Source organism: Pseudoalteromonas sp. MMG007 (genome assembly GCF_018100985.1).
Taxonomy (GTDB): Bacteria; Pseudomonadota; Gammaproteobacteria; order Enterobacterales; family Alteromonadaceae; genus Pseudoalteromonas.
Window position 1 is genome coordinate 173,015 of the sequence record NZ_JAGJEI010000005.1, and the last position, 52,781, is coordinate 225,795.

Sequence of the window (52,781 nt, forward strand, 5' to 3'; positions counted from 1 at the left end):
TTGGTTTTTATCGCCCTTATAAACATGATTTAGACGGGGTTGCGCCTGAGCTTTGGCATATTAGCCATATTAAACAATCACAATTAATGGTTGATGCGCTTAGCGAGAAAATACTTTACGAGTGTATTAATAACAGTGAGTTACTTGGTAAGTCAGCTATTTTAGCCAACCTACCTGCGCTTTATAAACGTTTTATAAGTAACGTAAGCCCGCCATAATGCGGGTTTACTTAATCACTAGGCTTTATGCTTATTTAATATAAAGACCAGCACAGCCCCTAGTATTAGTGAGCTTGCTATTACAAATTCAACCGTTAATTGCTCAGACAAAAACAGCACCCCAGCTACAGCTGCAAGTACCGGTACACATAATTGCACCACAGCGGCTTGTGTACTTTTTAGTAGCGGCATAGCTACATACCAAATACTATAACCAACACCTGATGCTATCGCACCTGACGCACATGCTAGTAAAACTCCTTCAATGCTCACCGTTTTTATATAGCTCATACCCACTAGCAATAAAATAGGTACAGCCACTAAGCTTCTAACAAAATTAAAGCTAGTAGTACGAAGCGGCGATACACATACTTTACCGCGTATGCTGTAAATACCCCACGCTACGCCACTTAATGCCATAAGGGATGCGCCTAAAACTGAAGGCACAGCGGCTGATGGCAGCATTAAATACACAAAACCACCCAACGCCACAATAAATGCTGCCCATTGCAATGCACTTAATTGCTCTTTTTTATAAATTCCCCAGCCAATCATCGTTAACTGCACCGCTGAGAATAAAATAAGTGCACCAGTGCCAGTATCTAGCTCTACGTATGCTATTGAAAAACACAGCGCATAAACTAATAAACTAATACTGCTTCGCCAGCTCCCTCTATCATTTAAAATTTCATAGTTAAATGCACCTTTACGTTTTAAATTGTAACTATAAACCCCCATTATAATCCCTAGGCAGGCAGCACCGCTCAATAGGCGAATAATAGTAAAGTTCCACGGGTCTATGTAACCTTGCGCGAGCGCCATACGGCAAAACAAAGAATTTGCGGCAAACGCAATTAAAGCAATAAGTGTATATAAAGTGGCTTTCAAAAAAATTCCTTAAAACAAAAATATTAGCCTTTTTAAAGCAATCGAATTAATTTCATAAATCAAACTTAGAAGGCGATTCATTTAAACAGGATTAGCCTTGTGGTGCAAAGAATGTGTGTTTTTATATAATTAGGTTATGCATTTAGAAACCAATAACCGCCGTTCGTAGCACTAAGTTTTACGCTTAAGGTTATATTTTAATAAAACCCTAGTTTATGTTTATCCTGCCACTCAGCAATTGATTTAGTATTTGTATAAAGCAATGTGTTGAATATAAAAATTCACGTATTGTTCACCAACATTACTCTACGATTTCTTACAATGTTTCGTACATATAACTAAAAAAAACATGTTAATGTATGAAAGTAAATTAAGAGGAGTGCTCAGTGCGCCGCAGTATAATTTTAAGCTTTTGTTGTATTTTAAGTGGTTGTAGCACAATGGGTTTTAACGACCTATTTAATGACTACGCCACTCAAATGACACCTGTAAGACATGCGATCGAAAATAATAATCTCGAAGAAGCACAATCGCTCATTGCTAAAAATAGCACTACGCACAGCAGCTACTTATTAAACCAATTAGAACAAGCGCGTTTAAACGACCTAGCTAATGCCCCATCAGATGCTCAAACCAAGTTTGAAAATGTGTATACGCAAATGCAAAATAAGCGAGAAGCTGCAAAAGTTCAGTTAAGTGCAGGGCTTGAGCAAAGTAATGCATTATTTACTAACGACTCAGCCATTACATATGTACCGCCCGCTTACGAAATGAGCATGTTACATAGTTTTAAAGCATTAAATTATGTTTATAAAAATGATATTGAAGGCGCACTTGTAGAAGTACGCCGTGCTAACAAAGTACAAGTAGACGCTTTAGAAGAAAACCAAACAGACATAGACTCAACAGTAAAAGAAGCGCAGCAACACTACCCAAGCATGAGTAACGTTACACGAGACGTTAAAAATGGCTTTCAAAATGCGTACACATTTTATTTATCGGCCTTGCTTTATCAAAGCGCTAAACAATATGACGATGCTTACATCGATTACAAAAAAGCATTAGCTATACAGCCAAACAATATCTATTTACAGCGTGATGTAATGCGTCTTGCAAAAAAACAAGGGTTTGATCAAGACTTAGCTGAATTTAAAAAGCGTTATAGCGATGTATCAAGCATACCTGCAAGTCAAGGCGAGGTAGTTGTGCTATTTGAACAAGGCTTAGTGCCTAAACAAGATGAATTTAAATTACGCCTACCTATATATACATCCGGTGGCGATGCGCGTTTTTATAGCCTTGCAATGCCAGTATATAAAGATAACGCCTACGTGCGTGGTGCAAATAATATCAACATAGACTCACAAAGTTTAGAGCTAAGCCCATTAGTACATATAGAAGCACTTGCAGCAAAAACATTAGAAGAACAAATACCTGCAAAAGTAGCGCGCCAAGTACTGCGCCTAGTCGCTAAAGAAAAAGTCAGAGCTGAGCTTGCCCGCAGCGCAGGTGACGTAGGAAATATACTGGCCAATATTTATAATCTAGCGTCTGAGCAAGCCGACACTCGCAGCTGGCTTACACTTCCTAATCAAATAAGTGTAGCTCGCAGTAGCGTTAATGCAGGCGAGCACTCATTAAATATAGGTAATCATCCGCCTATAAACTTTACCGTTAGTAAGCAAGGGTTAACGTTAATTTACCTAACCTCTATTAATAACTACTTTAACTATCATGTAGTCCAACTCTAGGAGTCATCATGAAATACATAGTGCCACTATTTGCATTCTTAATGCTAAGTGCATGTGCAACCCAACCTGTTACATCAGGAATATCAGTTGAACAAAGCAAAAACAATTTTAACGAGCAGTTGCGTGTTGATAACCCAGATTTAGGTAACAAACTGGCTATTACTAATGTAAAAACGCGTCAAACTAACCAGTTAACAGACGTGGTAGTCACACTTTCTAGCCAATACAAAAAGTCACAATATTTACAGTACCAATTTAATTGGTTTGATAAAGACGGCTTTATAATTAAAGGCAATCACTCGCCTTGGCAAGCACTTACCCTATTTGGTTTTGCAAAAACTCAATTACCGGGCTTAGCGCCAAGCACTGATGCGGTTACGTTCTCTTTAGCTGTTAGAGAAGTATCTACCGAATCACAAGAATTTAAAGATTAGAGGAAACAATAATGATTAATACAAAATTTAAAACAGTATCTACTTATGCTTTAGTAGGTTTAAGCGCGTTAGTATTAAGCGGCTGTGCAAATAAAGCAGTGGTAAGTTACGGCGATGCACAAGCTGTAGAAACAACCGATATTAACTTTGGCTCTACCGATTTACAAAAAGTGGCCAGCCAAATGACCGACTCATTATTAAGCTCGCCGGTTGTTGGCACAATGACCGCTAACAAGCGCCCTGTTGTATTTGTAGAGCGTATTAAAAACAAAACCAGCGAGCACATTGATACAGAATCAATCACCGATTCAATCTCTACACAAATGCTTCGCAGTGGTAAGTTTCGTTTTGTAGATATGACGCGTGTTGAGTCAGTGCGTGAACAACTTAATTTTCAAAACGAAGACGCCCTTGTTAACCCAGCAACAGCCGTTGCCTTTGGTAAGCAAATTGGTGCGCAATACATGTTATACGGAAACCTATCGAGCATTGTTAAGTCAAACGCTGATAAATCGGATGTTTATTACAAGTTTACAATGCGCTTAATGGATATGGAAAGCGGCCTTGTAGAATGGGCTGACGAAACTGAAATTCGTAAAACTAAAGAAAAATCGACATTTGGTTGGTAGTTACTAGGCCTTTACGGGCTAATAAGCCCATAAAGGCTACCAATAGGAGATTATTATGAAAGCTATAACATTAATAATGTGTGCCCTACTTAGTGTGAGCACGCCAACTTTTGCTCAATATGAGCGAAATAAAGCAGTACCTGTCCAACAGGTTTTATTTGGTGATGTAAAATCGGTGCGTAATATTACCGAACAAGAACTCATACAAGATAAAAACAACGGTTGGAAAACCTTCGGCGGCGCGTTACTAGGTGGCGTAATAGGTAATCAGTTTGGTGGCGGAAGTGGGCGCACAGTGGCAACTATTTTAGGCTCAGTTATTGGCGGAAGTGTTGCACATAATAAGCAGCAGCAAAGCCATTATCAGCAAAATAATTTTGTTGAACTGTTAATACAAGTCGAAAATGGCGACCAGTTTATGGTAGTTCAAGATCAAGACCAGTCAATGCGTTTTAGCAGAGGCGACAATGTGCGATTAGTCTATTTAAGTGATAACACAGTACGTGTAGATAAAGCGTACTAGTCTAGATATTTATAAAAAACGAGCCCAATTTGGCTCGTTTTTTATGCATTATATTAATTACACTTGTCGATAATCTTTAAAAAAACGCTTCATTTTAATCATTGCATCCGACAAGTCATCTTTGCTTGGTAAAAACACTAATCTAAAGTGATCAGGTTCAGGCCAATTAAATGCCCTACCGTGAACAAGTAATATTTTTTCGGCTTTTAGCAGATCGTACATCATTTTTTCGTCGTCTTTAACGTTAAAATGCTCTGTATCTACTTTAGCAAATGCATACAATGCACCTTTGGGTTTTTTACAGCTAATACCTTCAATTGCATTTAAACCGCGCCAAGCAATATCTCTTTGCTCGTATAAACGCCCGCCTGGATCTATTAGGCTATCAATTGATTGCACGCCGCCCAACGCTTGTTGAATTGCGTATTGCGCCGGTACATTGGCACATAAACGCATAGATGATAGTATTTCTAAGCCTTTTCTCAAATCATCCATAACCGAAGTACGTCCGCTTAAAACCATCCAGCCCATTCTTAGCCCGGCAGCACGATACGTTTTAGCTAAGCCATTAAAAGTAATAATTGGCACATCATCGCAAAGTGATCCAATAGACGTATGCGTTATACCATCGTATAAAATTTTCTCGTAAATCTCATCACTTAACAGTAATAGCTTGTGCTCACGTGCAATATCTATCAGCTGCATGAGTAAATCGTCGCTGTAAACTGCACCTGTCGGGTTATTAGGGTTAATTAGCACTAGAGCTTTTGTTTTAGATGTAATTTTACTTTTTATGTCTGCTATATCCGGAAACCAATCTTGCTCTTCATCACACAGGTAGTGCACTGGGTTACCACCAGATAACGTCACCGATGCAGTCCAAAGAGGATAGTCAGGTGCAGGAATAAGCACTTCGTCGCCATTATTTAATAGCGCTTGGGTGATCATTTGAATAAGCTCGCTTACGCCATTGCCAATGTAAATGTTATCTACATCTAGATTATGTAAGCCACGTTGTTGATAATGCTGATAAACGGCCACTCGAGCTGAATAGAGGCCTTTAGAGTCACAGTAACCTTGGGCTGAATATAAATTGCGAATAATATCGCGGTGCATATCTTCTGGCATATCAAAGCCAAAAGCGGCCGGATTACCTATATTCAGTTTTAATACTTTTTGTCCTTCGTCTTCCATTTTTTTAGCTTGTGCTAAAACCGGCCCACGAATGTCATAACATACACCTTCTAATTTGTGACTCTTTTTAATTTCAGACATTATTACCTCTTTAGGGTATTTTAGCTTTATGGATTAAGTTTGTTCAATCTAGGGGTGATTTAATCACGCGGGATTTGTAACCTAGTGGGCTCGCTAGCGGCTCCTGTGTTACCTTACTGGCTTACATCTATGTAAGAATAAGTAAAAATTGAGTAACAAAGAGAAAATAGCCCTAGGAAGACCCTTCTGGGCAATGCGTGTTTGAATTTTATACGTCGTTATCGCCTTTTTGTGTGGAAAATCCCACGACATAGGCTCTGCCTAACCTCAAAACCAGACACACGTTGCAAATTCAATCCCGAAAGATCAACACACCCTAGTGAGTATTTAGACTAACCTAGCAAAGGCGTAAAGTGCCAGTCAATTTAGACGCTTAATACTGAAATAAATTCACGTTTAAGCTGCATATTTTAACGAGACGCTAACCACTCGTTTAATTTAACTTGCGAGCCTTTAACTTGCTCCATCAGATTATTTGAAGCATCGGTTGCTTGCGCTAAATCGTCAACAGTTAAGCTTTGTTCAATAATACGAGAAACTTCAGCTAAACTTGATGCGCCAAACTGTGCAGCGTTAGACTTTAAACTGTGAGAATTTCGAATAGCCGCTTCTTTATCTTGGCCAATAGTTGCCATAACATCTGTACCTAAACGTTCAAATTCTGCGCAGCAAAAATCAAGCGTATCCGGAAATTGTTCACCTAATAACGATTCCATACTTTCTAATGCAGATTCATCAATACTAATTTGTGTCATATTTTAAGCCCTTAAAAACTATCCGTGTTAAATCTATGTCAATTCTATTACTGTATATTGATGCGTAAAAAAAACCAACTTAATTACCTCATAAATGTATAATTATGAGGATCATACTGAAAAAAGTTTATTAAATGGCACGCACTCTTTGTAATAATTGTAGTTTTTCTATCTCAACCTGTATTTGTAATGCTATTGAGCAAGTTAATAACCGTGTGAGCGTTATTATTCTACAACACCCTAGTGAAGAAAAAATAGCGAAGAATACCGCTAAGTTACTTAATTTAAGCCTTAACGATTGCCAAATAATTAAAGGTGAAAATAATAACGACTTTGCTATATTAAAAAGCCTGCCTTTAGAAACAACGGTTTTACTTTACCCTAATGAGCTTGCAATAAATTTAGATGAGAAAGCTCAAAGCACAAAGTTAAACAATATCACTCATTTAGTCGTAATAGATGGCACATGGAAAAAAGCTTACAAAATATTTCAGCTCACCACTTTATTAAACCAATTTAAAACAGTCAGCTTTAAACAATTGCCTAAAAACCGTTACGTAATTCGCAAAGCCCCACGCGCTGATAGCCTCTCAACACTTGAAGCTGTTGCACATAGTCTGTTTTTAATAGAGCAGTTAAACCCTGCCCCACTTTATAATTTATTGGATGAATTAATACAAAAACAAACCCAACACATGCCTGAGCACGTAAAAGCACGTTACCAATATTAAGCGACATAAACTTAAATGCGTAATTACCCCAATAGATTAAAACGAGGCTTTACCCGCCAAGGCCCTGACTATCGTTTTGATGACCAAGTCGACTTTAGCGACATAAGAAACACGTTTGGATTTAGATCTATGGTGGTGGGTAAATGGGTAACCAAAGAAGAGCGCTTTATTAGTGCTAATTTAATTTACGATGCCCTCGCGGATCTTGCGCAAATATTGCATTTACCGCCCAAAGCAATTGGCCTTCGCGGTAAACTTAATTTTGCATTTGGCCACGGCGGGCAAAAAGGTGTGCAAGCACATTATAATGCCGCCGACCAAACGCTTGCTCTTGCAAAAAATGCCGGTGGCGGCGCATTAGCCCATGAATGGTTTCATGCATTTGATCATCATATAAGCGAGCATTTATTTGCAGCAAAACCTCGCTTTGGTTTTGCATCAAAGCTTTGGCTTTCAAACACACCTAATTTATCGCACCCACTTAATAATGCGCTTAACGACTTTTACAAAAACGTATTTTTAGATATAAATGGGGAAGATGCGAATGAATTTGTACAAATGTGCATAAAACACGACCAAGCGCATAACATGAACTACATGAGCATGCCTGAGGAATTAGCAGCGCGCTGCTTTGAAGCCTGCATAGATGCCCACAGCACTATTCAAAATAGCTTTTTGGTCAGTGGCTTAAAAAGCAGTAATTTAATATACCCAAATGCTCAGCATATTAATAAAACAAATAAAGCGCTTAACCGTTATTTTGAACTACTGGGCTATGCGCTTCATAAAATTGACGAGTAATGTCTATATTAGGCGGTTATTTATCATCACTAATACGGCTTGCTACCGCACTGCTTTGATCTTTATATTTTGCATCTTTACGAATGTTGTATGGGTTTTCGCACGGGCCTGAGAGCATTTCAAAACTCATAGCACCAATTTTCATCATTGGGCGCAGCGCTAGTGGTAGCTTACCTGAGTTATAAAATTCTAAAACAATATTGCCGCTCCAACCTGGGTCGATTCTGTGCGCTGTTACATGCACCATTAAACCTAAGCGAGCAAGCGATGAACGCCCGTCTAACCAGCCTACTATATCAGCAGGTAATGTTACTTTTTCATGGGTTATGGCCAGCGCAAGCTCACCTGGGTGCAAAAAGAAAGCTTCGCCATCGGCAAGCTCTATCTCTTCACTCATTATTGATTCCATGGCTTTATTTAGCTGATCTTTAGGGCCGCTTAAGTCTACGTACGCTGCATTGTGTGCGTTAAAAGTTCTAAACTTATTCCCCAAACGTAAGTCTGCTGTAACACCCGAAATCATTTCGCTCGTTGGCGCAGGCTCAATAACAATACGGCCGTCATTTAAGTATTCTTTAATATGTGTGTCTGAAAGTCTCATTTTTAATCTTCTGTAATCACAATTTCAATCGCATTGTGGTGCTGTTGATAGTAAAGCGTGCTGGCCATTAGCCTCGCTGCTGCGCTGTATGTTTTACTTATTGCGGCGTTGTTATCGCTAGCAATAAGTTTACCTTGCTCAGAATATTCACGAATATCTGTCGCTAGTGGTATATGGCTTAGTATTGGAACGCCATGTTTGTGAGCAAGCTTTTCTGCGCCGTCTTTGCCAAATACATGGTTTGCTTCACCACAGTGAGTACAAATGTAATGGCTCATGTTTTCAATTAAGCCTAGCACCGGTACGTTTACTTTATTAAACATAGCTATGCCCTTTTGCGCATCGGCTAGGGCTAAATCTTGTGGGGTCGTTACAATCACAGTACCACTTGAAGGCACCTTTTGGCTCATAGTCAATTGTATATCACCCGTGCCCGGTGGCATATCTACAATTAAATAATCAAGTTCACCCCAGTCAGTTTCGTTTAATAATTGGCTAAGTGCGCCCGATGCCATTGGCCCTCGCCACACTGTTGCGTCATCACTTGGCACTAAAAAACCGATTGATTGGGCTTTAATACCGTTGGCATCAAAAGGCTGAAGGAGTTTGTTATCTTTGGTTTGTGGCTCTGCGCCCACAAGCCCTAACAGCATAGGAATAGACGGCCCATAAATATCAGCGTCTAAAATTCCTACTTTTGCGCCTTCATTTTTAAGCGCACCCGCTAAATTTACCGCAGTGGTTGATTTACCCACACCACCTTTACCCGAGGCAATAAGCACAATGTGTTTAATGGCTTTAAATTTGGCAGGCTCTTTAATGCTAACCACAGATTCAATGACCACGGGCACGCTTAAGCTTTCACTTACATGCTGCTCAACAAGGGGCATTTCTGATTGCGCTGCAAATGGCAGTGTAAGTTTTATAAGTATTGATTTATCGTCGTTTTGAGAAACAGAATCAATGAAGCTTTCATCAATACCCACGGCAAAAGCCGCGCTACGATACGCCGCTAAGGCAGTAATAATCGGTTGTTTTTGCACCGATTTAGAAGAGAATAGTTTCGACAGTCCAAACATAGCAATTAAATAGCGTTTCTTTGATGAAAAGTGCCACGGAATTATGTAACATTCAGGGCATTAACACCAGTCAATTAATAAAAATCCATAAGCTGTGCGCACTCTTGTCCTATAGCTTGTAGATAAATTACTGATAATCTCCATTTTCACTATTAAAATGATGAGTTATCCTCAATTCGGAATGATTATGACGCAGCGAAAGATCCTGATTACCAGCGCATTACCTTATGCTAATGGCCCTACTCACTTAGGCCATTTATTGGAATACATTCAAACTGATATTTGGTCACGTTTTCAAAAGCTACAAGGCCATGAAGCATATTATGTTTGTGCCGACGATGCTCACGGCACGCCAATTATGCTAAATGCGCAAAAGCAAGGGATCACGCCTGAAGAAATGGTTAAAAATGTAAGCATTGAACGCCAGCGCGACTTTGCCGACTTCAACATTAAGTTTGATAACTACCACAGCACGCACAGCCAAGAAAACAAAGAATTTAGCGAACTTATTTATAACCGTCTAAACGATGCCGGTCATATTAAAAAGCACACTATTTCGCAATTGTTCGACCCTGAAAAAGGCATATTTTTACCCGATCGCTTTGTAACCGGAACTTGTCCAACGTGTAAGTCTGAAAACCAAAATGGCGACAGCTGTGATTCGTGTGGTGCAACTTACAGCCCAACAGAGCTAATCAACCCACGCTCTGTTATGTCGGGTGCTGAGCCTATTTTAAAAGATTCAGAGCATTACTTTTTTGACTTACCCGCATTTGAAGGCATGTTAAAAGAGTGGTTACACTCAGGTACTATTCAACAAGAAATGGCTAACAAGCTAGATGAATGGTTCACTGATGGCCTGCAACAATGGGATATTAGCCGTGATGCGCCTTACTTTGGTTTTGAAATTCCAAATGCACCAGGCAAATATTTCTACGTTTGGCTAGATGCGCCAATTGGTTACATGGCCAGCTTTAAAAACCTGTGTGACACAAAAGGCATCGACTTTGATGCGTTTTGGGCTGAAGGCTCAGACGCAGAGCTTTATCACTTTATTGGTAAAGACATTATTTACTTCCACAGTTTATTTTGGCCAGCCATGCTAGAAGGCGCTAATTTTAGAAAGCCTACAAACGTATTTGCACACGGTTTTGTAACCGTAAATGGCGAAAAAATGTCTAAATCTAAGGGTACGTTTATTAAAGCGCGTACTTATTTAGATAACCTAAACCCAGAGTATCTTCGTTATTACTACGCAGCTAAATTAAACAGCGGTATTATTGACCTTGATTTAAATCTAGAAGACTTTGCACAACGTGTAAATTCAGACCTAGTAGGTAAAGTGGTAAACATAGCGAGCCGTTGTGCCGGCTTTATTACTAAAAAGTTTGATGGCAAGCTAAGTAGCACTATTATGCAGCCAGAACTACTTGAAGAGTTTCAAGCAGCTGCACCAAGTATTACTGCCCATTACGAGAACCGCGAATACAGCCGTGCAATTCGTGAAATTATGGCCCTTGCCGACAAAGCAAACCAATTCATTGATGCAGCAGCGCCATGGGTATTAATTAAAGACGAAGCAAAACAACAAGAAGCACACGAAGTATGTTCGCTTGGACTTAACTTATTCCGCGTGTTAATTACTTATTTAAAACCTGTATTACCAGGTATGGCTGCAAATGTAGAAGCCTTTTTAAATGACGACCTAGCATGGGATGGTGTTCAAAATGCACTAGTAAACCACCCTATTAATAAGTTTAAGCCGTTAATGCAACGCGTAGAAATGGATAAAGTAAATAAAATGGTTGAAGAATCAAAAGAAAGCCTTGAGTCAAAAGTAACAATTGACCCAAATAGCCCACTTGCAAAAGAGCCAATTAGCGATGAAATTGAGTTTGATGACTTTGCAAAAGTAGATTTACGCGTAGCTAAAATTGCAAAAGCAGAACACGTTGAAGGCGCCGACAAACTACTTAAGCTAACGCTTGATTTAGGCGGCGAAACTCGCCAAGTGTTTGCGGGTATTAAATCAGCTTACGCACCAGAGGATATCGAAGGTAAGCTTACAGTAATGGTTGCAAACCTTAAGCCACGTAAAATGCGTTTTGGTATGTCTGAGGGCATGGTACTAGCCGCAGGCCCTGGCGGTAAAGAAATCTACATTCTTAACCCAGACGATGGCTCAGAGCCTGGTATGCGTGTAATGTAATTTAATACTTAAAATAAACCGCTGATATCAGCGGTTTTTTTATAATTAAAAAGCGTCTATACGTATAACTTTTCATTAAATAATGTGAATTAAAATTATGAGCCAAATTTTGGATAACAACAGAGCAAAAATAAGCAACTAAATAAAGCTGCATAATTTACTTGTCATATTTCGCCAATAGCAGCAAATCGGTTGTCGAACTCGCCCACCAGCACGGGTTACCCGTACTAATGGGCGCGCTCACACCTACCGATGTAGCAAATGCAATTGAATATAACGCTGATATTATTAAGGTTTTCCCTGCAGGCAGTATGGGCGTTGGTTACTTTATAACATTAAAAGGCCCATTTTCAGAGGCAAAACTAATGCCTGTTGGCGGTGTTAATTTAGATAATTTATCACAATGGTTTGAAGCAGACGCTTGCGGCGCTGCAGTCAGTGGCGATTTTTGTAAGGTATTAAATACTGAACAAGAACGTAGTGACCTTACCAAGCTTGTAAAAAAATATATAAGTAAACTGCCTAAATAGGCAGTTTACTTTAACTATAAAGTTAATCATCTTTTTTAATTGAGCTTTTTCAATACGCGGTTTTTTCTGGGTAGGTAATAGTTATCGTAATCAAGAGACACTATAACGCGCTCTGCTTTTCCTAATAACTCATCACGCGGAATTAAACCAATTACACGCGAGTCAGCGCTATTGTCGCGGTTATCGCCCATTGCTAAGTAATAATCATCAGGAATTGTAATTGCATCAAACCCTGATAAACGTGAAGGAATATTTGCCACTCTTATCGAATGCTCTAGCCCGTTCAAATTTTCAATTTTATCAAGCGAGTCTATGTTGCTTCGTTGATCTGCATAATTAAGCTTTTGACCATTAATAATGAGCTCATTGTTTTCAAGCGCGACTGTATCGCCAGGTATGCCTATTACGCGCTTAATTAACCGATTGTCAGCTGCTTGTGAGTCAAATACAATAATATCGCCAGTTTGTGGGTCTGCTAATTTTAATAGCTTAATATGAGTGAACGGCACACGAATGTCGTAGGCCATTTTATCTGTTAAAATTCTGTCGCCTTCTTGAATAGTCGGCTTCATTGAGCCTGTAGGTACTTCGTACCAATCAGCTACCGCACTCCTGAACACACTCATCAGTGCAATGAAGACGATGAGAGAACGGTTATTTTTCCAAAACTTATAAACGAGTTTCATATCTATTCCCTTTACTTGAACAAGTCTCTAATTGAGTAAGTCATTATATGACTTAATTACTTCGCTGCAGTTCAATTAAGGATGTAACAAAACATGTTTACACCTAATTTTAAATGATCGATTAAATTTAAGGCCCGTAACAGTTAATGAAACCAACGGGCATTAACTTAAAGGAGATTAACATGTTTAAGAAAATTACTACTGCATTATTGTTAACCACTGCAAGCTTTGGATTTTCTACAATGGCTTATGCTGATCATCATGGTATGAAAAAAGATGTTGTCGAAGTAGCCGTAGAAAATGGCTCGTTCACTACTCTTGTTGCTGCTGTTAAAGCCGCAGGTTTAGTTGAAACACTGCAAGGTAAAGGACCGTTTACTATATTTGCACCAACGGATGCTGCATTTTCTAAGTTACCTGAAGGCACAGTCGAAATGCTACTCAAGCCTGAAAACAAAGATAAGCTAACGGCGGTACTAACTTACCACGTAGTGTCTGGAAAAGTGATGGCGGCCGATGTAATGAAGGTAGATAGTGCGAAAACACTACAAGGCCAATCCGTTATGGTTAAAGCCAACAGCATGGGCGTAATGATAAATGACGCCAAAGTTGTAAAAGCTGATGTAAAAGCAAGCAACGGCGTGATCCATGTAATCGACACCGTACTTCTGCCAAAAGAGTAAGTGTGTAGAATCAACCAAATAAAAAAAGCATAAGCGAACACTTATGCTTTTTTCTATATAGTACAACAAGTTATTGATTTAGTTTTTCTTTAGCTTCTTTTACTTTTTCAAAATCTAATCCAAGTTCGTCAGTTGCCTCTTTAATAAGATGCGGTTGAGTCATTACCACGGCCATTAATTGCTGTAGCTTCTCAGGTGGAATACCAAGCTCTTGTACTAATGCCATTGCCATCATTGGATTTTGAGTAAAGGCTTCAAACAATGCTTTTACTTTTTCGTCGCTTACATTGTGCTCTTTAAGTATTGCTAGTATTGGGTTCATTTTTAACCTTGTGTGTTTTATACATATTTTATATTTACTAAATTATATTAGCTGAGCCATGCATTAACAACGTCAACACACGTCTCAGTGTTACATCTCACGGTTATTCTACAAGTAATACCACTTTACCCGCGTTTTCATTACGCTCTAATATAGCGTGCGCTTCATTTGCATCGTTCCAAGGGAGTGTTTTATACACGTTAAAGTCGTATTTTTTAGCGGCAATATCATTATAAAAACGTGCCACTAAGTCATCGCGCACTTTGCGCTTAAACTCAATACTGCGATTTCTGAGCGTTGAGGCATGAAAGGAAATACGCTTTTGTAAAAGTGCCGCAAAATCAACCTCTGCAAAGCGCCCATCTAAAAAGGCAAGCATAACAATTTGACAATCAATCGCTGCAATGGCGGCATTTTTATTTAAGTAACTACCTGAAACAGGATCTACAATTACATTAGCTGTTAACTCATTTGCTTTCATATATTCTACAAAGTCAGTGGTTTTGTAGTTAATTGCATGATCAGCACCGAGTTCTTTTGCGTGTTGGCATTTATCATCTGTGCCTGCGGTGATCACCACCGTAGCTCCAGCACTTTTAGCCATTTGAATAGCTGCACCGCCTACACCACTTGCCCCTGCATGTATTAGCGCTGTTTGGCCTTTTTGTAATTTACCGAGTTCAAACATGGCACCAAAAGCAGTTAAATACACTTCGCTAATGGCTGCCCCTTCAACCATGGTTAGCTCATCGGGTAATTCCATTAATTGTTTGGCATCTACAGCAACATATTCACTATAAGCACCACCTGCGCATAAGCTAAAAATGCGTTTATTTAACCAGTTTTTGTCAACTTCGCTACCAAGCTCAACTACTGTGCCTGCGCACTCTAAACCTAAAATGGGGCTATCGCCCTCTGGCGCCGGATATTTACCTTGGCGCTGCATACAATCTGCACGGTTAACACCTATTGCCGCAACTTTAACTAATACTTCATGGCTTTTTAAAACCGGTTTGTCGGTTTCACTCAATGCAAGGGTGCCACCCTCATGAGAAATATATTTCATTGTTACTCCGTATTAAGTTTTTTAATAATTTATAATAATTAATAGATGGGGTTAGTTATTTTTATTTAAACCGCCAACTTTGTTTATACGGGTACACATCGGGCAAGTAACCTGCTTTTATTTGCTGTTGGCAACCTTGCCAAAATTCAGCTAAAAACAAATTACTGTGCAAATTATTAAAATGGTTAAACGCAGCGTCATTTGCGCTAAAAAACACCTTAAATTGACTCGGGAATATATCATTTTCTGCTATATCAAAGTAAGTATTACTGCTTAACTCCTCAAGCGCATTTTGAGCATTTGGCACGTCCCTAAAGTGACAATCGGTAAGTGGGCATATTTCATCATAATCGTAAAATACAACACGCCCCCAACGGGTTACACCAAAGTTTTTCATAAGCATATCGCCAGGAAATATATTGGCACCGGCAAGGTCTTTAATCGCTTTACCGTAGTCGTCCATAACTTGCTGTAATGCTTTGTTATTACAACTATTGATATACAAGTTAAGTGGCGTCATTTTACGCTCTACATACACGTGCTTTAAAATAAGTGCCTTACCCGATATAACCATACTGCTGCCAATTTGCGCTTTCATTTGGTTAAGTAACTCGTCACTAAAGCGACTTAGGTCAAACGCTAAATACCTAAATTCGTGCGTATCTACCAAACGACCAACTCTATCGGCTTGTTTTACAAAGTTATACTTTTCTTTCACCTGTGCTTTAGTAGCTGTTTTTGGCGCGCTAAATTTGTCTTTTATTACTTTATAAACGTAGTCAAGCCCTTCAATAGTAAATACCAGCATGACCATCCCAGGGGTGCCAGGCGCTGCTATATATTTAAAATTAGCTGGGCTATTTTTAGTAGTATCAACCTTGTAACGGTAAAACTCTGTTTTTGCGTGCTTAATAAAACCAATGGCGTTAAATAACTCAAAGCGTTGTTTGTGCGGCATCAATACGCTCAAGTAATCTACATAACGCGCGGGCTTATCGGTATCAACCATAAAATACGTGCGCGCAAAACCAAATAATAAACTTAATTGATCGGCGCCCATTATTACAGCATCAAGCTTTAGCCCCTCAGCGGTATTTAAAATAGCGATAGAAAAAGGCATATTGTCGCCATTTTTAGCAATACAGCGCCCTATTAAATAACAGGCTTTATTTCTAAAAAATAATGAGTTGGCGTATTCTATAAACCCGTCGTTTAAATTTATAAGCTCATACACCTGTTTGCATTGCTGCTTTGCACCTGCCATTAACGTTGTTTGCAATATTTGTAAGTCGGCGTCTAAGTGACTAAAAGGCACTCTAAATACTTGATTAGTAATAAGCGTTTTAACGGCGTTATTAAACCCGTTCTGTAGCGATACCCTGCTTACTAAGCTTTCATAAGAGCGTGGCTCACTGCGATACTTTGCTTTTAATACAAACAAATGCACGGTACGAATTTTTTTATCGTCCCAAATTGCGCCAAACGTTGAGTTAAAAAAGGTATGCGCAATGGGTTTGTTTTCGTGATTTTGTACCATATCGCCGTAAATATTTTTAGCTAATTGCCACGTTTGCGGGCAAGTGAGTTCAGCGTAAGCAATAACTCGCACTGCTTCACTTACATTTTTTACCTCGCGCTCATACACTTGTAAACGCTCACGCATAGCGCTTTGTACATCATGGTATTTTTGTTGTTCAAAACGGCTTTGTGCACCCAATGTAATATTTAAAAATTGCGAAAACATCGCTTCAAATCCAGCAAAAATAGATCGTGCAAGCTTACTGGCTACAACGTGCTGTAGCGCATTATTAGATTGATTTGTTAGCCTATTTTGCATAAATACAGCACTTATATTGATGCCAGTTATGGCGGTTATTTTTTATTAATTGTTTACACCTTAGCAAGCAGGCTTTAATTTAGATAATTAATAAAGCATATAATTTAAATTGATCATATGAATATAAGAAACGTCGATCTTAACCTTCTCGTTTATTTAAATGTGTTAATAGATGAAAAAAGTGTGTCAAAAGCTGCAAATAAACTCGCGCTTACGCAACCTGCAATGAGTAACGCATTAAAGCGATTGCGTGATTTATTTGACGACCCGCTACTTGTGCGTGCCGCAGGATCAATGACGCCAACAGCTAAAGCACTTAGCTTAAAACCAGAGATAGAATCGCTTTTAAAAATGGCCGAAGCTATTACGCAGCCTAGTGAACAATTTAACCCTGCTACCGCTGAGGTTACCTTTAGAATAATGGCAAACGACTACATTGAGTCGAGTTTAATTGCCCCTTTTATTACCGAGCAGCTTAGTAAAAACCCCGGCATCAACTTTGACGTGCTCAGCCCAAGCGATGTAAACCTGCAAGATATGGAAAAAGGCACTATCGATTTAGCTATAAATCGTTTTAACGGCCTACCACGCTCATTTCATCAAGCCAGTGTATGGCGCGATAATTACTGCTGTTTAACACATCCTAAAAATACGTTTTTACAACACTCTAGCCTTGATGATTACCTACAAAAAGAACACATTTGGGTAAACCGAGCAGGCTGGGGGCCTGAGGCTGCCGTTACTAATAAATCAGGAAAGCAAAAGTTAGGCTGGGTAGATGAAGCACTGTGGCAGTTAGAGCAAACTCGCAAAATACGGGTATTTACACGCCATTACATGATTGCAAGTTTGCTATGCCAATCAGAGCAACTTATTGCCACCTTACCGCGCAGGCAAGCTAAGTTATTAACAACCCACACCAACTTAGTGATAAGCCCTGTGCCATTTCAAATAGTCCCTATAGAGGTAAAAATGATCTGGAGCCCACTACTTCATCATGCACCTGCACACCAATGGTTACGTCGTGAACTGCTCGAGTTTGCTAAAACGGTAGAAGATAGGTAATTTATTAACGCCTCATTAGGCACAGAAACTTTCAATATTGTGCATGATGTTAACGGCTTACTTTTAGTTGAAGAATGTAATGATAAACAAACTTAATAATAAGAATACCGAGACAGTTAATATAATATTTGCTGTATTTCAAAAATCCTATGCAATTGAGGCTAAATTGATAGGTGCGCTTAACTTTCCTCCTTTAGCACGTAATGCCGAAGATATTAAAAAGTCAGAAACAACCTTTTATGGCTTCACCGAAAATGAATGTTTAGCAGCCGTTATTGAAGTAAATATAAACAATGAGTGTTTAGATATTTGTAGTTTAACCGTTGATCCTAGTTATTTTAAAAAAGGTATCGCAAGTAAGCTAATAAATTATGTTTTAGCAATGGGTGATATTTCTCGTGCAAGAGTTGAGACTGCGGTTGCTAATACTCCCGCAATAAATTTATATAAAAAGCATGGTTTTGTGGAATTCAAAAGATGGACTCCTTCACATGGTATCGAAAAGCTGGCTATGTCGGTAATTACTTGAAGTAGTACTTTAAAATAGGTAATAAAAATGGATAGTGCATCAATAATTGCGTGGAGTATTCTATTTGGCGGAATTGGTATTGGCTACCTTACTTACGGACGAAGAAAAAAAGCCGTAGTGCCACTTTGTATTGGTTTATCATTATTGGTATTTCCGTACTTTATGAATAGCGTTAGCATGTTATTAATTGTGGGTAGTATTTTAGTAGCTATTCCCTATTTTATTAAAATTTAACATTGCTGTTGCTAAAGCTAAATAAAATAAATGCTCAAATAAAAAAGCGCCATGGTATTCAACTTTGGGAAAATACCATGGCGCTTTTGAAATCGTAGAAATAGGAGTGAACCCTACCCTTCGTATTTAGCAACCTTAATGCCAACCTAATTAAAAGAAAAAAGACATTTAAAATCAGAAACCTAGCACAACTATGTTTTTCCTTATTATTTAACATGTACCAGTTTTGTGCATTTTAATAGGTTTTTGCACCACTTTAATTAAATATGCTTAGTGGAGTTAAACCTGCCTTTTCTAAGCTACAATTTTAATATTGATAAAATCAATGTCAGTTATTGAAAACAACAATTTCATTAATATTACTCTTGGCGCTAAAGTGAAGTTAAGCCAACAAACTAAGAGTAATTATTATGACAACATCAAGCTTCACACAACAAGACGGGTTATTTATTGATGCAAATTTACATCAGTTTATTACCCAGCAGTTATGCACTAAAACCAATACCACAGACGCATACCAAGCGCTAGCTACATTAGTTGATGAATTTGGTTGTAAATGCCGCAAAACGAAACATCAACCCGATGATGTATTAGAAGTAGATACTCTATTAAACGCGTACCAGCTTCATAATCATCCTCGCTGTCATGTTGATGCGCAAACAACTGAAGCGGTTTTAGATGAATATTGCTGCCAAGTTCCAGCAATTATTGTTGTAGCCTTGATGGATACGCTTAGCGGTACTCAGTGTGATGAACCTAATGCGCACGATATTTACCACCGTGCTGCGCAGTTAACTAATCGTCCTTGCGTACATAGAGCAAAAACTGCATCAGCAGCTTAATAATGGAAGTGCTTAAAAGTGCTCGATAACCTTTTGTGCGAAGTCTGTGCAGCTTAAGGTTGTCGAGTTATGAGCATCGCTTGCAAACTCTTGGCGCGCTTGCGCTAAATCAAATGTTAGCTCTGCATTTTTAAACGCACTCTCTAATGCGTTTTCAATAAGTAATGCACTTTTATCCCACCCCATAAACTTAAGCATTAAAACCGCGCTTAAAATACTGCTACTAGGGTTTGCTTTATTTTGCCCTGCTATTCTCTCAAACGTGCCATGGGTAGGCTCAAAAAAAGCGACATCGTTATTAAGGTTTGCTGCGGGCATAATTCCTACTCCCCCCACTTGTGCACTGAGCATATCGGCTAAAAAGTCACCATTTTGATTTGTTGTTGCCACCACATCAAATTGCTCAGGGTTCATTAAACATTGTTGCAGCATATTATCGGCTATCACTTCTTTAATTATTAAAGGCGATTTATTTGCTCTGGCTATTTCAAGCCAACGGCCGTTTTCATGTGCAGTGGCATTAAACTCACTTTGTGCCAACGCAAAACCCCAACGTTTAAATGCGCCATCGGTAAATTTAAGTACATTTCCTTTATGCACAAGTGTTAGCGATTCGCTGTTATTTTTAAGCGCATAATTAATTGCATACCGAACAAGGCGCTCAGCGCCCTCTTTAGATATATTTTTTATACCTATGCCACACTCCTGTGAAAACCTTAGGCGCGTTACGCCCATTTCTTCGCATAAAAAGTCGAGCATTTTTTCGCTTTCAACGCTGCCTGCTTGCCACTCTATTCCTGAATATACATCTTCACTGCTATCACGCAGCACGGTAATGTTAGTTAAAAAAGGATTTTTTAAAGGTGATGGCAACGCACTAAAGCCTTTAATAGTGCGCATATTTACAAATAGATCCATCTCGTGTCTAAGCGCTACATTTAATGAGCGAAAACCTCCGCCAAGTGGTGTAGTCAACGGTCCTTTAATTGCTATTTTGCAGGCTCGCACGGCGTTAATGGTTTCTTGAGGGAACCAATCCCCATCATATAATTTTGCAGCTTGCTCGCCGTTATATACTTGCATCCAGTGAATTTTTTTACTGAAGCCGTAGCAATGTTCAACAGCACTATTAACCACATGGCGCATTATGGGTGTTACATCTTGCCCCACTCCATCACCATTTATATATGCAATAATTGGCTCATTTGGAATTGACCATTCGCCCTTGGTGTTAATGGTAATGTGTTCGCCTAATTCAGGTACTTTTATATGCTGGTACTGCATGGCTCACCTAACTTAAATAACAAAATAATTTATTAAACCACGCTTGATCAGCTAAGTATGTAATTTGCTTTTTATAGTTGTTATTACTTTAAAAAATAACCAAACTAAGCTGCATTTGGGCTACTTTCTGTAATCAGCAAATAGGTATTTATTAAAGCTATAATGGCTTTGTATCACGGCTATAACAAAGCCTGCTTTACCATCTAAAAAGCCCAATCTTAAAAAGTAATGGCGAATAAACGCAAATAATGATGAGCCAATTGCTTTTCCTATAGATACGTTTTTACCTTTTTTTAATAACTGATCGGCGCCAATGTTTGCATAACCATTGCGTTTATTAATATAAGCGAATAGATCCTCATATTGATAATGTAATAAATCAGCCTTTAAATTAACTAATTTACAACCTTTTGTTATAACCGACTCATGGACTAAATTGGCATTATAATTAGTCGTTTTTTTATTATAAATACGTGCGATCCGACTTGGGTACCAACCACTGTGACGAATAAACTTGCCACAAAAATGAGTTAAACGGTTCAGCACTAAAATAGAATTATTATCAATTTTATTAAGTGTATTTATGATCTCATTGTGCAGTTCTTCACTAACAACTTCATCGCAATCAATAGCAAACACCCAATCGTTGCTAGCAAGTGCTTCAGCCCTTCTACGCTGTTCTCCAAAGCCTTCCCAGTCTTCTCGAATAGCAATTTTGTTTGTGTAGCGCTTGGCTATATCAAGTGTTTTATCTGAACTGCCAGAGTCGACTATAATAATTTCATCTGCCCATTTTACTGACTCTAAACACCGCTCTAATGTGCTTTCTTCATTTTTACAAATGATACAAACTGATAACTTCAATGTTATTCCTTTTAAATACCAATACTAATGCACAGGCATTATAAACAGATTAAAAGATGTAGAAAGTAAATAGTCAAAATTAATTTATTTGGCATTTAATATACTCCGCTTATCACACACTTTACCTTAAAGGGTTTTTAATAAATTACTTTACTATACTATTTAAGTTACTTAACTGGAGCGATTTAATGAAATATATAGTTTTAATCTTTCTATTAACTGCCTTAAAAGTACATTCGATAGAACTCGTTTTTTACGACCTTGATTCTCTATCACTTGATGGTCAAAAAACGGTATCGACTTGGGTAAAGCGAAGTCTTAAAAAAACACAAAATACACTGGGCCCTTTGCAGCAAATTACCTTGCCTATTTATTTAAAACCTCAATATATTGCTTTTGAACCGGTGCCGTGGGCCAGTGTAAAACGTAATAACCCCGATGGGCTTGAGCTGCATATTGACCGCTATGCAAACTTAAATGCATTTACAAAAGATTGGACGCTATACCATGAGCTTTCGCATTTATATTTGCCATTACTACCTTACACTGGTTTTTGGTTAAGTGAAGGATTTGCTAGTTACATGCAAAACGTAATAATGCGTGATAGCGGTATAATTAGCCAAGCGCAGTTTATTCAGCGCCTAAACGCAGGGTTTGAGCGAGCGCGCTTACAAACTAAAACAAAGCAACAACCCCTTAATGAGCTTTCAAGTGATATGTGGAGGCAACGTGCACAACAACGCGTTTATTGGACCGGGGCAGCTTTTTTTGTAGAAGCTGATTTAGCCTTGCAAAAGCAAGGACTAAGCCTAGCGAGTGTTATAAAGCGGTATCAAGCATGTTGTAGAACCGCTCGTTCAAGCGCAAAAACATTTATAAAAGAGCTTGATAAGCTCTCGCGAAGCAGTGTTTTTACCACGCTTTATGCCAAATACAATACACGTACTGATTTTCCTGCGGTAACAAAAACGCAGCTTAATAAGCTTTAGCGCTATTTATATAATAGGTGTACTCATCAAATGCTGTTGCGTTGAAGTTTACTGAGTATTGGTTCATAAAGCCGTGTAAAAATGGCGTCTTAGTACACTTAACACCTGCTTTTAACGCTAAAAAATTAATAACGTCATCAACATTAAAGTGGAGCTCATGCTGCGGGAATATAAATTCACATGGTATCGTTGCTTGTATATCTAAATTATTTCTAATTTGCGATGGGTAGAAGCCAATGAGCTTTTTAAGATGTGGATTGCCTGTTAATAACTGTGCGCGCCACGCTGCACTTGCGCCGGCACTAAATGCAATACACACGGTGGGTGAATCGAGCTCGTCAAATACATTTTTAACTTTAGCTGCGTAATTATCATGGCCACTATTTTTTATAAATTTATCATAATAATATTGTTCAGTATCATATGGTTGCGATGTACCATCGTAGGGTTCTATAATCACTGTTTTAGCCGTTATCGCATCTGATAACTTGGTTAAAGCGGGTGTTAATCCAAAAATATCGCTGACTATTATGTAATTCATACTTACCTTTTTATAGTTAAAAGCATCGCTTATAAGCAGTTGATAAAGTTAAGTATAAATAATTATTAAATAAATAGCTTGCACACATTTTTTATTTGGGGTACCTTTCCTCTCTGGTTTTAAAAAACCACCGCGGTTAACCTTTTTACCCTGATCCAGTAAGCCCCGCAAAACGTATATTTGAAAGCTAAGTTATTGTACGGCGAGAACCCCTTAAAAATACCGAGATGATTTATGAATCATCGCAAAAGTGTCATAAAGATCGTCAACACTGTAATGAAGCTAAACACAACATCGTTAATTTATTGACTGCAATTTGCTATAAAAAATATAGCGCAGAATAAATAACAAGAATAAAGTGAGTTTTATTATGTCTTATAAATATAATGGGTCTATGATCCAAATCGCACATCCAGTGCAATCAATTTCTGTAAATAAACATCGTGTTATTTTTAGTGATACACAAGGTTTAAAAAATGCATTATTTCAAAAAGCGAGTGATGCACGTCAATTTGTTAAGTGGCTAAAAGCTAGCTAAACAATATAAAACTTTAATTGCCTCTTATTATTGCAATTATTGATAAAAATTATGCCAGCCTTGTTGCTGGCATTTTACTTTTTAACACTTTGATGCCTACAATAGAGCTATAATAATAACTACTGGTAGCTGCTGTAATGCGCCGTGTATTTTTAAGCTTATTACTATTTTTTTGTTTAACCTCAATAAGTAATGCTAGAACCATTAATTGGTTAGCACACGACTTTGCACCCTATTATATTTTAAATGGCCCATTCCAACATCAAGGCCGTGATGAAAGTATTATTACTCTGCTCGAAAAACAGCTCCCCAATATTACTTTTAACCGTATGATCATCCCCTCTGGTAAAGTAGTTCAAGAGCTATCTAATACTTCACATAACGCTTGTGCGTTGTCTCTTTATAAAAATGAGTTTAGAGAACAGCATATTTACTTTACTGATGAGAGTTCGACGACAGGTTTATCTCCTTCTATTGCTATGCACACACGTTTAGCAAATGCGTTAGAGCTTAAAGATGCGAACGAGGTGTCTTTACTTGAACTAATACAAGATAAAAAGCTCACGCTTGGTGTGTCTATGAGCCGCTCTTACGGTAAAGAAATAGATACTGTTATAAACAGTACACCAGACATAGACTTAGTTATACGCCCTACTCGCGATAGCTTAGCAAGCTTAACGTATATGCTTAATTTAAAAAGAATTGATATTTTATTAGGTTACCCAAGCGAGCATTACTACTTAGCTAAATCGATGCATTTTGATAAAAACCTCACACAGCGCCCACTTAAAGAAGCGCCCGCTTTAAGTTATGGGTATATTGGCTGTACTAAAAATGCACAAGGTGCTGAGGATATAAAAATACTTAACGAACAACTTAAAAAAATTAAACACACCAAGCAATATAACGAATTACTTATGCGCTGGCTGCCAGAGCACTTAAAACCTTTATTTCAACAAAGAATGGCACTAGCAAAAAAGTAACGCCTTTTAATAACGGAGCTTTCACTTGAAGGTTATTTAAAGCACTACTTATGGAGGCTATATAGTAGCGTTTTCGCTTAAACTTACATAAATTAAGCTTTGTGGATTAACCTGCAAACACGTTATAAGCCCCTCTTTTATCAGCTCAAGCATAGCTATAAAACTAACTACTACACCGCTTCTGCCTTCACTTAGGGTAAATAGTTCATTAAATACAACAGCAGAATCGGCTTTAGATAGTTGCTGTAGTATTTGACTCATTCGTTCACGGGTTGATAGTACTTCAGCTGTTATTTGGTGATGCTCAAATGTTTTAGCTCGTGCCATTACATCGCTAAGTGCAAGCATTAAATCTTTAAGTTCAAGCTCTGGTAAGGATGGGCTATTATCACTTGCGGTTGGCATTGCGGCATGCGCAATAAAAATATCACGGCCAACACGGGGGATCTCATCTAGGTTTTCGGCGGCTGTTTTAAACTGCTCATATTCTTGCAGGCGTTTAATAAGCTCAGCACGGGGATCTTCTTCCTCTTCAAGTTCTTCGTGAACTGGTAATAGTAACCGCGATTTTATTTGTGCAAGCAGCGCCGCCATAACTAAATACTCGCCAGCGAGTTCTAGTTGAAATTCGCTCATCATTTCAACATAGCTTACATACTGTTCAGTGATGCTAAAAATAGAGAGCTCAAGCACATCTAGCTTATGCTTTTTAATTAAATACAATAGTAAATCGAGTGGGCCTTCAAACGTTTCTAATATGATTTCAAGCGCATCAGGGGGAATGTATAAATCTTCGGGTTTATCAACTACGGCTTTACCATGCAAAAAAGCCAGTGGCAGCTTTTGCTGCACTGGCTCAAGTTCATTCGATACACCGGTATTTGCGGGCTTGTCACTCAACAGTGTTTACTCAAACGGGCTAGTATCGCCACAGCCAACACGTAGTATTTTTATATCGTCTTCTGATAAATCAATTACTGTTGTTGCTTGTTCAGCTAAATAGCCACCGTGAATAATTAAATCGACGTGTTTATCTAAGCGCTCTAAAATTTCATCAGGATCTGATTCTGTAAACTCTTGCCCTGGTAAAATAAGTGAACACGACATAAGTGGCTCACCTAGTTCAGCAAGTAACGCACAGGCAATTGGGTGCTCAATAACACGCATACCTATGGTTTTCTTCTTTTCGTTTAATAAACGCTTTGGTACTTCTTTTGTACCTTTAAAAATAAAGGTATATGGCCCTGGCGTATTATTTTTAATTAATCTAAACAGTTGGTTATCTACTCTTGCATACGTAGCAAGCTCAGATAAATCTCTGCAAACAAGTGTAAAGTTATCGTTTTTTTCAATGCCACGAATGCGCTCTATACGCTCTTTAGCTTGTTTGTTTCCTAAGTTACAGCCTATGGCATAACCAGAATCTGTTGGGTATACAACTACGCCGCCTTTTTTAATAATATCAACGGCTTGGTTAATAAGTCGTGGCTGCGGGTTATCAGGATGAATATGAAATAATTGACTCATGTTAATGCCCCTTCTTGTCCTTCCCATGCTTGCCAAACACCTTGGCAGTCTTTAGGTAAGTATAAGTTTTTGCCAAGCTCTAAATAGCTTGTCGGAAAATGAAAATCAGACCCTTGCGAGCAGAGTAAATCGTACTCTCGGCTCAGTTCACCTAAAAATTGTCGCTCGCTAGGAGCTTGTTGAGGTTGTGCAACTTCCATTGCATCACCACCAACACTTTTATACTCGGTTAGTAATTTACGTAACCATTTATTAGACATTTGATAACGCCCAGGATGTGCCACTACTGCAATACCTCCCGCTGAATGAATTGCTTCAATGGCGGTTTGCATATTGCACCAGTTGCTTGGCACATAGCCGGTTTTACCGCGACCTAGATATTTTTTAAATACACCCGGAAAGTTTTTAGCTACACCACGCTCTATAAGCGCGCGTGCAAAGTGCGCACGAGTAATTTGCGCGTCTTGTGCAAGCTCTTTGGCTTGCTCATAAATGCCATCAAAACCGTTTTTTGTAAGCCTTGCGCCTATTTCTAGCGCTCTGATTTCACGCTTTTGCTGCTGCTGCGTTAACAACGAAGTAAGGTCAAAATTATCAATATCAACATTCAACCCCACTATATGTATTTCGAAGCTTTCCCATTTGGTCGAAATTTCTACCCCGGTAATTAATGATAAAGGCAAATTTTCGGTTTTAATAAATTCTTGAGCGGGCTTAATAGCAGCCACAGTATCGTGATCGGTAATAGCAAACACATCTATATTTTTATCAACGGCGCGGGTAAGTAATTCTTCAACCGTTAACTGCCCGTCTGAATGCGTGGTGTGGCTATGTAAATCGTATTTTATCAAAAGAAAACTGCTTAAAATTAAGGGTTAATGGCGTTTATATAAGTATAACAAGTTTTTTGACTAAATTGTTTTAAATAAACACTTGACACAAAAGCACTAGATACGTTTTACTGTAGCCACTTTCAGACACATTAAGAATTAATAAAAATGATCAATTCAATTCAAAACACTATTTGGTGGTGGCACTCATAATTATTGGGTGATGAATTGTCGTGTCTAGCAAAAATTCAAAACCCGCATTACGCGGGTTTTTTTATAACTAAATTTTACGTAATTATATTTTTTATTTTGAGGCAAAAAAACATGAATAACGGTCTTACTCTTACACATCGTTGGTGGTGGCGCCTGATATAGCGGGACGGTAATGATCTGTTTGTAATTTAGATATCGTTATTCAAACCCCGCACTGCTAACGCATTGCGGGGTTTAATTTTTTGAGGGAATGAGGTTTGATTTTTAGTCATATAACTACCACACCAGGCGAAGTAACAAGCATTACACAAGTTCGCGACTACATAAGTAGTCCACTTGCACTGTATGCTGCACTTGATAAGCCTAATTCGCTGCTGCTTGAATCAGCTGAGATTGATTCTAAAGACAGTGTAAAAAGTTTAATTTTAGTGGATAGCGCCCTGCGTATTGTATGTAAGGGTAAAACGGTAACTGTTAGCGCACAATCTAATAACGGCAAACAATTATTAAGCTACTTACAAGCAAATGTTAAGAGCTGCGATTCACAATTAAACGACACAACGCTTACACTTAACTACCAAGACACTAGCAGCGATATAGACGAGGCAAGTAAGCTTGTTGCCGATAATGCCTTCAGCGCTCTTCGTACCTGTATTAATAGTATTCAAAGCACCACTGAAAATCCATTTTCAGTATTTTTAGGCGGTGTATTTGCCTACGATATGGTGGCAAATTTTGAGCAATTAAGCGATGTACCTGATGGCGAAAACACGTGTCCTGATTACGTATTTTACCTAGCCGAAACCTTGGTTGTTATTGATCATCAAAAACAAACCACTGAGCTTATTGGTAATGTATTTAATGGCCCAGATGTTCATGCAAATTGCTTTGAAGTAGGTAAAGAACTTGAACGGTTAAATACCCTTTGCGACAACGCGGCAGAATTTAGCGCAGACATGCAAACTGGCGAATGCGAAGTAAACGTAGATATAAGCGATGAAACTTACTGCGAGCAAGTGGTTAAACTTAAAAAGAATATTGTCGATGGTGATGTTTTTCAAGTAGTGCCTTCACGTACTTTTTCATTGCCCTGCCCTGATTCACTTCATGCTTACAGCCAGCTTAAAAAGCAAAATCCAAGCCCATATATGTTTTACATGCGCGATGAAGATTTTGCTTTATTTGGCGCCTCTCCGGAGTCGGCACTTAAATACGATGTAAGTAATCAACAAGTTGAAGTGTATCCAATTGCGGGTACCCGAGCGCGTGGTAAATTTGCAAACGGACAAATAAACCCAGACTTAGACAGCCGTATTGAGCTTGAACTAAGAAACGATCAAAAAGAGCGTGCTGAGCATTTAATGCTTGTCGATTTAGCGCGTAACGATGTTGCACGTATTAGTGTTGCAGGTACTCGTTTTGCAAAAGAGCTATTAAAAGTAGACCGTTATTCACAAGTAATGCATTTAGTGTCACGCGTAGTAGGTACTTTAAAACCTGAACTTGACGCACTACATGCATATCAAGCGTGTATGAACATGGGCACGCTGGTAGGCGCTCCTAAAGTACGTGCCGCAGAGCTTGTACGCCAAACCGAAGGCAAACGCCGAGGAAGCTATGGTGGCGCAGTAGGCTATTTAACAGGCGATGGTGCAATGGATAGCTGCATTGTTATTCGCTCAGCGTTTGTAAAGAACAATACAGCCTATGTGCAAGCTGGCGCAGGTGTCGTGTTTGATTCAGATCCGCAATCAGAAGCAAACGAAACCCGCGCAAAAGCTCAAGCGGTCATTACCGCCATAAAATCTACTTATAAGGCGGTATAAAATGAGTAATGCAAATCCACTTAAAATATACTTTTTAGATAATTTTGATTCGTTTAGCTACAACCTTGTTGATGAGCTAACCATGTTAGGGTGTGAGCTTGTTGTATACAGAAACAACATAAGCGCTGACGTTATTTTTAACAAAATGCGCCAAGAGCCTGGCCAAGTATTATTAGTTCTATCACCAGGGCCTGGTACACCAACCGACGCCGGCTGCTTAATGGAGCTAATTGAACTTGCTAAAGGTCAATTTCCTATGCTTGGCATTTGTTTAGGCCAGCAAGCTTTAACACAAAGTTATGGCGGAGTAATCGGTCACGCTGGCGAAACCGTACATGGTAAGTCATCAATCATTGATTTAAACGCACATCCTGTATTTGATGGCATGGGAAGTACAATGCCTGTTGCGCGTTATCATTCGCTAATGGCAACTGAAGTACCTAAAAATATTGAAGTAATAGCACAATTTGAAGACATACCTATGGCTATTTACCATCATGAAGACAGTGCATTGGGCTATCAGTTTCATCCTGAATCAATACTTACGCCAAATGGTGCGATGCTACTTCAGCAAAGTGTCGCGTATTTAACACGCGCAAAATAATAGAGGACATTATGAGTACAAAACGACAAGAGCCCATAAATGTTCAATATGCTATTGAGCAGCTTATTAAAAATCAATCACTAAGCTATGAGCAGTCAAAAGCGTTATTTGATGAAATAATGCAAGGCAACATGAGCGAAATAGAGCTAACAGCTTTACTTATTAGCCTGAAAATAAAAGGCGAAGTGAGCGATGAAATTGCCGGCGCTGCCGCATCAATGCGTGAAAACGCGGTTACTTTTAATACAACCAGTACACAACTTGCTGATAGCTGTGGTACCGGTGGCGATGGCTCAAATACAATTAATATAAGCACTACCGCTGCAATCGTAGCAGCGGCCGCAGGTATTAATATGGTAAAGCATGGTAATCGCAGTGTATCGAGTAATTCAGGCTCAGCCGATTTACTCAAAGCACTGGGTATTAATATTGATATGAGCCCAGAACAAGCTGCAAAATGCCTTGAGCAAACACACTTTACCTTTTTATTTGCACCGCATTATCACAGCGGCGTACGCCATGCGATGGGCGTACGTACAGCACTTAAGACACGTACAATTTTTAATATTTTAGGCCCCCTTGCTAACCCTGCAGCGCCTGATGTGCAATTACTAGGTGTGTACGATGAGTCGTTATGTATGCCTATGGCGCAAACACTTAAAACATTAGGCACAAAGCGCGCGATGATTGTGCATGGCTCAGGTACTGACGAAATCGCCCTGCACGGCCCAACCAATGTAGTTGAGCTCAATGATGGCGAAATGACGCAGTACACATTAAACCCAAGCGACTTTGACCTTGCAAACTATTCACTTGAACAACTAGCAGGTGAAGGCCCACAATACAACGCAAATGCAAGCCTCGCCATATTGCAAGGTAAAGGCACAGACGCACATAATGCGGCTATTGTGGTTAACGTAGCTGCCCTTTTATACCTAACAGGTAAAGCAGACACGTTAAAAGAAGGGGCACATCAAGTACAAACACTACTCCGTTCAGGCAAGGCCATGGACACATTAAATGCAATTATTGAGGTAAGTCATGGCTAATGTATTAGACAAAATTGTTGCTGATAAAAAATTAGAGCTTATTGAACGCAAAGCAGCCCGCCCGCTTGAAAGCTTTAAGCATCTAGTAGAGCCTACTAGTCGCAGCTTTTATGAAGCGCTGGCGGCGCCAGGTACACAGTTTATTTTAGAGTGCAAAAAAGCATCTCCATCAAAAGGGTTAATACGCGAGCCGTTTGATTTAACAGAGATCACCTCTGTTTATAAAAAATACGCTACCTGTATGAGCGTGCTTACAGACGCAAAATACTTTCAAGGTAGCTTTGATTATTTAGAATTTGTACGTAGCCAAGTAGAGCAACCACTTATTTGTAAAGACTTTTTTATTGATGAGTACCAAGTGTATATGGCGCGAATTTATGGCGGTGATGCTATTTTGTTAATGCTCTCAGTACTTGATGATGAGCAATATAAAGCCCTACACGCAGTAGCGGACTCGCTTAATATGTCGGTATTAACCGAAGTAAGTAACGAAGAAGAAGTACACCGCGCCCTTGCACTCGATGCGCAAATTATAGGCATTAATAACCGTGACCTACGTGATTTAAGCACTGACTTAGCCACCACCGAAAAACTGCGTAAACTCATTCCTGCAGATAAAGTGGTTATTTCAGAGTCTGGTATTTATACCCATCAAGATGTTAAACGCCTAGCACCGCTATGCGATGGTTTTTTAATTGGCAGCTCCCTAATGGCCGAGCGCGATTTAGAGCAAGCCTGTAAAAAAGTGATACTTGGTGATAACAAAGTTTGTGGTTTAACACGCAGCCAAGACGCACAAGCGGCTTATAACAGTGGTGCTGTGTATGGTGGTTTAATTTTTCACCCTAAATCACCACGCTATGTAGATTTAGATTGTGCTCTTGAGCTTACCCAGAGCGCTCCGCTAAACTTTGTAGGTGTATTTGTAAATGCTCCCATTGAGCAAGTAGCTCAATACGCAAGTGTGTTAAAATTAGCGGCAGTTCAATTACATGGACACGAAAGTGACGATTACATTGCCACTTTGCGTACAGAACTACCTAATGGGTGTGAAATTTGGAAAGCACAAGCAATTAAAGATGCATTACCAACACCTGTAAATGGCGTAGAACGCCACCTTTACGATACCCATAGCGATACACAAGCTGGTGGTACAGGTAAAGCGTTTGATTGGTCGGTGCTTCGCGATGCAACCACACCGTTTATGCTAGCGGGTGGCTTAAATCCAGAAAATATTAAAGACGCGCTTTTTCAAGGTGCCCTTGGCCTTGACCTAAACTCAGGCGTTGAAGAATCTGCGGGTAAAAAGTGCCCTAACAAATTACAAAATGCTTTTACAAGCATCAGAAATTATTGAGGTTAAAATGCAAAATCCAGCTTATTTTGGCGAGTTTGGCGGTATGTTTGTACCCGAGCTACTTGTCCCTGCGCTTAAGCAGTTAGAAAACGAATTTAACAAAGCACAAAAAGATCCTGAGTTTCAGGAAGAATTTACTAAGTTACTAAACGAGTATGCAGGCCGCCCTACGCCACTTACTTTAACGCGTAACTTAATTAAAAACCCTAAAGTTAAACTTTACCTAAAACGCGAAGATTTGTTACACGGTGGCGCACACAAAACTAACCAAGTACTTGGTCAAGCGTTGCTAACTAAACGTATGGGTAAAAAAGAAGTTATTGCAGAAACGGGCGCTGGTCAACACGGTGTTGCAACGGCCCTTGCGTGTGCATTACTTGGCTTAAAGTGCCGAATTTATATGGGCGCTAAAGATGTTGAGCGCCAACAGCCAAACGTATTTAGAATGAAATTGATGGGTGCAGAGGTTATTCCGGTAACTGCGGGCTCTGGCACATTAAAAGATGCGGTAAACGAAGCACTACGTGACTGGTCTGCAAATTATCAAGAGGCACATTACTTACTTGGTACTGCTGCGGGCCCGCACCCATTCCCAACAATTGTACGAGAGTATCAAAAGATTATTGGTGAAGAAGCAAAACAGCAAATACTAAAAGCTGAAGGTCGCTTACCCGATGCGGTACTTGCATGTGTTGGCGGTGGCTCTAATGCTATTGGTATGTTTACAGACTTTATCGACGAGCCAAGTGTAAAACTTATCGGTGTAGAGCCTGCTGGTAAAGGGTTAGATACCCACGAGCACGGCGCTACCATTTGTAAAGGCACTAAAGGTATATTACACGGTACGTATACTTACATTATGCAAAACGACGATGGTCAAATAGAAGAGTCATACTCGGTATCTGCCGGTCTTGACTACCCAGCTGTTGGCCCACAGCACGCGTTTTTACATGAAACAGGCCGTGCTCAATATGTTGGTATTACAGATACAGAAGCACTTGATGCATTCCAAGCGCTGGCTAAAAACGAAGGTATTATTCCGGCACTTGAATCAAGCCATGCCCTTGCTTATGCACTTAAATACGCAGAAGAGCAAACAGAAGAAAGCATTTTAGTGGTTAACTTAAGTGGCCGTGGTGACAAAGACTTAACGCACGTACACACTGTTTTATCACAAGGAGGTCAACTATGAGCCAGCTAAATACAGATCGTTACGGTAAAACGTTTGCCGCACTTAATGAGCAAAAACAAGGTGCATTTGTACCCTTTGTTACTATTGGTGACCCAGGTAAAGAGCAAAGTATTGCGATTATTAAAAGCCTAATTGACGGTGGCGCTGATGCACTAGAGCTTGGTATTCCGTTTTCAGATCCAATTGCTGATGGCCCTGTCATTCAAAAGGCGAACATTCGTGCGCTTGATGTAAATATTAACACTCAAGATTGCTTTGATATTATTAAAGAAATACGCGATTACAATGCAGATATTCCTATTGGTTTATTACTGTACTCTAATCTTGTGTTTAAACGTGGCCTTGAGGCATTTTACAAAGACGCTAAGGCAGCAGGCGTAGATTCAATTTTAGTTGCTGATGTGCCACTACATGAGTCTCAAATGTTTAGAAAAGCCGCTATGGCAAACGGTGTAGATCCAATTTTTATTGCTACGCCCAATGCCGATGACGATACACTGCGCCAGTGCGCGTCTTACGGGCGTGGGTACACGTATTTACTGTCGCGTGCTGGTGTTACCGGTACCGATACTAAAGCGCAAATGCCCGCGGGCAACATTGTAACTAAATTAAAAGAATACCATGCAGCCCCTGCTTTATTAGGCTTTGGTATTTCAACACCCGATGATGTAAAAGCAGCGCTAAATGCAGGCGCAGCCGGTGCAATTTCAGGCTCTGCCGTTGTTAAAATTATTGAGGCTAATCTTAATGATTTAGATGCAATGACTACGCAGTTAAAAGCGTTTGTAAGTGAAATGAAAGCCGCAACTACCTCATAACGGACATTTAATATCGTGACCCCTAGTAATTGAGTAATTCAATTACTAGGGGATTTTTGTGTTTAATTACTATCGATTTTTTAAAATTGAACTTAATAAATTGTTCAAAGAATATTGCTCACTCATACTAGGAAAGCATTAATATGTCTATGCAGACACTATTAAGCATTAATCACAAATTTAATATGAGGACAATTTCACGCATTGCCAACAATCTTACTCTAGTGGTTTCAACTTGATCGCAATAATAGTAATGATGGTAAAGCACTGGTTACTGAGTCACGCTTGTGCTTTTTTACAATTATGAAAGTTTATAATAAGAAAAGTATATCTCACCTAACCCCTCATTAAAGCCAGACTTCTCGTGTATTAGTATTAGTATTAGTCTACTTATAAACAACTATCAAAAATGACGAAAAACCTCGGAAGGGTTAAGCTTATTTACCTGCCGACAAAGCTATTTATAAAGTTGATCGTCTTTGCTCAGATAAAAAGCACGCTTTTTGTTAAAGCACACAGAAACTACGATCTGGGTCCGTCAAAGTATCGAACTTAGACTTTTGCGGCCTATTAGAAATTAGTCTTATTTTGTAGCGACGCTTCCAATTTCAGCCTTTTTTTATGCCTAAAATATAGTTACACTTTTAAGATAATTAATAAATTAAGCAATGTATGAGAAACCAGCTATACCAATTAAGTGAAAACGATATAGCATTTCCACACCCTGAATATGCTCTCACCTCTCCTGATGGGTTACTGGCAATAGGCGGCGATTTATCCGTTGCGCGTTTAAGTAATGCCTATAAAAATGGTATTTTTCCGTGGTTTAGCGAAGACGAGCCCATAATGTGGTGGTCGCCGAGCGAGCGCGGCATCATAGAGCTTAATGAATTTCATATAAGTAAGAGCCTGCGAAAGCATTTAAAAAAGCACCCCGTTAAAGTTACTGTTAATAATGCATTTGCTGAGGTCATTGAAGCGTGCTGTGAGCAACGCATTGATACCGATGGCACTTGGATCACTCAAGTTATGATTGACGCTTACAACGATGCACATGAGGCCGGTATTGCACACAGTATTGAAATTTGGCGTGATGGAGAACTAGCAGGCGGCCTTTATGGCATTATGCAAAATGGTGTATTTTGTGGCGAGTCTATGTTTCATCATCAAACCAACTGCTCAAAGCTTGCAATGTGGGCGTTGGTTAATTGGTTAAAACGCCATAACGCACATTTTATTGACTGCCAATTAGAAAACCCTTATTTAACTTCTTTAGGTGCAAAAGTGATCCCCCGCTCAGAATTTTTGACTAGACTCAAAAAAGCACACACTTATTGTGTTGACCACACTATGTGGGAACCACAGGAGCTAAACGCAATTTATGAATGAACATCTTCCGGCACGCGTTGGCTTAAGCCAAGAGTTTGCTTGTAGCTATCTACCCGATCGCCAAGAACAGCTTTTGGTGATCTTAGACCCGAGCTGTTATACAACCGATAAATTTGAACAACTATTAGCGTTAGGCTTTCGACGCAGCGGTAACCAAATTTATCGTCCGCACTGCCCTATTTGTAGCGAGTGCAATTCAGTTCGAGTATTAGCGCAACAATTTATTCCATCAAAATCGCAAAAACGTAAACAAAACAAAGCAAAATCAGCATTTGAGGTTAGGTATTCAAGTGTAGAGCGCGAGCAATACTATCCGCTTTACAGTAAATATATAAGCTTACGCCATAGCGATGGCTCTATGTATCCTCCTGATAAAATGCAGTTCCAAAGTTTTTTATTATGCAGCTGGCTAGAGATCACATTTATAGAGTTATGGCATCAAGATACGTTAGTAGCTGTTGCGGTAACTGATTGTATGAACAACGCTATATCGGCTATTTATACATTTTTTGACCCCGACTTTGAACACTATAGTTTAGGCTCGGTAATGATTTTACAGCAGCTTAAGTTTGCTAAAGAACAAAATAAGGAATTTGTGTATTTGGGTTACCAAATAGACGAATGCGACAAAATGAAGTACAAAACTCAGTTTTTGCCCGCACAAAAACAGGTTAATGATGAGTGGTTGGCTATTTAATTTGCAAAAATGCCCCCTGCGCCTTTACTTATTGGCGTATTTTGGGCAAAATCTGCAGCGTTTAACTATTAAAGAGGTGTTACGCTAAACATGGCGAAAGAAGACGTAATCGAAATGCAAGGGACAGTCCTTGATACTTTACCAAATACAATGTTCCGAGTTGAGCTAGAAAATGGTCACGTAGTTGTGGCTCATATTTCAGGTAAAATGCGCAAAAACTATATCCGTATTTTAACCGGCGATAAAGTAACGGTAGAAATGACTCCTTACGATTTATCGAAAGGTCGTATCGTATTCCGTGCTCGCTAAGTAAGTGCGTAAACGAGATTTAGTTTTTGGCTAGTGTATAACTAGCTTTAAGCGTTTATTAAATGTAATTGATGGTACTTACTAGCAATTACATTTAATAAACAAAAAACCCAGCTTTTGCTGGGTTTTTTGTTGCCTGTAAAAAGTCAAAAAAATAGCTCGCTGCAAGCGAGCTATTTTATTTTTACAAAGCTAATTACGCTGGTGTTAAATTACTTTCGTAATCAAAGCGTATTTTTTTATCTTTAACAGACACTTTAACTGTGCCGCCATCAATAAGTTGACCAAATAAGATTTCGTTTGCCAGTGGTTTTTTAAGCTCTTCTTGAAGAACGCGTGCCATAGGTCGCGCTCCCATTGCTTTATCGTAGCCTTTGTCTGCAAGCCATTCGCGCGCTTTAGATGTAAGTTCTAGGTTAACTGACTTCTTGTCTAATTGCGTTTGCAGTTCGACAACAAATTTATCAACAACTTGTAAAATAACGTCTTTTTCAAGGTGGTTAAACCAAATAATGTTATCTAAGCGGTTTCTGAATTCTGGCGAGAATACTTTATTAATTTCGCCCATTGCATCGTGCGTATGGTCTTGCTCACTAAAGCCAATAGATTTGCGCGTAGTTTCTTGCACGCCAGCATTGGTAGTCATTACTACAACCACATTTCTAAAGTCGGCTTTACGACCGTTGTTGTCGGTTAACGTACCGTGATCCATTACTTGTAGCAAGATATTGTAAATATCAGGATGTGCTTTTTCAATTTCATCCAAAAGTACAACAGCATGTGGGTTTTTAATTACAGCTTCGGTTAATAACCCGCCTTGCTCAAAGCCTACGTAGCCTGGTGGCGCACCAATTAAACGACTCACCGCATGGCGCTCAACGTACTCTGACATATCAAAACGAATGAACTCAACACCCATACATTTAGCTAGCTGTTTAGTGACTTCCGTTTTACCTACACCCGTTGGGCCTGCAAATAAGAATGAACCTACTGGCTTATCTTCGTTCGCAAGTCCTGAGCGAGATAATCGAATAGCTGATGTAAGTGCATCAATAGATTGATCTTGCCCGTATACAAGCATTTTAAGATTGCGATCAAGGTTTTTAAGCGTTTCTTTATCTGTTGATGACACATTTTGCGGTGGAATACGTGCCATTTTAGATATAATCAGCTCAATATCTGATACACCAATGGTTTTTTTACGCTTCGAACTTGGCTGCAAACGCTGATTAGCACCCGCCTCGTCAATTACATCAATAGCTTTGTCGGGTAAGTGACGTTCATTAATGTATTTAGCACTTAATTCAGCGGCTGCTTTAAGGGCTTTTTGGGTATAACGAATACCATGATGCTCTTCGTAACGCTCTTTTAATCCGTTAAGAATTTTGGTGGTATCGGCAACACTTGGCTCAAGTACATCAATTTTTTGAAAGCGACGAACCAAGGCACGGTCTTTCTCAAAAATATTTTTATATTCATTGTATGTAGTAGAGCCCATACAACGTAATTGCCCACTAGAAAGTAATGGTTTTAATAAGTTTGATGCATCCATTACGCCGCCAGAGGCTGCACCTGCACCAATAATCGTGTGTATTTCATCAATAAATAAAATCGAGCCAGGTTTTGCTTGCAGCTCTTTTAATAAACTTTTAAAGCGTTTTTCAAAATCCCCTCGGTATTTGGTGCCCGCTAATAATGCGCCCATATCAAGCGAGTACACAACTGCATCAGCAATTACTTCAGGTACTTGCTCGTTAACAATACGATACGCCAAGCCTTCAGCAATAGCTGTTTTACCAACCCCTGCTTCACCCACAAGTAGTGGGTTATTCTTTTTACGACGACACAATACTTGTACCGTGCGCTCTACTTCGCTATCGCGACCAATTAATGGGTCAATGTTTCCATCACGGGCTTGTGCGTTTAAATTAGTAGTAAAGCTATCTAATTTGCTTGCTTCTTCGTTTTGTACTTCTTGCACTTCTTCATGAATGTCATCGGTGTCGTCACCTAACTCATCATCTTCTTTTGATATACCATGAGAAATAAAATTAACAATATCCAAACGAGAAATATCGCTCTTTTTGAGTAAATATACAGCTTGGCTTTCTTGCTCCGAAAAAATAGCAACCAGGACATTTACGCCTGTTACTTCATTTTTTCCTGATGATTGAACATGAAAAACTGCGCGTTGCAGCACTCGTTGAAAGCCCAGTGTAGGCTGAGTTTCTCGCTCTTCTTCTAAATCTGGAATTACCGGCGTTGTTTCGTCGATAAACTCTAATAATTCAGTTTTTAAGCCTGAAATATCTACACCGCACGCGTTTAAAGCTTCCCCCGCTGACGGGTTATCTAAAAGCGCAAGTAAAAGGTGCTCTACGGTCATAAACTCATGACGGCGAGTGCGCGCTTCACGAAACGCGGCATTTAAGGTTAGTTCTAAGTCTTTGTTTAGCATTGGCAACCCCTTACTGAGATAATAATTTTATACCACAACAATCGGATGTTTGATCACCCTAATTGGTATTTATACCAATTGCATTAAATTAGTGGCCTATTATAGCGATGAGGAAATAACTTAGTAACAGGACAAAAATTACAAATATAGTTGCTTTATATGAATAATTTTTAACGAAGTTAATAAGTAATTTAATCCGCTAAAATGGTCATTTTTTTAATAAAACTGGTATCTACTCCTGCTCACAACTACAAAGCAGTGGATGCTCGTTATCCCGCGAGTAGCGGTTAACTTGTTCAGCTTTGGTATGGGCTACGTCGAGGCTGTAAACCCCGCATATACCTTTACCTTTTTCATGAATTTGAAGCATCACGTCGGTTGCTCTATCGCTATCCATATTAAAAAACGTCATCAGAACTTCTATTACAAAGTCCATCGGCGTGTAGTCGTCGTTATTTAAAACAACTTTGTATTTTCGCGGTGGCTGAAGCTTTTGCTTTTCACTATCACGAACTGTGTCTATTACACCTGAATCTTTCATACCACTCATAATTAAATATAGTCTTGTCTTTGGAACTCAAGCAAACTTGAATAAAAAATAAATAAAATGTTAAAAAATAACTTCAAACACTTGACTGGTTGGCTAAATAAACTACAGTCAAATGTAGATTGATTAAACCTTAGTCAGTCTAGCAAATTATATAGTTTAGAATAACTAAATTAGTCAACTTATAGAAGGATGTAGAAGTATGGCTTGTGGTAAAGTCAAATGGTTCAACAACGCCAAAGGTTTTGGTTTCATCGTAGAAGACGGCTGCGAGAATGATATTTTCGCTCATTACTCAACGATTGTAATGGACGGTTATAAGACACTTAAAGCTGGTCAAGATGTAACATTCGAATTAGAACAAGGTCCTAAAGGCCTTCATGCTAAAAATATTGCCCCTAACGGTGACATTTTAGAGTGATTGCAACTTTGTTCCACTAAAAGCGAGTGACCTAATTTAGATCCTCGCTTAATCCTTCAAAACACTTCTTTGCTTCTACCGCTATTTATTGCCTCATTTCGCGTAATTTCAACCCTTTTCCTTGAATTTATTTTATATACCCCAATGTTCTAACACAGAGCTATTTATATACTTGTTGGCAAGTTCAAAACCTAGCCCTTTTTAGCCAAGCTTGTTACACTCTTGGTGCTAAAAACAACGTATTAACATCGCAATTGCTTAAGTGTTTTTGTATTAGGAACTTCCTATGCTAAAGGCTAATACCACTCAAACCAATTTAGTGGTTAAGCGTAGTGTTATTCGTTGAATTATAAACAGGAACCCAGTTCGTCAGGTGTGATTATTCTGCTTTACTAAAAGGCAATACTGAGTATTAACACCTAACAAACTATTCATTATTTGAGAGTTGATACGGCTTCTCAAGCTTAATGAGTTCCTTTGCATTGTTGAATAAGGCCTTTGGCCTACTATCTAGGAATGATGATGACATCAAAAATTATCTATACAAAAACGGACGAAGCTCCGGCACTAGCAACTTACTCGTTGTTACCAATTATCCAAGCCTATACTAATGCGGCAGGTGTTGAAGTTGAAACTCGCGATATTTCACTAGCAGGTCGTGTAATTGCAAACTTCCCTGACTACCTAACTGAAGAGCAACGCATTAATGATGCACTTGCAGAGCTTGGCGAATTAGCAAAAACACCTGAAGCTAACATCATCAAATTACCAAACATCAGTGCATCCGTTCCACAGCTTCGCGCAGTAATTAAAGAACTACAAGCTAAAGGTTATGCGTTACCTGATTACCCTTCTGAGCCTAAAAACGATGAAGAAAAAGCAATTCAAGCAACTTACGATAAAATCAAAGGTAGTGCAGTAAACCCTGTATTACGTGAAGGTAACTCTGATCGTCGCGCGCCTGGTTCTGTTAAAGAATATGCACGTAACAACCCTCATTCAATGGGTGCATGGAGCAAAGATTCGCAGTCGTACGTTGCAAGCATGAACGAAGGCGATTTCTTTGGTTCAGAGCAATCTGTAACTGTAGATACTGCAACTGATGTTCGTATTGAACATGTAGCTACTAACGGCGACATCACTGTACTTAAGCAAAGCACTCCACTTTTAGCTGGTGAAGTTATTGATGCATCACGCATCAGCGCTTCTAAGCTTCAAGCGTTCTTAGCAGCAGAAATTGATGCGGCTAAAGAAAAAGGCGTTTTATTCTCGCTACACATGAAAGCGACAATGATGAAAGTGTCTGATCCAATTATTTTTGGTCACGCTGTTAAGGTATTCTACAAAGATGTATTTGCTAAACACGGTGAGCTTTTTGAAGAGCTAGGTGTTGATGTAAATAATGGTTTAGGCGACGTATACTCTAAAATTCAAACATTAGACGACGCTAAGCGCGAAGAAATTGAAGCAGACATTCAAGCTGTTTACGCAGATCGCCCTGCCATTGCTATGGTTGATTCTGACCGTGGCATAACAAACTTACACGTACCAAGTGATGTGATCATTGACGCGTCTATGCCTGCTGCTATCCGTTCAAGCGGTCAAATGTGGAATAACGACGGTAAATTACAAGACACAAGCTTTGTAATTCCAGATCGTTGTTACTCAGGTGTTTACCAAGCAACTATTGATTTTTGTAAAGAAAACGGCGCATTTGATCCAACAACTATGGGTAGCGTTCCAAACGTTGGCCTTATGGCTCAAAAAGCTGAAGAGTACGGTTCGCACGATAAAACGTTTGAAGCAAAAGCTGACGGTTTTATCCGTGTTGTTGATGCAAATGGCGCTACTTTACTTGAGCACACTGTTGAGCAAGGCGATATTTGGAGAATGTGTCAGGTTAAAGATGCACCAATCCAAGATTGGGTTAAACTTGCAGTAAACCGTGCACGTGCAACTGGCGTTCCGGCAATTTTTTGGTTAGACGAAAACCGTGCTCACGATGTACAACTAATCAAAAAAGTGAACAAATACCTACCAGATCACGACACTGCTGGCCTAGATATTCAAATTTTAGCACCGCTTGAAGCAACACTATTCTCTTTAGCGCGTATTAAAGAAGGTAAAGACACTATTTCTGTAACAGGTAACGTACTACGTGATTACCTAACAGATTTATTCCCAATTTTAGAGTTGGGTACAAGTGCTAAAATGCTTTCAATTGTTCCACTTATGAACGGTGGTGGCTTATTTGAAACTGGCGCGGGTGGTTCTGCACCTAAACACGTTCAGCAATTCGAAAAAGAAAATCACTTACGTTGGGATTCTCTAGGTGAGTTTTTAGCACTTGCTGCTTCACTTGAACACTTAAGTGTGACTGCTGGTAACAAAAAAGCACAAGTACTTGCTGATACACTAGATAAAGCAACAGGTACTTTCCTTGCACAAAACAAGTCGCCTTCACGTAAAGTAAAAGAAATTGATAACCGTGGTTCTCACTTCTTCTTATCTTTATTTTGGGCTCAAGAGCTTGCTAAGCAAGACGAAGACAGTGAGCTTAAAGCGCAGTTCACTCAAATTGCTAGCGATTTAGAGACACAAAAAGATCAAATCGTAAACGAGCTTAATGAAGCGCAAGGCCCTGCTGTAGACTTATCTGGTTACTTCCAACCAAATGATGATGCTGCATTTAAAGCAATGCGCCCAAGTGCTACATTTAACGAAATTTTATCTAAATTAGTATAATTTTAGATTAAATTGAAAAACCGCTTACTTTTAAAGTAAGCGGTTTTTTTGTGTCTTCATTTTATATAAAAAGGCCGCTACTTTAACGTTAAAGTAGCGGCCTTTAATAATTAACCTGAATTTTAGATAATTAAAGCTTTATTAATTATTTTGTATAAGCGCGTGGCATTGTAGAATCTGTAGTATAGCGGTCACGTAGCTTATCTTGACGAGACTGTGTAGAAACTTCTTCACCGTTAATAATCATTTTACTTACATGGCTGCTTAGCTCAAATGGGTCGTTACTCCATACAACCACATCGGCAGCTTTACCTACTTCCAGGCTACCTGCATTTATGCCAAATACGTCGGCTACATTGGATGTAACAGCGTTTAATGCACCCTGTTGGCTCATGCCATACGAAACTGCATTACCGGCATCAAAACGAAGCTGGTAAATATTATGGCTAGCATCCCCGCCTACAGTCAAAATAACCTTAACCCCTGCTTTTTCAAGCACGGCTGCGTTATCTAAACTTGCATGAAGTGAGTCAAAGCTTGAAGGTAAGCTGTCCATTGCACTAATAATTACTGGCACTTGCGCTTGAGCGAGTTTCTCTTTTACTACAACTGCATCTTGTGCACCATTTAGCACTAGATTAATGCCAAACTGCTTTTTAACCTTAAGAAGCTCAATAATATCTGCCGCACGCGATACACCAACTACAAGTGGCATATCGCCGCTAAGTACTTTAGCCATTACTTTATCTTCGGTACTTGGCTTACTGTCGTCATCTTTTTTAGACTTTTTAGAAGCTTTAGTTTGGTGCTCTTCAAGCTTATTAATCAGTGTCTGTAATGTAAAAGCACGAGAGCCTTTTCTGCGTTCACCTAAATAAACAATTAAAGCCGCTTGTTTTTGAATGTCACTATCAAAACTACCACTTAAATCAACAACGCTTGCAAGGCCTGAAAAAATACTGTCGCCACCGTGAGGTGTTATTACATCGCGTGTAACCCCGCCCTTACGCGCGTAAGGTATTAAGCTTGAATGCGCGTTATAAGCAAGACTTACATCAAAATCAATACCCGCTTTTTCTTCCCCTGCATCGCGAGAGCCTGCAACTGCACTCACTTCAACAAGGCCAAGCTGATTAATACTTGAAATAAAACCAGGTGTTACAATTTGACCTTTTACATCAATAACTTTATCTGCTTGCACTTGTGTTGGATTAATGGCGGTAATTTTTCCGTTATCCATTACTATGCTAGCGTTTTGTAAAACGCCTTGCTCGGTCGATGTATGCAGTGTTGCATTTACAATAGCAAGCGATTGGGCACTTGCCGTACCTGAGGCTAATAATCCAGCAGCAACCAGAGATAGCGAAAACGAACGTGATAAATTTTTCATTCTGGGCTCCTTATTGTTGGCCTAACATAAAATCACTTTGTGCTTGGAATGCGCTATCGTTTCTATCATAAACTTTTGCACCATCAACAAACACTTGCTCTGCTTTTGCGTAAACACTAAATGGGCTTTGATTCCAAATAACTACATCACCTTGTTTACCGGCTTCAAGCGACCCAGTTTTATCTGCAATACCTAAAGATTTAGCAGCATTAGACGTGATCCATTTAATGGCATGCTGCTCAGAAATATCAAAACCATTTTCGTTTGCACGATACATTACTTTACCGGCTTCTTGGTTTAAGCGTTGAATGGTTGTATCAGAATCAGAGTGCACAACCGCACATGAGTTTTTAACCGCATCTACAATCGCTACGTTTTCTTGAACCATGTCGTACGCTTCCATTTTAAAGCCCCACCAATCAGGCCAAAGTGCAGCACACGAACCGTTGTCAGCTAAAAGGTCGGCAATTTTGTAAGCCTCTACGCCGTGGTGGAATGTACCCGCGTGATAATTAAATTCTTTAGAAAGGTCAATCATCATGGCCATTTCTTCAGCTTTATAACAATGGTTGTGAATTAATACTTCACCTTCAAGCACCGCTCGAAGAGTATCGTGCTTAATGTCGCGAACGGGTGCTTCTGGGTTTAAACCAGCTTCGTAATCAGCGTCGTATTTGTCCCATGCGCGCTTATACTCTTGCGCTTCTGCCCATGCCATACGGTAACCGGCCATGTTACCCATACGGGTTGAAGGTAATGTACCTTGACGACCATAAACACGTTTAGGGTTTTCACCACACGCCATTTTCAAACCATTTGGCGCTTCAGGGAATTTCATTGCCTGCATGGTATGTGCTGGTACGTTTTTAAGCGTAACGCCTCGGCCACCAAATAAGTTAGCTGAGCCTGGTAAAATTTGTAATGAGGTAATACCGCCTTCACGAGCGCGGTTAAAGCCAGGGTCTTGTGGCCACACAGAATGCTCAACCCATACCTCAGCAGTATTTGGGCTCGTCATTTCGTTACCATCTTGATGCGACTCAACTGATGGGCTTGGGTAGGCGCCTAGATGAGAGTGAACATCTATAATACCTGGAGTTACCCATTTGCCCATTGCATCAATTGTCGTGTCTGCATTAGCAGATAAGTCTTTACCTACTTGCTGAACTTTACCATCAACAAGTAAAACATCAGTTTCATCTAAACGCTCACCCGTACCGGTAAGTACAGTCGCGTTTGTGATTAATGTGCTACTAGTAGCTACTGGTTTGTAAGTACTTGGGTAAGGGTTTTTATTAATCGTTATTTTTGGATCTTGTGGGCCATTTTCTTGGCAACCAACAAGTGCAGCAGCTAAACCAACTGCTAACAATGAGGGAGCAAATTTTTGCATGTTGTTAGGTTCTCCTGTTTTTTTGCTACTTTAGCTAAAGCTAAGGTATAAAGCTAAAAAAACAGGTAAAAAAGCGATTAATTGAGTTAAATGACTGTAATTATTTTTTTATATAATTGTTATACAGCTTTTCAAGCGCGCCTTCGGTTGTAAGTGACGGGTCTTTGCTTATAAAGTGTTTAACGGTACGAGTTACAAAATCTGAATTTTGCTTATGTTGCTTTGAAAACTCTTTAATTAAGGTATTCCCGTCTTTCGCTGCGGTTACTTTATCGTGACGATGACGATATTGGCTTAACGCTTTGTTAAAGTCGCCGTTGTAATCTTCTACTAAAATTTTATAAAAATCACTTTTTTGTACTTCAAGACTATTAATGCAGTAGTTTAACGCTTCTTTAAAGTCAGTAAAAATCATGCCTTCTACATCAAACTCTTTAGTTTTTTCACGTACAGTTACGCGCGCTTCTTCTGTGGCATAACTAAAGCCCGTAAACGCTAGGCGCTCTGATGCTTCTTTACCTAATTTCATACCCGCTTGAATGCTATGGGCAAATTCGTCGCTCATTTCGCCAAGTTCGTTTTCTTCCCACATATTGTATACGCGCAGCGCTTTTGCATATTTGCTTGAGAGCTTTTTTTTAAGCTTAGTAAAGCGCTCATCTATGCTCATAAGCCTTTCGTTATGTAATAGTGCATGGCACTCATAACATGCTGCAATTGATACAAAATCGGCTTCTTCGCCCAAATCTATAATGCTTTGTAGCATATGCAGCGGTGGGCAATGGTCTCGCTCTGTTGCTTCGCAGCCACAATAAAAACATTGATTAAAATGCTTGTGCTCACATGCATACGCTTGCTGATAATAGCTTGCTAACGTTTTGCTCACTGGTGCTCCTAATAAAATACGCGCTAATAAAACATCACAAATAATGGGGGCGATAATAGCAGGCTGAAAAAATAAGTTATACCAATTGCATTAAATTAGTGGCCTATTATTTCGTTATGAAAATAGCGCAATAACAAGGCAAAAATTATGACGTGTAGTTATTCTACACGAATCATTTTTAACGCAGTGAGTGCGCTATTTAATACGATAGAATGATTATGTTATTAATAAAATTGGTCGCTATAAAATAATTTTACTTAAGTGTGTCAAAAAACACATTTTAAAAAAGTATATATTCAAGCGCCTACGTAAAGTGTGTATTTTTCACATACATGCTTACACCTTGTTGCGTTTGGTTAACAGCTTTTTAGATTAAATAGCTCAATAATAAAGCTGAACCACAAACAATGAGGAATAATTATGAATACGTTAAAAGCTAGTTTATGCACAACGTTGGTAGTTGGCGCAACACTATTAGTAACCCCTGCTTTGGCAGTTCAATTTGAAGCTGCTGATTCATCAGCTGGTACACAAGCATGTATGGCTGTAGCGGCTAATAAAGCGCATGTACTTCGTAAAACATCACGTAATTTAAATATTAGTAAAGCGGTTATAAGCAAAAAGCTTAAATGCAATAACCTATTAATGGGTGACTTTGTCACATTATATAATTTAGATAAAAGCGCTAACTATTTAAATATTGATACCAGTACCCGTACGTCAATTAAAGATATAGCAAAAACATTTAACCCTGAAAAAGTAATTATTACAGGGCCAAAATAGTATGGCGTTAATGCAAAACTAAGCCTGTTTATAATCAGGCTTAGTTTTATTATATAACAGCTGCGATTAAACCAAATAAGCCACCAAATACACCGCCCCACACCACTAACCAACCTAAGTGCTCACGGATCATGGTTTGAATTATTTCTTTCACCATTTTAGGTGTTAGCTCATCTAAACGCTCATCCACTAATTTAAGTACCGTATCGTGTAAGCTTTGTGCGCTATTACCTTGTGAGAGTGTTTGGTTTACTAATGCTTTAAAGTTGTCAGTTTGAGAAATCTCACTAAGCGACAATTGCATTTTTTCTATAAATTTTTCTCGCATTGGCTCAATGGCGGCTGTGCCACCAAACATACCTAACATGCTGCCAAACTGAGACTGCTCTATGACCTCCAATAAATTGTCAAATGCAGGGTTTAAATCAACGTTACTAATAATGGGTGCAAAGTCGATATTTGGCTGTGCTTTATTGAGCAGATTATTGATTTTTTGCTCTGAAAAAAACTCAGTTAATATTAAATCGCGAATTGCTACTTTAAAGCTCTCAAATTTAAGCGCTATAACACCAGAGCCATATAAAAAAGGGACTTTTTCAAATAGCATATGAATAGCTAATAAATTTGTAACCGCACCAGAGAGGGCAAATAAGCCAACCGACAACACAATTGCTTGGTCAAAAAAGTAACCCGCTACTACGCACACGCCAGCAAGTAAATTGGTGATAAAACTCTTATTCATTAGTGCTCCATTAGCATTTTTTATATCGTTAATTTTACAACGATTAGTTTGTTAAATTAATACTTTTTTGCCATAGTTTAAATACCTGTTTAAAAGGCGAGCAATAACTATGTGGAAAACTGTAAACGAGCATATTAGCCAAGCCATTCATTATGACTTTAAACACACTTATAAACGCCAATTGCAAAGTACAAATACCGATAAACTCTTTCATTTAACCAATGGTACTCATAATTATTTAGTTAAAATAGCGCTTAAAAGCGAGCTTGAACGCCTCGAAAGCGAAGCAGTAGGCCTTAAACTTCTTACACAAAACAGTATTTTTATGGTGCCTGATTGTATTGTAACAGGTGCTAACATTGAGTTTTCGTTTATTGTGCTCGAATGGCTCGTACTCGATAAGCAGCCACATACGCGCTGGGGTGATATGGGAAAGCACCTTGCAATGCTGCATCAAAAGCATCCTCAAGCTATGTATGGCTTTGATGTAGATAACTATTTAGCCACTACTGTGCAACCAAATAGATGGCATAAAAAGTGGGATGTATTTTACGCAGAAGAGCGCATTGGCTGGCAATTACAACTCCTCGCTGAAAAAAACATAAACCTAGTTGAACCTGAGCGCATAATAAATTTAGTTAAAGAGCAGCTGCATAATCATCATATAGAGCCCTCTCTTTTACATGGTGACTTTTGGCGTGGGAATATGGGGTTTATTAAAATATACCCACTTTATTTAATCCTGCTTGCTATTACGGTGACCGCGAGGTTGATATGGCAATGAGCGAATTATTTGCGCCACTACCTAACGACTTCTATAACGCCTATAACAAGCACTACCCGCTTTCTCCAAACTATGAAAAACGCAAACTCATATATCAGCTATACCCTATTTTAAACCACGCTAATATATTTGCAGGGCACTATCTTACTGAAGCAAAACAACATATCGATAGGCTGCTTAGTTAAACTCTTTAAAGCTGTAAAATAAGTGTCATAAGCTGCATTTCAGCGCTATATTTAATGAGTAAGTAGAGGTTCATCTGTCAGAGATTAAGTTGGACCTAACTTTATTATTTATAGCGGGAGTGATTATGAAAGACTTTTTATCACAACGTATCACCTGCCCACATTGCGGCAATCACATACATTTAGATATAGACGCAAGTATGGGCGATCAAGACTACATTGAAGAGTGCAGCGCTTGCTGTAACCCTATCCATTTAAACATGCATATTGACCATGTGAATAAAAAGCTAGAGTTACATATAGACAGCGATGACGAACAAATATTCTAGCCTTGGTGGCGTAAGTAGTTTTCGACCGTATTAATAATGGTATAGGTTTGCTGATCGACCTCAATGTTTAGCTTATCGCCTACTTGTGCTGACCCTAAATTAGTAATGGCCAGTGTTTCAGGGATCAGGTGTAACCAAAAACCGTGTTCATCCACCTCACCAACAGTTAGGCTTGCGCCATTAATGGCTACAAATCCTTTGTAGATCACATATTTTTGCCATTTTTTAGGTAAGCTAAGCTGAATTTTACAGTTACTTTGCACTTTAATTATTTGGCTTATTTGTGCCGCACAGTGGATATGCCCCGACACTATATGCCCACCAAGCTCAGTACCAAACGTTACAGAACGCTCATAATTAACTAAGCTCCCTAACTCCAACTCGCCTAAGTTTGTAAGCGCCAGCGTTTCGTCAATCACATCAAAGTGAACTTGCGCCACTACATCGTGGTTACTTAGTTCAACTTTAACAACGGTTAAACAGCAGCCATTAATTGCAATACTCGCCCCTAAATCAAGGTGCTTAACATACTCATCACCTACCGACACCACTAAGCGAATAACGCCTTCATTTAGCACTTTAGATACAACGGTCGCTTGTGTTTGCACAATTCCTGTAAACATAAAATCACTTTAAATTATTACAAAGTGATAGTTTAACGTATCAACTCGCAAAATCATTCACTACTGTGATTTTTATTTGAAACACAATAGATTACAATTGCCGCCTGTTTAATCTAATAGCTGTTTTTATGACCTTTTGTAATTGGGAAGCTAAGCGTTTACTTTCTCTTGCTTTACCTGTTTTTTTAGCACAAGTCACACTTATTTTAATGTCAGTGGTCGACACTATTATGGCCGGACAAGTAAGCCCAACCGATTTGGCCGCGCTTTCTATTGCTACGGGTATTTGGAACCCTTTATTAATGGCTTTACAAGGGATCTTATTAGCCCTTACCGGTATTATTGCCCAGTTTTCAGGTAGCGATGACAGAAAAGGCATTAGTCACTATTTTCAACAAGCGCTTTATTTAACCGCTATTTTAAGTTTTACCGGCTTTGCGATAAGCTATTTAGCCGATACCATTATTTTTAAACTCGATACCAGCCCAGCGATTGCTAATTTAGCTTACGATTACATTCACTTTGTAAAATGGGGAGTATTTGGCTTTTTAATATTTACAGTTTATAGAAACGTGACCGAAGGAATGGGTATGACCAAGCCCGCGTTTTATATCAGCCTACTGGGGCTCGCTGTAAATATTCCGGTTAATTACATATTTATAAATGGCTTATTTGGTTTACCTGCTTACGGCGGTGCGGGGTGCGGTATTGCTACCGCCATAGTATTAACTATTATGGCCATAGCCCAAGTAACCTATTGCCAAATGAGTAAAAAAATAGACGCTAAAGGGCTACTTTCATCATTCGAAAAGCCTAATTTTAGTACTATTGGTATTATAACAAAGCTGGGTATACCTATATCGCTAGCCACTTTTTTTGAAGTGACTTTATTTGCATGTATCCCTTTGTTTATTGCTCATTTAGGTGCCGTTGCGGTATCAGGGCATCAAATAGCTGCAAGTGTTACTACATTACTCTTCATGATGCCGCTGAGCCTATCAATCGCTATTAGTATTCGCATTGGTAATTTGTTTGGCCAAAATAATATGACGCAATTAAAAGTAGCGGTTTCTACCAGCTATATTTTAGCTATTGCCATTGCATTATTTTTGGCGCTCATTACATTTACAGGCAGAGACTATATTAGCCAACTGTATAGCGACAGCCCTGCGGTGTTGGCATTGGCCTCATCAATCATGATTTTGGCATGTATATATCAATTACCTGATGCGCTACAAGTTGCAGCTAATGGCATACTAAGGGGCTTAAAATACACCGCACCAATATCGTACATTACGTTTATATCGTACTGGTTAATCGGCTTTTGCTTAGGTTTCGTATTGGCAAGAAAAAATATAATAATACAAGCCATGGGGCCTCATGGCTTTTGGGTAGGAATTATAGTAGGCCTAAGTGTTGCTGCTATACTTTTAATGCTCACAGTACACAAACGCCTTAAGTATGAGTTTAGTAATAATGAAGCACTCAATAAAAGCTAGCATATTTTCAAACGACACAGCATTAGTTGCTTTACTTATACTGTTCAGCTTTTTGCTGGTTGGCTGTAATAAAGCCCCTAGTGATACAAATAAAACCTATGTTGAACGCTTAAGCAGTACACTTGATGTGGCTGCTATTGAGCCTAGTTTACTTAAGCAGCTCTCGCTGTTACCTCCTTCGCCGCTAGAAAAAAACAATATCACTTTAAGTATTGTTGAACTTGCAGGTATTAGCCATTGCAAATTAAACGTACTAATCAGTGAGCACAATAACCAATTAGGTAAAACAGCCAGTGCTGCGGGTAAATTTAAGTATCAAATAAATTTTATACAAAGCGCACAGATTTGCTTAAACTCGCTTGATAAAAACAGCCCTATCTTTAGTAAAATACAAAAAGCTAAAACCTACAAACAAACGCATATAATGCACTATTTTAATACCATGCTTTTTAAAGAACGAGAGCTAAACCAAACATGGCAATTAACATCAACCGAGCTAAACAAAGAACCCGCAGGCTTTAGCGATACTTTACATGCCCTTAAACAGCTGGTTGCCATAAAACAAAAAATAAGCAGCCAAGAGTTTGATAGTATAAACACGAATGTTATTTTTAGTGCTCTTGAGCAGTTAAACAAATATCAATTTAACCAAGCGCTGATTCAATCAGCTCGCATGCAAGTGGTATTAAATAATAGTGCTACAGAGTTTGTAAAAACACTAAACTTAAATAACCTTTGCCCTGTGGGCAAAAACAATAAAAAAGCCAAAATAATAAGTAATGTATTTCAAAAGTTTTATTTAAAAGATATTCAACCTTATCAAGCACAACTCACAGGTTATTTAGAAGAGCTACAACCGCTTTACAAGAAGCTGTGGTTTGGCCAAAGTATTACAAGTGAGCCGATTAATAACTTAATAAAACCTCAATCAAACACTAACTTACTGAACTTACTTAAAAGCTCAGCCAAAAATCATGTTATTTGGTGGCAAAGGTTTTATGAAACGTGCGAAATTAGCCCAATATGAATAAAAAAACGGCAAATAAACTCAAAAGCTACAAACATGCTTGATTCAGCACTCTGCACGCTATATATTAGCGCCCGCTGGTTATTAATTTTGCCGGCATCTTAAATAAGTAATACGACTGTAGCTCAGTTGGTTAGAGCACTACCTTGACATGGTAGGGGTCGGTGGTTCGAATCCACTCAGTCGTACCAAAATTTAAGTAAATACATAAAAGTACATCTGAAGGAAAAAGCACTACCTACTCTTGATCACCCGGTCCAAAGGTCAGTAG

The 52,781-nt window shown here is 39.0% G+C and carries 53 protein-coding genes, 1 tRNA gene and 2 pseudogenes (1 of these 56 cut by a window edge); 34 read left to right on the plus strand and 22 right to left on the minus strand.

The window, feature by feature from the left end; genetic code table 11:
* On the plus strand, positions 1 to 218 hold the final stretch of the coding sequence (locus J8L71_RS08855) for a M15 family metallopeptidase (protein WP_211000225.1). Its footprint begins 469 nt before the window's first position; the window shows 218 of its 687 coding nt (coding positions 470-687); the start codon falls outside the window, past its left edge; it ends in the stop codon at positions 216 to 218.
* 18 nt (positions 219 to 236) lie between these two features.
* Here the strand turns inward: J8L71_RS08855 and J8L71_RS08860 are convergent, their stop codons facing one another.
* Entirely contained in the window at positions 237 to 1,106 is an 870-nt protein-coding gene (locus J8L71_RS08860; protein ID WP_211000226.1) for a DMT family transporter, read from the minus strand.
* Between the two features lie 386 nt (positions 1,107 to 1,492).
* Between J8L71_RS08860 and J8L71_RS08865 the strand changes: the two genes are divergently transcribed.
* The 4 genes from J8L71_RS08865 to J8L71_RS08880 are packed head-to-tail and all read left to right on the plus strand — an operon-like array spanning position 1,493 to position 4,443.
* The gene (locus J8L71_RS08865; protein WP_211000227.1) at positions 1,493 to 2,857 is read left to right on the plus strand and encodes an adenine DNA methylase; all 1,365 of its coding nucleotides are present in this window, start codon (positions 1,493 to 1,495) and stop codon (positions 2,855 to 2,857) included.
* Positions 2,858 to 2,865: 8 nt separating this feature from the next.
* Positions 2,866 to 3,291 (plus strand): YcfL family protein, encoded by a 426-nt coding sequence (locus tag J8L71_RS08870; protein WP_211000228.1) that lies wholly within the window; start codon positions 2,866 to 2,868, stop codon positions 3,289 to 3,291.
* 8 nt (positions 3,292 to 3,299) lie between these two features.
* Entirely contained in the window at positions 3,300 to 3,920 is a 621-nt protein-coding gene (gene lpoB, locus J8L71_RS08875) for a penicillin-binding protein activator LpoB (protein ID WP_211000271.1), read from the plus strand.
* Between the two features lie 55 nt (positions 3,921 to 3,975).
* Positions 3,976 to 4,443, plus strand: a complete 468-nt coding sequence (locus J8L71_RS08880) for a glycine zipper 2TM domain-containing protein (protein WP_211000229.1) — start codon at positions 3,976 to 3,978, stop codon at positions 4,441 to 4,443.
* A gap of 57 nt (positions 4,444 to 4,500) precedes the next feature.
* Here J8L71_RS08880 and J8L71_RS08885 read toward each other — a convergent pair whose 3' ends face one another.
* On the minus strand, positions 4,501 to 5,718 hold the full coding sequence (locus J8L71_RS08885; RefSeq protein ID WP_211000230.1) for a pyridoxal phosphate-dependent aminotransferase: 1,218 nt from the start codon (positions 5,716 to 5,718) through the stop codon (positions 4,501 to 4,503).
* Positions 5,719 to 6,128: 410 nt separating this feature from the next.
* Positions 6,129 to 6,473, minus strand: coding sequence for an Hpt domain-containing protein (locus tag J8L71_RS08890; RefSeq protein WP_211000231.1), 345 nt, complete (start codon positions 6,471 to 6,473; stop codon positions 6,129 to 6,131).
* Between the two features lie 134 nt (positions 6,474 to 6,607).
* On the opposite strand from J8L71_RS08890, the gene J8L71_RS08895 reads away from it, so the two are divergent.
* Positions 6,608 to 7,204 carry a tRNA-uridine aminocarboxypropyltransferase gene (locus tag J8L71_RS08895; RefSeq protein WP_211000232.1) on the plus strand — a complete coding sequence of 199 codons (597 nt, stop codon included), beginning with the start codon at positions 6,608 to 6,610 and terminating at the stop codon, positions 7,202 to 7,204.
* 15 nt (positions 7,205 to 7,219) lie between these two features.
* Entirely contained in the window at positions 7,220 to 8,005 is a 786-nt protein-coding gene (locus tag J8L71_RS08900) for a CLCA_X family protein (protein WP_211000233.1), read from the plus strand.
* Between the two features lie 16 nt (positions 8,006 to 8,021).
* Here the strand turns inward: J8L71_RS08900 and dcd are convergent, their stop codons facing one another.
* Both dcd and apbC read right to left on the minus strand, forming a co-directional pair.
* Entirely contained in the window at positions 8,022 to 8,606 is a 585-nt protein-coding gene (gene dcd, locus J8L71_RS08905; RefSeq protein ID WP_104642497.1) for a dCTP deaminase, read from the minus strand.
* 2 nt (positions 8,607 to 8,608) lie between these two features.
* Positions 8,609 to 9,685: an iron-sulfur cluster carrier protein ApbC gene (gene apbC, locus J8L71_RS08910; RefSeq protein WP_211000234.1), complete on the minus strand. Its 1,077-nt coding sequence runs from the start codon at positions 9,683 to 9,685 to the stop codon at positions 8,609 to 8,611.
* 187 nt (positions 9,686 to 9,872) lie between these two features.
* Between apbC and metG the strand changes: the two genes are divergently transcribed.
* Positions 9,873 to 11,894: a methionine--tRNA ligase gene (metG, locus tag J8L71_RS08915; RefSeq protein ID WP_211000235.1), complete on the plus strand. Its 2,022-nt coding sequence runs from the start codon at positions 9,873 to 9,875 to the stop codon at positions 11,892 to 11,894.
* A gap of 176 nt (positions 11,895 to 12,070) precedes the next feature.
* Positions 12,071 to 12,424 (plus strand): annotated as a pseudogene (locus tag J8L71_RS08920) (bifunctional 4-hydroxy-2-oxoglutarate aldolase/2-dehydro-3-deoxy-phosphogluconate aldolase); the annotation flags it as partial.
* A 35-nt stretch (positions 12,425 to 12,459) separates the two neighbouring features.
* On the opposite strand, the gene lepB reads toward J8L71_RS08920, so the two are convergent.
* Positions 12,460 to 13,110, minus strand: a complete 651-nt coding sequence (gene lepB, locus J8L71_RS08925; protein ID WP_211000236.1) for a signal peptidase I — start codon at positions 13,108 to 13,110, stop codon at positions 12,460 to 12,462.
* A gap of 182 nt (positions 13,111 to 13,292) precedes the next feature.
* On the opposite strand from lepB, the gene J8L71_RS08930 reads away from it, so the two are divergent.
* Positions 13,293 to 13,793 carry a fasciclin domain-containing protein gene (locus tag J8L71_RS08930; RefSeq protein ID WP_211000237.1) on the plus strand — a complete coding sequence of 167 codons (501 nt, stop codon included), beginning with the start codon at positions 13,293 to 13,295 and terminating at the stop codon, positions 13,791 to 13,793.
* Between the two features lie 70 nt (positions 13,794 to 13,863).
* On the opposite strand, the gene J8L71_RS08935 is transcribed toward J8L71_RS08930, so the two are convergent.
* From J8L71_RS08935 to aceK, 3 genes are all read right to left on the minus strand, one after another.
* Complete coding sequence (locus tag J8L71_RS08935) at positions 13,864 to 14,115, minus strand: DUF2999 family protein (RefSeq protein WP_007582532.1); 252 nt, start codon at positions 14,113 to 14,115, stop codon at positions 13,864 to 13,866.
* Positions 14,116 to 14,218: 103 nt separating this feature from the next.
* Positions 14,219 to 15,181: a zinc-binding dehydrogenase gene (locus J8L71_RS08940; RefSeq protein WP_211000238.1), complete on the minus strand. Its 963-nt coding sequence runs from the start codon at positions 15,179 to 15,181 to the stop codon at positions 14,219 to 14,221.
* A 61-nt stretch (positions 15,182 to 15,242) separates the two neighbouring features.
* On the minus strand, positions 15,243 to 17,018 hold the full coding sequence (aceK, locus tag J8L71_RS08945; protein WP_211000239.1) for a bifunctional isocitrate dehydrogenase kinase/phosphatase: 1,776 nt from the start codon (positions 17,016 to 17,018) through the stop codon (positions 15,243 to 15,245).
* A gap of 117 nt (positions 17,019 to 17,135) precedes the next feature.
* On the opposite strand from aceK, the gene J8L71_RS08950 reads away from it, so the two are divergent.
* The 4 genes from J8L71_RS08950 (at position 17,136) to J8L71_RS08965 (ending at position 19,688) form a co-directional block, all read left to right on the plus strand.
* A complete protein-coding gene (locus J8L71_RS08950) occupies positions 17,136 to 18,083 on the plus strand; it encodes a LysR family transcriptional regulator (protein WP_211000240.1) in 948 nt (315 codons plus the stop codon).
* Positions 18,084 to 18,162: 79 nt separating this feature from the next.
* Positions 18,163 to 18,612: a GNAT family N-acetyltransferase gene (locus J8L71_RS08955; RefSeq protein ID WP_211000241.1), complete on the plus strand. Its 450-nt coding sequence runs from the start codon at positions 18,163 to 18,165 to the stop codon at positions 18,610 to 18,612.
* 27 nt (positions 18,613 to 18,639) lie between these two features.
* Positions 18,640 to 18,846, plus strand: coding sequence for a hypothetical protein (locus J8L71_RS08960; protein ID WP_211000242.1), 207 nt, complete (start codon positions 18,640 to 18,642; stop codon positions 18,844 to 18,846).
* A gap of 410 nt (positions 18,847 to 19,256) precedes the next feature.
* Positions 19,257 to 19,688 (plus strand): hypothetical protein, encoded by a 432-nt coding sequence (locus J8L71_RS08965; protein ID WP_211000243.1) that lies wholly within the window; start codon positions 19,257 to 19,259, stop codon positions 19,686 to 19,688.
* A gap of 12 nt (positions 19,689 to 19,700) precedes the next feature.
* Here J8L71_RS08965 and icd read toward each other — a convergent pair whose 3' ends face one another.
* Both icd and J8L71_RS08975 read right to left on the minus strand, forming a co-directional pair.
* A complete protein-coding gene (gene icd / locus J8L71_RS08970) occupies positions 19,701 to 20,972 on the minus strand; it encodes an NADP-dependent isocitrate dehydrogenase (RefSeq protein ID WP_211000244.1) in 1,272 nt (423 codons plus the stop codon).
* A gap of 120 nt (positions 20,973 to 21,092) precedes the next feature.
* Positions 21,093 to 21,836, minus strand: coding sequence for a glycosyltransferase family 2 protein (locus J8L71_RS08975; protein WP_211000245.1), 744 nt, complete (start codon positions 21,834 to 21,836; stop codon positions 21,093 to 21,095).
* Between the two features lie 188 nt (positions 21,837 to 22,024).
* On the opposite strand from J8L71_RS08975, the gene J8L71_RS08980 reads away from it, so the two are divergent.
* On the plus strand, positions 22,025 to 22,825 hold the full coding sequence (locus tag J8L71_RS08980) for a hypothetical protein (RefSeq protein WP_211000246.1): 801 nt from the start codon (positions 22,025 to 22,027) through the stop codon (positions 22,823 to 22,825).
* Here J8L71_RS08980 and J8L71_RS08985 read toward each other — a convergent pair.
* Positions 22,812 to 23,366, minus strand: a complete 555-nt coding sequence (locus J8L71_RS08985; protein WP_211000247.1) for a hypothetical protein — start codon at positions 23,364 to 23,366, stop codon at positions 22,812 to 22,814. The two genes, J8L71_RS08980 and J8L71_RS08985, sit on opposite strands and share 14 nt — an antisense overlap.
* 370 nt (positions 23,367 to 23,736) lie before the next feature.
* On the opposite strand from J8L71_RS08985, the gene J8L71_RS08990 reads away from it, so the two are divergent.
* Together J8L71_RS08990 and J8L71_RS08995 are read left to right on the plus strand one after the other, a co-directional pair.
* Positions 23,737 to 23,904, plus strand: a complete 168-nt coding sequence (locus J8L71_RS08990) for a hypothetical protein (protein ID WP_007375427.1) — start codon at positions 23,737 to 23,739, stop codon at positions 23,902 to 23,904.
* Positions 23,905 to 24,041: 137 nt separating this feature from the next.
* Complete coding sequence (locus J8L71_RS08995; RefSeq protein WP_211000248.1) at positions 24,042 to 24,887, plus strand: transporter substrate-binding domain-containing protein; 846 nt, start codon at positions 24,042 to 24,044, stop codon at positions 24,885 to 24,887.
* Positions 24,888 to 24,944: 57 nt separating this feature from the next.
* Here J8L71_RS08995 and J8L71_RS09000 read toward each other — a convergent pair whose 3' ends face one another.
* The 3 genes from J8L71_RS09000 to J8L71_RS09010 are packed head-to-tail and all read right to left on the minus strand — an operon-like array spanning position 24,945 to position 27,265.
* On the minus strand, positions 24,945 to 25,787 hold the full coding sequence (locus J8L71_RS09000) for a ScpA family protein (RefSeq protein WP_211000249.1): 843 nt from the start codon (positions 25,785 to 25,787) through the stop codon (positions 24,945 to 24,947).
* Positions 25,788 to 25,793: 6 nt separating this feature from the next.
* Positions 25,794 to 26,414, minus strand: a complete 621-nt coding sequence (locus tag J8L71_RS09005) for an L-threonylcarbamoyladenylate synthase (RefSeq protein WP_058548994.1) — start codon at positions 26,412 to 26,414, stop codon at positions 25,794 to 25,796.
* The gene (locus J8L71_RS09010; RefSeq protein WP_211000250.1) at positions 26,411 to 27,265 is read right to left on the minus strand and encodes a PHP domain-containing protein; all 855 of its coding nucleotides are present in this window, start codon (positions 27,263 to 27,265) and stop codon (positions 26,411 to 26,413) included. The genes J8L71_RS09005 and J8L71_RS09010 overlap by 4 nt, the downstream gene beginning before the upstream one ends.
* A gap of 449 nt (positions 27,266 to 27,714) precedes the next feature.
* Between J8L71_RS09010 and J8L71_RS09015 the strand changes: the two genes are divergently transcribed.
* From J8L71_RS09015 to infA, 9 genes are all read left to right on the plus strand, one after another.
* The gene (locus tag J8L71_RS09015) at positions 27,715 to 29,283 is read left to right on the plus strand and encodes an anthranilate synthase component 1 (RefSeq protein ID WP_211000251.1); all 1,569 of its coding nucleotides are present in this window, start codon (positions 27,715 to 27,717) and stop codon (positions 29,281 to 29,283) included.
* A 1-nt stretch (position 29,284) separates the two neighbouring features.
* Complete coding sequence (locus J8L71_RS09020) at positions 29,285 to 29,887, plus strand: aminodeoxychorismate/anthranilate synthase component II (RefSeq protein ID WP_211000252.1); 603 nt, start codon at positions 29,285 to 29,287, stop codon at positions 29,885 to 29,887.
* 11 nt (positions 29,888 to 29,898) lie between these two features.
* Positions 29,899 to 30,936 carry an anthranilate phosphoribosyltransferase gene (gene trpD, locus J8L71_RS09025; RefSeq protein ID WP_211000253.1) on the plus strand — a complete coding sequence of 346 codons (1,038 nt, stop codon included), beginning with the start codon at positions 29,899 to 29,901 and terminating at the stop codon, positions 30,934 to 30,936.
* Positions 30,929 to 32,293, plus strand: a complete 1,365-nt coding sequence (gene trpCF, locus J8L71_RS09030; protein ID WP_211000254.1) for a bifunctional indole-3-glycerol-phosphate synthase TrpC/phosphoribosylanthranilate isomerase TrpF — start codon at positions 30,929 to 30,931, stop codon at positions 32,291 to 32,293. Before trpD ends, trpCF begins: the two co-directional genes overlap by 8 nt.
* A gap of 7 nt (positions 32,294 to 32,300) precedes the next feature.
* Positions 32,301 to 33,485, plus strand: coding sequence for a tryptophan synthase subunit beta (gene trpB, locus J8L71_RS09035; RefSeq protein WP_211000255.1), 1,185 nt, complete (start codon positions 32,301 to 32,303; stop codon positions 33,483 to 33,485).
* Positions 33,482 to 34,303 carry a tryptophan synthase subunit alpha gene (gene trpA / locus J8L71_RS09040; RefSeq protein WP_211000256.1) on the plus strand — a complete coding sequence of 274 codons (822 nt, stop codon included), beginning with the start codon at positions 33,482 to 33,484 and terminating at the stop codon, positions 34,301 to 34,303. Before trpB ends, trpA begins: the two co-directional genes overlap by 4 nt.
* 672 nt (positions 34,304 to 34,975) lie before the next feature.
* Positions 34,976 to 35,692: a leucyl/phenylalanyl-tRNA--protein transferase gene (gene aat, locus J8L71_RS09045; protein WP_211000257.1), complete on the plus strand. Its 717-nt coding sequence runs from the start codon at positions 34,976 to 34,978 to the stop codon at positions 35,690 to 35,692.
* Entirely contained in the window at positions 35,685 to 36,389 is a 705-nt protein-coding gene (locus J8L71_RS09050; RefSeq protein ID WP_211000258.1) for an arginyltransferase, read from the plus strand. Before aat ends, J8L71_RS09050 begins: the two co-directional genes overlap by 8 nt.
* 90 nt (positions 36,390 to 36,479) lie before the next feature.
* Positions 36,480 to 36,698 (plus strand): translation initiation factor IF-1, encoded by a 219-nt coding sequence (gene infA, locus J8L71_RS09055; RefSeq protein WP_002962494.1) that lies wholly within the window; start codon positions 36,480 to 36,482, stop codon positions 36,696 to 36,698.
* Between the two features lie 196 nt (positions 36,699 to 36,894).
* Here the strand turns inward: infA and clpA are convergent, their stop codons facing one another.
* A complete protein-coding gene (gene clpA / locus J8L71_RS09060; protein ID WP_211000259.1) occupies positions 36,895 to 39,156 on the minus strand; it encodes an ATP-dependent Clp protease ATP-binding subunit ClpA in 2,262 nt (753 codons plus the stop codon).
* A gap of 232 nt (positions 39,157 to 39,388) precedes the next feature.
* The gene (gene clpS, locus J8L71_RS09065) at positions 39,389 to 39,697 is read right to left on the minus strand and encodes an ATP-dependent Clp protease adapter ClpS (protein WP_082660643.1); all 309 of its coding nucleotides are present in this window, start codon (positions 39,695 to 39,697) and stop codon (positions 39,389 to 39,391) included.
* 208 nt (positions 39,698 to 39,905) lie between these two features.
* Here clpS and cspD point away from each other — a divergent pair, with 208 nt between their 5' ends.
* The gene (gene cspD / locus J8L71_RS09070) at positions 39,906 to 40,124 is read left to right on the plus strand and encodes a cold shock domain-containing protein CspD (protein WP_004586755.1); all 219 of its coding nucleotides are present in this window, start codon (positions 39,906 to 39,908) and stop codon (positions 40,122 to 40,124) included.
* A 522-nt stretch (positions 40,125 to 40,646) separates the two neighbouring features.
* Positions 40,647 to 42,869 (plus strand): NADP-dependent isocitrate dehydrogenase, encoded by a 2,223-nt coding sequence (locus J8L71_RS09075; RefSeq protein ID WP_211000260.1) that lies wholly within the window; start codon positions 40,647 to 40,649, stop codon positions 42,867 to 42,869.
* Positions 42,870 to 43,014: 145 nt separating this feature from the next.
* On the opposite strand, the gene J8L71_RS09080 is transcribed toward J8L71_RS09075, so the two are convergent.
* From J8L71_RS09080 to J8L71_RS09090, 3 genes are all read right to left on the minus strand, one after another.
* Positions 43,015 to 44,259 carry an amidohydrolase family protein gene (locus J8L71_RS09080; protein WP_211000261.1) on the minus strand — a complete coding sequence of 415 codons (1,245 nt, stop codon included), beginning with the start codon at positions 44,257 to 44,259 and terminating at the stop codon, positions 43,015 to 43,017.
* Between the two features lie 10 nt (positions 44,260 to 44,269).
* Entirely contained in the window at positions 44,270 to 45,652 is a 1,383-nt protein-coding gene (locus tag J8L71_RS09085; RefSeq protein ID WP_211000262.1) for an amidohydrolase, read from the minus strand.
* Between the two features lie 100 nt (positions 45,653 to 45,752).
* Positions 45,753 to 46,538, minus strand: a complete 786-nt coding sequence (locus tag J8L71_RS09090) for a hypothetical protein (protein ID WP_211000263.1) — start codon at positions 46,536 to 46,538, stop codon at positions 45,753 to 45,755.
* A gap of 420 nt (positions 46,539 to 46,958) precedes the next feature.
* On the opposite strand from J8L71_RS09090, the gene J8L71_RS09095 reads away from it, so the two are divergent.
* Positions 46,959 to 47,321, plus strand: coding sequence for a DUF3718 domain-containing protein (locus tag J8L71_RS09095; RefSeq protein WP_211000264.1), 363 nt, complete (start codon positions 46,959 to 46,961; stop codon positions 47,319 to 47,321).
* Positions 47,322 to 47,370: 49 nt separating this feature from the next.
* Here the strand turns inward: J8L71_RS09095 and J8L71_RS09100 are convergent, their stop codons facing one another.
* Positions 47,371 to 48,063, minus strand: coding sequence for a DUF445 domain-containing protein (locus J8L71_RS09100; protein ID WP_211000265.1), 693 nt, complete (start codon positions 48,061 to 48,063; stop codon positions 47,371 to 47,373).
* A 109-nt stretch (positions 48,064 to 48,172) separates the two neighbouring features.
* On the opposite strand from J8L71_RS09100, the pseudogene J8L71_RS09105 reads away from it, so the two are divergent.
* Positions 48,173 to 49,032 (plus strand): annotated as a pseudogene (locus J8L71_RS09105) (fructosamine kinase family protein).
* A gap of 125 nt (positions 49,033 to 49,157) precedes the next feature.
* Positions 49,158 to 49,361: a CPXCG motif-containing cysteine-rich protein gene (locus tag J8L71_RS09110; protein ID WP_211000266.1), complete on the plus strand. Its 204-nt coding sequence runs from the start codon at positions 49,158 to 49,160 to the stop codon at positions 49,359 to 49,361.
* Here J8L71_RS09110 and J8L71_RS09115 read toward each other — a convergent pair.
* Complete coding sequence (locus J8L71_RS09115; RefSeq protein WP_058549773.1) at positions 49,358 to 49,984, minus strand: riboflavin synthase; 627 nt, start codon at positions 49,982 to 49,984, stop codon at positions 49,358 to 49,360. The genes J8L71_RS09110 and J8L71_RS09115 overlap by 4 nt on opposite strands.
* 128 nt (positions 49,985 to 50,112) lie before the next feature.
* On the opposite strand from J8L71_RS09115, the gene J8L71_RS09120 reads away from it, so the two are divergent.
* The 3 genes from J8L71_RS09120 (at position 50,113) to J8L71_RS09130 (ending at position 52,701) form a co-directional block, all read left to right on the plus strand.
* Entirely contained in the window at positions 50,113 to 51,483 is a 1,371-nt protein-coding gene (locus J8L71_RS09120; RefSeq protein WP_211000267.1) for an MATE family efflux transporter, read from the plus strand.
* The gene (locus J8L71_RS09125; protein ID WP_211000268.1) at positions 51,461 to 52,510 is read left to right on the plus strand and encodes a DUF3080 family protein; all 1,050 of its coding nucleotides are present in this window, start codon (positions 51,461 to 51,463) and stop codon (positions 52,508 to 52,510) included. Before J8L71_RS09120 ends, J8L71_RS09125 begins: the two co-directional genes overlap by 23 nt.
* A gap of 114 nt (positions 52,511 to 52,624) precedes the next feature.
* Positions 52,625 to 52,701, plus strand: a tRNA-Val gene (locus J8L71_RS09130).
* The last annotated feature ends 80 nt before the right edge of the window (positions 52,702 to 52,781 follow it).

Excerpts from the sequence above, each read along its gene's own strand:
- J8L71_RS08960 (WP_211000242.1), top strand. The coding sequence starts at position 18,640 with ATGGATAGTGCATCAATAATTGCGTGGAGTATTCTATTTGGCGGAATT.
- J8L71_RS08965 (WP_211000243.1), top strand. The coding sequence starts at position 19,257 with ATGACAACATCAAGCTTCACACAACAAGACGGGTTATTTATTGATGCA.
- aceK (WP_211000239.1), bottom strand. The coding sequence starts at position 17,018 with ATGCAAAATAGGCTAACAAATCAATCTAATAATGCGCTACAGCACGTT.
- J8L71_RS09005 (WP_058548994.1), bottom strand. The coding sequence starts at position 26,414 with ATGAGTCAATTATTTCATATTCATCCTGATAACCCGCAGCCACGACTT.
- icd (WP_211000244.1), bottom strand. The coding sequence starts at position 20,972 with ATGCAGTACCAGCATATAAAAGTACCTGAATTAGGCGAACACATTACC.
- infA (WP_002962494.1), top strand. The coding sequence starts at position 36,480 with ATGGCGAAAGAAGACGTAATCGAAATGCAAGGGACAGTCCTTGATACT.
- J8L71_RS09095 (WP_211000264.1), top strand. The coding sequence starts at position 46,959 with ATGAATACGTTAAAAGCTAGTTTATGCACAACGTTGGTAGTTGGCGCA.
- J8L71_RS08990 (WP_007375427.1), top strand. The coding sequence starts at position 23,737 with ATGTCTTATAAATATAATGGGTCTATGATCCAAATCGCACATCCAGTG.
- J8L71_RS09125 (WP_211000268.1), top strand. The coding sequence starts at position 51,461 with ATGAAGCACTCAATAAAAGCTAGCATATTTTCAAACGACACAGCATTA.
- J8L71_RS08900 (WP_211000233.1), top strand. The coding sequence starts at position 7,220 with ATGCGTAATTACCCCAATAGATTAAAACGAGGCTTTACCCGCCAAGGC.
- J8L71_RS09075 (WP_211000260.1), top strand. The coding sequence starts at position 40,647 with ATGACATCAAAAATTATCTATACAAAAACGGACGAAGCTCCGGCACTA.
- J8L71_RS08870 (WP_211000228.1), top strand. The coding sequence starts at position 2,866 with ATGAAATACATAGTGCCACTATTTGCATTCTTAATGCTAAGTGCATGT.
- J8L71_RS09110 (WP_211000266.1), top strand. The coding sequence starts at position 49,158 with ATGAAAGACTTTTTATCACAACGTATCACCTGCCCACATTGCGGCAAT.
- metG (WP_211000235.1), top strand. The coding sequence starts at position 9,873 with ATGACGCAGCGAAAGATCCTGATTACCAGCGCATTACCTTATGCTAAT.
- trpCF (WP_211000254.1), top strand. The coding sequence starts at position 30,929 with ATGGCTAATGTATTAGACAAAATTGTTGCTGATAAAAAATTAGAGCTT.
- J8L71_RS08885 (WP_211000230.1), bottom strand. The coding sequence starts at position 5,718 with ATGTCTGAAATTAAAAAGAGTCACAAATTAGAAGGTGTATGTTATGAC.
- J8L71_RS09120 (WP_211000267.1), top strand. The coding sequence starts at position 50,113 with ATGACCTTTTGTAATTGGGAAGCTAAGCGTTTACTTTCTCTTGCTTTA.
- J8L71_RS09085 (WP_211000262.1), bottom strand. The coding sequence starts at position 45,652 with ATGCAAAAATTTGCTCCCTCATTGTTAGCAGTTGGTTTAGCTGCTGCA.
- J8L71_RS08985 (WP_211000247.1), bottom strand. The coding sequence starts at position 23,366 with ATGAATTACATAATAGTCAGCGATATTTTTGGATTAACACCCGCTTTA.
- trpD (WP_211000253.1), top strand. The coding sequence starts at position 29,899 with ATGAGTACAAAACGACAAGAGCCCATAAATGTTCAATATGCTATTGAG.
- J8L71_RS08955 (WP_211000241.1), top strand. The coding sequence starts at position 18,163 with ATGATAAACAAACTTAATAATAAGAATACCGAGACAGTTAATATAATA.
- aat (WP_211000257.1), top strand. The coding sequence starts at position 34,976 with ATGAGAAACCAGCTATACCAATTAAGTGAAAACGATATAGCATTTCCA.
- J8L71_RS09020 (WP_211000252.1), top strand. The coding sequence starts at position 29,285 with ATGAGTAATGCAAATCCACTTAAAATATACTTTTTAGATAATTTTGAT.
- cspD (WP_004586755.1), top strand. The coding sequence starts at position 39,906 with ATGGCTTGTGGTAAAGTCAAATGGTTCAACAACGCCAAAGGTTTTGGT.
- J8L71_RS08995 (WP_211000248.1), top strand. The coding sequence starts at position 24,042 with ATGCGCCGTGTATTTTTAAGCTTATTACTATTTTTTTGTTTAACCTCA.
- dcd (WP_104642497.1), bottom strand. The coding sequence starts at position 8,606 with ATGAGACTTTCAGACACACATATTAAAGAATACTTAAATGACGGCCGT.
- J8L71_RS09080 (WP_211000261.1), bottom strand. The coding sequence starts at position 44,259 with ATGAAAAATTTATCACGTTCGTTTTCGCTATCTCTGGTTGCTGCTGGA.
- J8L71_RS08980 (WP_211000246.1), top strand. The coding sequence starts at position 22,025 with ATGAAATATATAGTTTTAATCTTTCTATTAACTGCCTTAAAAGTACAT.
- J8L71_RS09115 (WP_058549773.1), bottom strand. The coding sequence starts at position 49,984 with ATGTTTACAGGAATTGTGCAAACACAAGCGACCGTTGTATCTAAAGTG.
- J8L71_RS08930 (WP_211000237.1), top strand. The coding sequence starts at position 13,293 with ATGTTTAAGAAAATTACTACTGCATTATTGTTAACCACTGCAAGCTTT.
- J8L71_RS08895 (WP_211000232.1), top strand. The coding sequence starts at position 6,608 with ATGGCACGCACTCTTTGTAATAATTGTAGTTTTTCTATCTCAACCTGT.
- J8L71_RS08880 (WP_211000229.1), top strand. The coding sequence starts at position 3,976 with ATGAAAGCTATAACATTAATAATGTGTGCCCTACTTAGTGTGAGCACG.
- trpA (WP_211000256.1), top strand. The coding sequence starts at position 33,482 with ATGAGCCAGCTAAATACAGATCGTTACGGTAAAACGTTTGCCGCACTT.
- trpB (WP_211000255.1), top strand. The coding sequence starts at position 32,301 with ATGCAAAATCCAGCTTATTTTGGCGAGTTTGGCGGTATGTTTGTACCC.
- J8L71_RS08890 (WP_211000231.1), bottom strand. The coding sequence starts at position 6,473 with ATGACACAAATTAGTATTGATGAATCTGCATTAGAAAGTATGGAATCG.
- J8L71_RS09100 (WP_211000265.1), bottom strand. The coding sequence starts at position 48,063 with ATGAATAAGAGTTTTATCACCAATTTACTTGCTGGCGTGTGCGTAGTA.
- apbC (WP_211000234.1), bottom strand. The coding sequence starts at position 9,685 with ATGTTTGGACTGTCGAAACTATTCTCTTCTAAATCGGTGCAAAAACAA.
- J8L71_RS08950 (WP_211000240.1), top strand. The coding sequence starts at position 17,136 with ATGAATATAAGAAACGTCGATCTTAACCTTCTCGTTTATTTAAATGTG.
- lepB (WP_211000236.1), bottom strand. The coding sequence starts at position 13,110 with ATGAAACTCGTTTATAAGTTTTGGAAAAATAACCGTTCTCTCATCGTC.
- J8L71_RS09050 (WP_211000258.1), top strand. The coding sequence starts at position 35,685 with ATGAATGAACATCTTCCGGCACGCGTTGGCTTAAGCCAAGAGTTTGCT.
- clpA (WP_211000259.1), bottom strand. The coding sequence starts at position 39,156 with ATGCTAAACAAAGACTTAGAACTAACCTTAAATGCCGCGTTTCGTGAA.
- J8L71_RS08935 (WP_007582532.1), bottom strand. The coding sequence starts at position 14,115 with ATGAACCCAATACTAGCAATACTTAAAGAGCACAATGTAAGCGACGAA.
- clpS (WP_082660643.1), bottom strand. The coding sequence starts at position 39,697 with ATGAAAGATTCAGGTGTAATAGACACAGTTCGTGATAGTGAAAAGCAA.
- J8L71_RS08940 (WP_211000238.1), bottom strand. The coding sequence starts at position 15,181 with ATGAAATATATTTCTCATGAGGGTGGCACCCTTGCATTGAGTGAAACC.